52 protein-coding genes (2 of these 52 cut by a window edge) are annotated in these 57671 nt (G+C 57.1%); 23 read left to right on the forward strand and 29 right to left on the reverse strand.

The window, feature by feature from the left end; genetic code table 11:
- The 8 genes from tkt to P0120_12800 form a co-directional block, all read right to left on the reverse strand.
- Window positions 1–838 carry the start of a transketolase gene (gene tkt, locus P0120_12765; protein MDF0675191.1) on the reverse strand. Its footprint begins 1256 nt before the window's first position, so the window shows 838 of its 2094 coding nt (coding positions 1–838); the start codon lies at window positions 836–838; its stop codon lies beyond the left edge, outside the window.
- A 131-nt stretch (window positions 839–969) separates the two neighbouring features.
- Entirely contained in the window at window positions 970–3819 is a 2850-nt protein-coding gene (locus P0120_12770; protein ID MDF0675192.1) for a bifunctional transaldolase/phosoglucose isomerase, read from the reverse strand.
- A 346-nt stretch (window positions 3820–4165) separates the two neighbouring features.
- A complete protein-coding gene (narI, locus tag P0120_12775; GenBank protein ID MDF0675193.1) occupies window positions 4166–4858 on the reverse strand; it encodes a respiratory nitrate reductase subunit gamma in 693 nt (230 codons plus the stop codon).
- 27 nt (window positions 4859–4885) lie between these two features.
- On the reverse strand, window positions 4886–5524 hold the full coding sequence (narJ, locus tag P0120_12780) for a nitrate reductase molybdenum cofactor assembly chaperone (GenBank protein MDF0675194.1): 639 nt from the start codon (window positions 5522–5524) through the stop codon (window positions 4886–4888).
- Window positions 5521–7065 (reverse strand): nitrate reductase subunit beta, encoded by a 1545-nt coding sequence (narH, locus tag P0120_12785; GenBank protein MDF0675195.1) that lies wholly within the window; start codon window positions 7063–7065, stop codon window positions 5521–5523. The genes narJ and narH overlap by 4 nt, the downstream gene beginning before the upstream one ends.
- 38 nt (window positions 7066–7103) lie before the next feature.
- Entirely contained in the window at window positions 7104–10805 is a 3702-nt protein-coding gene (locus P0120_12790) for a nitrate reductase subunit alpha (GenBank protein MDF0675196.1), read from the reverse strand.
- A 430-nt stretch (window positions 10806–11235) separates the two neighbouring features.
- On the reverse strand, window positions 11236–12288 hold the full coding sequence (locus P0120_12795) for a DUF2235 domain-containing protein (protein ID MDF0675197.1): 1053 nt from the start codon (window positions 12286–12288) through the stop codon (window positions 11236–11238).
- Between the two features lie 134 nt (window positions 12289–12422).
- Window positions 12423–12632, reverse strand: coding sequence for a hypothetical protein (locus tag P0120_12800; protein MDF0675198.1), 210 nt, complete (start codon window positions 12630–12632; stop codon window positions 12423–12425).
- Window positions 12633–13137: 505 nt separating this feature from the next.
- Between P0120_12800 and P0120_12805 the strand changes: the two genes are divergently transcribed.
- Window positions 13138–13431, forward strand: a complete 294-nt coding sequence (locus P0120_12805) for a hypothetical protein (protein ID MDF0675199.1) — start codon at window positions 13138–13140, stop codon at window positions 13429–13431.
- 121 nt (window positions 13432–13552) lie between these two features.
- Here the strand turns inward: P0120_12805 and P0120_12810 are convergent, their stop codons facing one another.
- The 6 genes from P0120_12810 to P0120_12835 form a co-directional block, all read right to left on the reverse strand.
- Window positions 13553–14101: a hypothetical protein gene (locus P0120_12810; GenBank protein MDF0675200.1), complete on the reverse strand. Its 549-nt coding sequence runs from the start codon at window positions 14099–14101 to the stop codon at window positions 13553–13555.
- A 68-nt stretch (window positions 14102–14169) separates the two neighbouring features.
- Window positions 14170–14364, reverse strand: a complete 195-nt coding sequence (locus P0120_12815; GenBank protein MDF0675201.1) for a hypothetical protein — start codon at window positions 14362–14364, stop codon at window positions 14170–14172.
- On the reverse strand, window positions 14364–14669 hold the full coding sequence (locus P0120_12820) for a glyceraldehyde 3-phosphate dehydrogenase NAD-binding domain-containing protein (GenBank protein ID MDF0675202.1): 306 nt from the start codon (window positions 14667–14669) through the stop codon (window positions 14364–14366). Before P0120_12820 ends, P0120_12815 begins: the two co-directional genes overlap by 1 nt.
- A gap of 119 nt (window positions 14670–14788) precedes the next feature.
- Window positions 14789–15142, reverse strand: coding sequence for a DUF488 domain-containing protein (locus P0120_12825; protein MDF0675203.1), 354 nt, complete (start codon window positions 15140–15142; stop codon window positions 14789–14791).
- Window positions 15143–15286: 144 nt separating this feature from the next.
- Window positions 15287–15601, reverse strand: a complete 315-nt coding sequence (locus P0120_12830) for a hypothetical protein (GenBank protein MDF0675204.1) — start codon at window positions 15599–15601, stop codon at window positions 15287–15289.
- Window positions 15602–15657: 56 nt separating this feature from the next.
- Entirely contained in the window at window positions 15658–16188 is a 531-nt protein-coding gene (locus P0120_12835) for a hypothetical protein (GenBank protein ID MDF0675205.1), read from the reverse strand.
- A 409-nt stretch (window positions 16189–16597) separates the two neighbouring features.
- Between P0120_12835 and P0120_12840 the strand changes: the two genes are divergently transcribed.
- Together P0120_12840 and P0120_12845 are read left to right on the forward strand one after the other, a co-directional pair.
- On the forward strand, window positions 16598–17272 hold the full coding sequence (locus P0120_12840; GenBank protein ID MDF0675206.1) for a hypothetical protein: 675 nt from the start codon (window positions 16598–16600) through the stop codon (window positions 17270–17272).
- Window positions 17269–17871, forward strand: coding sequence for a hypothetical protein (locus P0120_12845; GenBank protein ID MDF0675207.1), 603 nt, complete (start codon window positions 17269–17271; stop codon window positions 17869–17871). The genes P0120_12840 and P0120_12845 overlap by 4 nt, the downstream gene beginning before the upstream one ends.
- Before the next feature lie 484 nt (window positions 17872–18355).
- Here the strand turns inward: P0120_12845 and P0120_12850 are convergent, their stop codons facing one another.
- Window positions 18356–18562 carry a hypothetical protein gene (locus P0120_12850; protein MDF0675208.1) on the reverse strand — a complete coding sequence of 69 codons (207 nt, stop codon included), beginning with the start codon at window positions 18560–18562 and terminating at the stop codon, window positions 18356–18358.
- A gap of 701 nt (window positions 18563–19263) precedes the next feature.
- On the opposite strand from P0120_12850, the gene P0120_12855 reads away from it, so the two are divergent.
- The 4 genes from P0120_12855 (at window position 19264) to P0120_12870 (ending at window position 23096) form a co-directional block, all read left to right on the forward strand.
- Window positions 19264–20793, forward strand: a complete 1530-nt coding sequence (locus P0120_12855) for a hypothetical protein (GenBank protein ID MDF0675209.1) — start codon at window positions 19264–19266, stop codon at window positions 20791–20793.
- Between the two features lie 103 nt (window positions 20794–20896).
- On the forward strand, window positions 20897–21211 hold the full coding sequence (locus P0120_12860) for a transposase (protein MDF0675210.1): 315 nt from the start codon (window positions 20897–20899) through the stop codon (window positions 21209–21211).
- Window positions 21212–21285: 74 nt separating this feature from the next.
- Window positions 21286–22455 (forward strand): IS4 family transposase, encoded by a 1170-nt coding sequence (locus tag P0120_12865; protein MDF0675211.1) that lies wholly within the window; start codon window positions 21286–21288, stop codon window positions 22453–22455.
- A 164-nt stretch (window positions 22456–22619) separates the two neighbouring features.
- The gene (locus P0120_12870; protein ID MDF0675212.1) at window positions 22620–23096 is read left to right on the forward strand and encodes a transposase; all 477 of its coding nucleotides are present in this window, start codon (window positions 22620–22622) and stop codon (window positions 23094–23096) included.
- A gap of 60 nt (window positions 23097–23156) precedes the next feature.
- Here the strand turns inward: P0120_12870 and P0120_12875 are convergent, their stop codons facing one another.
- The 3 genes from P0120_12875 to P0120_12885 form a co-directional block, all read right to left on the reverse strand.
- A complete protein-coding gene (locus tag P0120_12875; protein MDF0675213.1) occupies window positions 23157–23618 on the reverse strand; it encodes a DUF3368 domain-containing protein in 462 nt (153 codons plus the stop codon).
- A gap of 23 nt (window positions 23619–23641) precedes the next feature.
- Window positions 23642–23920: a UPF0175 family protein gene (locus P0120_12880; protein MDF0675214.1), complete on the reverse strand. Its 279-nt coding sequence runs from the start codon at window positions 23918–23920 to the stop codon at window positions 23642–23644.
- A gap of 211 nt (window positions 23921–24131) precedes the next feature.
- Window positions 24132–24431, reverse strand: a complete 300-nt coding sequence (locus P0120_12885) for a DUF2442 domain-containing protein (GenBank protein ID MDF0675215.1) — start codon at window positions 24429–24431, stop codon at window positions 24132–24134.
- Window positions 24432–24617: 186 nt separating this feature from the next.
- Here P0120_12885 and recA point away from each other — a divergent pair, with 186 nt between their 5' ends.
- The 13 genes from recA to P0120_12950 all read left to right on the forward strand — a co-directional run bounded on the left by recA (window position 24618) and on the right by P0120_12950 (window position 39814).
- A complete protein-coding gene (gene recA, locus P0120_12890; protein ID MDF0675216.1) occupies window positions 24618–25688 on the forward strand; it encodes a recombinase RecA in 1071 nt (356 codons plus the stop codon).
- 54 nt (window positions 25689–25742) lie between these two features.
- Window positions 25743–26195 carry a regulatory protein RecX gene (locus P0120_12895; protein ID MDF0675217.1) on the forward strand — a complete coding sequence of 151 codons (453 nt, stop codon included), beginning with the start codon at window positions 25743–25745 and terminating at the stop codon, window positions 26193–26195.
- A complete protein-coding gene (alaS, locus tag P0120_12900; protein MDF0675218.1) occupies window positions 26185–28818 on the forward strand; it encodes an alanine--tRNA ligase in 2634 nt (877 codons plus the stop codon). Before P0120_12895 ends, alaS begins: the two co-directional genes overlap by 11 nt.
- A 4-nt stretch (window positions 28819–28822) precedes the next feature.
- Window positions 28823–29407 (forward strand): Holliday junction resolvase RuvX, encoded by a 585-nt coding sequence (gene ruvX, locus P0120_12905; protein MDF0675219.1) that lies wholly within the window; start codon window positions 28823–28825, stop codon window positions 29405–29407.
- Window positions 29322–30404, forward strand: a complete 1083-nt coding sequence (mltG, locus tag P0120_12910; GenBank protein ID MDF0675220.1) for an endolytic transglycosylase MltG — start codon at window positions 29322–29324, stop codon at window positions 30402–30404. The genes ruvX and mltG overlap by 86 nt, the downstream gene beginning before the upstream one ends.
- 3 nt (window positions 30405–30407) lie before the next feature.
- Window positions 30408–31085 (forward strand): deoxyribose-phosphate aldolase, encoded by a 678-nt coding sequence (gene deoC, locus P0120_12915; GenBank protein ID MDF0675221.1) that lies wholly within the window; start codon window positions 30408–30410, stop codon window positions 31083–31085.
- 177 nt (window positions 31086–31262) lie between these two features.
- Window positions 31263–32420 (forward strand): phosphopentomutase, encoded by a 1158-nt coding sequence (locus tag P0120_12920; protein ID MDF0675222.1) that lies wholly within the window; start codon window positions 31263–31265, stop codon window positions 32418–32420.
- An 80-nt stretch (window positions 32421–32500) separates the two neighbouring features.
- Window positions 32501–32965 carry a RidA family protein gene (locus P0120_12925; GenBank protein MDF0675223.1) on the forward strand — a complete coding sequence of 155 codons (465 nt, stop codon included), beginning with the start codon at window positions 32501–32503 and terminating at the stop codon, window positions 32963–32965.
- A 254-nt stretch (window positions 32966–33219) separates the two neighbouring features.
- Window positions 33220–33768, forward strand: coding sequence for an ATP-binding protein (locus P0120_12930; GenBank protein MDF0675224.1), 549 nt, complete (start codon window positions 33220–33222; stop codon window positions 33766–33768).
- A 1-nt stretch (window position 33769) separates the two neighbouring features.
- The gene (locus P0120_12935; GenBank protein MDF0675225.1) at window positions 33770–36625 is read left to right on the forward strand and encodes a PAS domain S-box protein; all 2856 of its coding nucleotides are present in this window, start codon (window positions 33770–33772) and stop codon (window positions 36623–36625) included.
- Window positions 36626–36818: 193 nt separating this feature from the next.
- Window positions 36819–38540, forward strand: a complete 1722-nt coding sequence (locus tag P0120_12940; protein MDF0675226.1) for an IPT/TIG domain-containing protein — start codon at window positions 36819–36821, stop codon at window positions 38538–38540.
- Window positions 38540–39538 carry a YCF48-related protein gene (locus P0120_12945; protein MDF0675227.1) on the forward strand — a complete coding sequence of 333 codons (999 nt, stop codon included), beginning with the start codon at window positions 38540–38542 and terminating at the stop codon, window positions 39536–39538. The genes P0120_12940 and P0120_12945 overlap by 1 nt, the downstream gene beginning before the upstream one ends.
- Before the next feature lie 96 nt (window positions 39539–39634).
- Window positions 39635–39814: a hypothetical protein gene (locus tag P0120_12950; protein ID MDF0675228.1), complete on the forward strand. Its 180-nt coding sequence runs from the start codon at window positions 39635–39637 to the stop codon at window positions 39812–39814.
- Window positions 39815–40273: 459 nt separating this feature from the next.
- On the opposite strand, the gene P0120_12955 is transcribed toward P0120_12950, so the two are convergent.
- Both P0120_12955 and P0120_12960 read right to left on the reverse strand, forming a co-directional pair.
- Complete coding sequence (locus tag P0120_12955) at window positions 40274–41278, reverse strand: NAD-dependent epimerase/dehydratase family protein (GenBank protein ID MDF0675229.1); 1005 nt, start codon at window positions 41276–41278, stop codon at window positions 40274–40276.
- Complete coding sequence (locus P0120_12960; protein MDF0675230.1) at window positions 41275–42267, reverse strand: ketopantoate reductase C-terminal domain-containing protein; 993 nt, start codon at window positions 42265–42267, stop codon at window positions 41275–41277. Before P0120_12960 ends, P0120_12955 begins: the two co-directional genes overlap by 4 nt.
- 284 nt (window positions 42268–42551) lie before the next feature.
- Here P0120_12960 and P0120_12965 point away from each other — a divergent pair, with 284 nt between their 5' ends.
- From P0120_12965 to P0120_12975, 3 genes are all read left to right on the forward strand, one after another.
- A complete protein-coding gene (locus P0120_12965) occupies window positions 42552–43247 on the forward strand; it encodes an ABC transporter substrate-binding protein (GenBank protein MDF0675231.1) in 696 nt (231 codons plus the stop codon).
- 65 nt (window positions 43248–43312) lie between these two features.
- Window positions 43313–44875 carry an MMPL family transporter gene (locus P0120_12970; GenBank protein MDF0675232.1) on the forward strand — a complete coding sequence of 521 codons (1563 nt, stop codon included), beginning with the start codon at window positions 43313–43315 and terminating at the stop codon, window positions 44873–44875.
- 203 nt (window positions 44876–45078) lie between these two features.
- Window positions 45079–46395 (forward strand): sulfotransferase, encoded by a 1317-nt coding sequence (locus P0120_12975; protein ID MDF0675233.1) that lies wholly within the window; start codon window positions 45079–45081, stop codon window positions 46393–46395.
- 319 nt (window positions 46396–46714) lie between these two features.
- Here the strand turns inward: P0120_12975 and P0120_12980 are convergent, their stop codons facing one another.
- From P0120_12980 to P0120_13020, 9 genes are all read right to left on the reverse strand, one after another.
- The gene (locus P0120_12980) at window positions 46715–48037 is read right to left on the reverse strand and encodes a B12-binding domain-containing radical SAM protein (GenBank protein MDF0675234.1); all 1323 of its coding nucleotides are present in this window, start codon (window positions 48035–48037) and stop codon (window positions 46715–46717) included.
- Between the two features lie 204 nt (window positions 48038–48241).
- Complete coding sequence (locus tag P0120_12985; GenBank protein ID MDF0675235.1) at window positions 48242–48982, reverse strand: 16S rRNA (uracil(1498)-N(3))-methyltransferase; 741 nt, start codon at window positions 48980–48982, stop codon at window positions 48242–48244.
- A gap of 42 nt (window positions 48983–49024) precedes the next feature.
- Window positions 49025–50158, reverse strand: coding sequence for a molecular chaperone DnaJ (gene dnaJ / locus P0120_12990; GenBank protein ID MDF0675236.1), 1134 nt, complete (start codon window positions 50156–50158; stop codon window positions 49025–49027).
- A 74-nt stretch (window positions 50159–50232) separates the two neighbouring features.
- Window positions 50233–52155, reverse strand: a complete 1923-nt coding sequence (gene dnaK / locus P0120_12995; protein MDF0675237.1) for a molecular chaperone DnaK — start codon at window positions 52153–52155, stop codon at window positions 50233–50235.
- 41 nt (window positions 52156–52196) lie between these two features.
- Window positions 52197–52778, reverse strand: a complete 582-nt coding sequence (gene grpE, locus P0120_13000; protein ID MDF0675238.1) for a nucleotide exchange factor GrpE — start codon at window positions 52776–52778, stop codon at window positions 52197–52199.
- 88 nt (window positions 52779–52866) lie between these two features.
- On the reverse strand, window positions 52867–53664 hold the full coding sequence (locus P0120_13005; protein ID MDF0675239.1) for a type III pantothenate kinase: 798 nt from the start codon (window positions 53662–53664) through the stop codon (window positions 52867–52869).
- A gap of 24 nt (window positions 53665–53688) precedes the next feature.
- Window positions 53689–54528 carry a biotin--[acetyl-CoA-carboxylase] ligase gene (locus tag P0120_13010; protein ID MDF0675240.1) on the reverse strand — a complete coding sequence of 280 codons (840 nt, stop codon included), beginning with the start codon at window positions 54526–54528 and terminating at the stop codon, window positions 53689–53691.
- Between the two features lie 3 nt (window positions 54529–54531).
- Complete coding sequence (gene nadC / locus P0120_13015) at window positions 54532–55413, reverse strand: carboxylating nicotinate-nucleotide diphosphorylase (GenBank protein MDF0675241.1); 882 nt, start codon at window positions 55411–55413, stop codon at window positions 54532–54534.
- A 3-nt stretch (window positions 55414–55416) separates the two neighbouring features.
- On the reverse strand, window positions 55417–57671 hold the 3' portion of the coding sequence (locus tag P0120_13020) for a valine--tRNA ligase (protein ID MDF0675242.1). The gene runs 517 nt beyond the window's last position; 2255 of the gene's 2772 nt are visible here — the last part of the coding sequence; the start codon falls outside the window, past its right edge; its stop codon occupies window positions 55417–55419.

A 57671-nucleotide genomic window follows, 5' to 3' on the forward strand; every position in this document is an offset into this window, starting at 1 on the left:
CGTGCGCCGCGTGGGTGTCCTGCTTGTTGGGCGAGCCGTAGGCGATGTGACTATCCACGATGAGCAGGGTGGGCCGGTCGGTGGTGCGCCTGAACGTATTGAACGCACGGTCAAGCATCGTCAGATCATTCGCGTCGCCGACGCGCGTGACGTTCCAACCGTAGCCGATGAAACGCGTGGCCACGTCTTCGCTGAAGACTAAGTCGGTGTGCCCTTCGATCGTGATCTTGTTGTTATCGTAGATCCAGCAGAGATTGGAGAGTTTGAGATGGCCGGCCAGCGACGCGGCTTCTCCCGACACCCCTTCCATCAGACACCCGTCGCCGCACAAGCCGTACACGTCGTACTCAAACATCCTGAAATCCGGGCGATTGAAATACTCCGCCATCCACTTGCCCGCGATGGCCATGCTGACGCTGGTCGCGACTCCCTGGCCCAGCGGGCCCGTCGTGGTCTCAATGCCGGAGGTCCACCGGTACTCCGGATGGCCCGGACACTTGCTGTCGAGCTGGCGAAAGCGCTTGATGTCGTCGAGTGTGACCGAGAGTTCCCCCAGCGCCTCGTACTGAGGGTTGACCGCCTTGACGCCGCAGAGATGCAGCAGCGAATAGAGCAGCATAGAGGCATGGCCGTTCGATAGCACGAAGCGATCGCGATTCGGCCAGATCGGGTCTTTAGGATCGAACCGCAGAAACCGTTGCCACAAACAATAGGCCACCGGTGCCAGCGCCATTGGCGTCCCGGGATGGCCCGAAGCGGCGGCCTGCACCGCGTCCATTGAGAGCGTGCGAATCGTGTTGATACAGAGCATGTCAAGTCGCTTGTGGTCCTGAGTCATGTTGCCCTCTCTCGTTTAATTGGCGGCGTAGCGTCGACGTCTCGATGGTTCCAGAAAGCCGAACGTTTCCGGCTAAGCAGCGCCTCAGGCTGTCGATAGCGGTACAATCAGCCGGACGGCCTGTTCTTCACTCAATGGACGACAGATTCCTGGACAGGTGAGGCAAGGGTGGACTCCAGTGCTTCGCCTAGCGTCGTCAAGCCGGCTGTGACCTCTTCGCGTAGATGGACCCGCAGCACCCGTCTGCCGTGTTTGCGCAACGATTCGAGATCGCCGAGCGCCTGGGCATGTTTGAAGACGCCGAATGTGTAGGGCTTATCAGGAATCGCCGCGTCGATCGCCTCGTCGGCAGTGATCAGCAGGAAGAGACCCGTATTGGGACCGCCTTTATGGAATTGCCCGGTGGAATGGAGGTAGCGAGGCCCGTAGCCGACCGTCGTGGCGACATGCAATCGATCCCGCAACAGTTCACGGATCGCCTGAAGCCGTTCCTCGATGTCCGTCTGTTCAGGGAGGTATGCCAGCAACGCCACATAATCTCCGACGAGAGCTTGCTGAAAGAATCGTCGCAGCACCTCCGACGCGGAATGCCCGACCTCCCGGGCGTAGAGCGCCAACGACCCTTCCACGACCGTCGAAGATTCTTCAGGCAACCCTCCTCCCTGTTCGACGTTCGCAAGCAAGCGGTTGGTGTTATCCTTGCTCTCCTGCACATTCGGCTGATCGAATGGGTTTATGCCGAGGATCGCCCCGGCTGTCGCCGCGGCCATTTCCCAACGGAAGAACTCCTGTCCAAGATCGAGCGGATCTTCCAGTTGAATGCTCACGACCGGTTTCCCTGCCGCCTGTAGAGCCGCGAGGTTCCGATCCAACGACTCGTCACGTTCGTCCTGTGCGTGGATAGAAATAAACAGCCGATCATCCCCATAGACGGATGACTCCCCGAAAGCTTCACCCGCGACCGGCAGCAACCCGACGCCTTCCTTGCCGGTACTTTCAGCCAGCAGTTGCTCGATCCAGAGTCCCAACGCCCGAAGCGAAGGCGAGGTCAGGAGCGTGACCTTGTCGCGGTGGTGCAGAGCCAGTTCTCCCATCACCGTGCCTAAGACGATTCCAGGAGCTTCTTTGACCGGCACGCAGGCCGCGTTGGCATGCACCATCCGAAGGGCACGCACCAGCAATTCAGACACATTGACGCCCATCAGCGTCGCGGGCACGAGGCCGAAATATGACAGAGCGGAATACCGACCGCCGATATCGGAAAAATTCAGAAAGACTCTCCTGAACCTCCGTTCTTCAGCCTGCTTGACCAGTGGGCTGTCCGGATCCGTGATCACGACAAAATTGTCTCCTGCTTGAAGGCCCTTGATCTTCTTCAGCTTGGCAAAGAAATAGTCCCTGAACGCCAAAGGCTCGGCGGTTGTCCCGGATTTGGTCGCGACAATAAACAGGGTATCGGCCAAAGGTCCTTCTTGTTCGATCTTTAGGACTGTCGCGGGATCGGTCGTATCCAGCACCATCAACGGGAGCCCGCCTGTCCTCCGTGGACAGATTCGCTGGAAGACCAGCGGAGCCAAACTGCTGCCTCCCATCCCCATATGAACGACGCGCCGAAACCCGTCGCGGCGGACTTCCTCGGCGAACCCGAAGAGCTCGTCAAGATGGTCTTCCATTTTCTCCGCGACATGCAGCCATCCCAAGGAGTGCCGGATCGCCTCTTGATGGTGCGCATCCGGCTTCCACAAGGCCGCCTCTTTCCGCCAACAGCGAGAGGTGAACCGATTTTGCTCTAGGGCGTTGAGCCGATCCTGAAGGAACGAGTCGTATCCCGGAAGCGTCAACGTTTGCCGATCCAACGGCTCTTTCAAGGTCGCCGTGCGCTTTCGTTCGATGCTTTCCGTGAGACCATCGAACGCCGTAATGAATTTCCGGATACCGTCTTCCTCGAGTTGGTCGCTCACCTTCTCCAGATCGATCCCGATCTTACGGAGCCGATCGAGCACATTCCGCGCCTCCGTTATTCCTTCTTCCAATCGAGCCGACGGCCGGCCGTGATCCCGATAGGCCTGCAACGTCTCCAGCGTCAGTGTGTTCACTGTATCCGGACCGATCAGCGCCTCCACATACTTCACGTCGCTTTCCTTCGGATTCTTGGTGCTCGTGCTGGCCCAGAGCAATCGTTGCGGTCTCGCCCCTTGAACAGCCAGTGGACGGAACCGCTCACCATGGAAGAGCTCTTTGTAGATCTCGTATGCGGCCTTGGCGCAGGCAATGGCCGTCTGTCCGAGGAGGTCATGATAAGACTTGTCGGTATTCCTCTCCTGCCGGCGCTGGTCCAACAAAGAATCCACGAGGATGTCAATTCTACTGAGGAAAAAGCTCGCTACCGACGCCACGCGGCCGAGCGGCATCCCTCTCGCCAGGCGGGCCGTCAGTCCCTCAACGTAGGCTTCGCAGACATCGCGATAGCGGGAAAGGCCGAACAGCAAGGTGACGTTGACATTAATACCCTCCGCTGTGAGCTGACGGATGGCAATGATCCCCTCGCGCGTTCCGGGCACCTTAATCATCACATTCGGTCGGTTGAGCAGTTGCCAAAGACGGCGCGCTTCCTCCACGGTTCCTGTCGCATCATCGGCCAGGTCCGGGGAGACCTCAAGGCTTACGAAACCGTCTCTTCCCTCCGTCTGGTCATAGACTCGTCTGAACAGGTCGGCGGTGCATTGCACATCGTTGAGGGTCAGATCCTCATAAATCTCCCGGGAGGCTTTGCCTTCCAGCGTGAGGGCACGAATTCTGTCGTCGTAGTCACGACTCCCCACGATGGCTTTTTCAAAAATGGAAGGATTGGACGTGACTCCTCGAGCGCCGCAGTCCTCCCTCAACTGCTGCATCTCGCCCGAGGTCAGCATGCCCCGCCGAATGAAGTCCAGCCAGATGCTCTGTTCAAACGTCTGAAGGTGTAGTAAGGGATTGGTCATGGTATCCTTCCCAAGCTAGAAATCTTCCCTATAACGACTGAGTTAATCGACCACTCTGCGTATTCGACGGAGGCTTCCGCTGATCGCTTGCTGCTGAATGCCCGAGAATCTCACACCCAAGCCGAAGGTCTTCGTCTCGAAAGTGTCTCTATCCTGACCAAGATTGATACATCCATTCGACCAGTCAGAACATCAGGAAAACTCTCATCGTTCTGCCGAAAAATCACAGCGTTTTCTGTGTCCTTCCACTGAGGACAAAAGACCCGTTCTTATACAGCTTCGTGGTTTCCGCCTCGATGATGTCCTGCACGCCTTCTCCTTTGATCTCGCCTCTCGGTAAACCGCTTTACCGCTGACGCAATCCCGGACGCACCACCTGATACGGCCGCAGGAGGTAGGCCACCAATGCAAATCCGCTCCAGATGTGGACGAGTCTGCTGAATGGGATCAGCGCAAACAGAGTCATCCCTAATACCATATGAACTTGATAGACCAGCGACAGCTCCACCACGAAGGAAGCGGCGTCCCCGTGAAACGTGATGATATGACGGGCCCATTGGGACAAGGGTATCAAGTTGCCTCCTGACAATTCCTGGGCGGAAAAATACAGTGTGACCAAGCCGAAGGACAAGGTCATGAGAATCCATAGGAGCACGACCATGTCCATCACGCGCGTGGTCGCGCGGATTCTCGGCTCCGTCACGCGCCGATGGATGAGCATGAGGAGCCCGACCAAGCAGGCTGATCCGAAGAGTCCACCGCTGATCATGGCCACCAACTGATGTCCAGGTAGACCGATACCCATCATCCCGAACACCTCCGGCATGAGAATGCCGATAAAATGTCCCAGGAAGAGGAACAACACGCCGACGTGGAAGAGGTTACTGCCGAATCGGAGCGTTCCGCGCCTGAGCAACTCGCTTGAATCGCTGGTCCAGGTATATTGGCCTCGCTCGAACCGCAGCAAACTGCCCAGGAGAAACAGGGAGCCGACGATGTACGGATAGATTTGAAAGAAGAACTCGTGAAGATTGGACATATCACATCCTCATCCTGTCGAATCGTGTCAGGTCTCACGATGTCTGTCGCCGCCGAGCGGTTCTTTCGTGAACGTTCCCTGCACTCCCATTCGAATCCCGGACTGCTTCCGACGAAGAAATCGCTTCATGCTACGAATCGGGGACGAGGTTCCCGATAACACGGAGCCGGGAATCATCGCCGTGAGGGCATCGAAGGCTCCAGCGTAGGGGGAACAGACAGCCGCGAGCCGGTTATGCAGAGATTCCACCACATCTTCGATGGCGGCGAGTCGCCCTTGCGCCTCCTCAGGTGGAATCAGGGACAGGAACTCGAGGAACAGCGGAAGAAAATCCGGCAATTCCCGGCTCGTCGGTTCCAGACCGAACCGTCGGTATTCTTCCACCTGTCGAGCCATCGCCTCACCCCGCTCGCGGGAATCCCCCATCGTGTGCTCGAAGACATGCAGTGAATGGGCGGCATTTCGATCAAAGGTCTCCACGTATGTCGCTTGCAGGTCGATCAAGGTTCCGCGCTGCAGATGGGTGAACAAGCCGTCGAGCCGACGCCCCGCGCGCCGGCTTCGTCCGGTCTCGGTGGACAGGATCGCCCGCAACTCGCCGACCGATTGCAGCCAATGCTGTTCGGGATAGGTCAAGAGCAGGGTGATGACCTTATAGAGCCTCACGGCCTGCGGCTCCCTCTCTTGATCTCATTCACGCTGATCAATTGCACCTTCGTCCGTTCCTTGCCGGCGAACACACTCGCCCCCGTCACTCCCTCGGAAAATCGGCTGTCGGCGGAGAAGCCGCAGGAACCCTGGTCATCGAAACTATGTGACATGGCCTCCTGATGGTTGGTTGGAATGACGTAACGGTCTTCATAATCGGCAATCGCGAGGTACCGGTACATCTCCTCGATCTGGGCTTCGCTCAGTCCCACCCGTGGCAGCGACAGGGCTGCGTCGTCCCCCATGTCTTTCTTTCGCATGTAGCGGCGCATCGCGAGCAGCCGATCCAACGCGCGCACGACGGGCTCCTCTTTGCCTGCCGTCAGAAGATGTGCGAGGTAGCGTACAGGAATCCGGAGGGAGGATGTATCGGGAAGCCCGTCCACCTCAGAATGCGCAGTCTCGGCTGAATTCGAAACCGGTGAGAGCGGGGGTATGTACCACACCATGGGCAACGTTCGGTATTCGGGATGGAGAGGAAACGCCAGACGCCACTCGATCGCCATCTTATAGACGGGGGACCGCTTGGCAGCCTCCAGCCAATTGTCTGGAATCCCGTTCTGTTTCGCCTGCGCCTGCACAGCCGGATCTTTGGGATCGAGAAACAGTCCAAGCTGGGCCTCATGCAGATCCTGTTCCTGTTCGACGGTCGCCGCTTGTTCGATGCGATCCGCATCATAGAGGATGACTCCCAGGTATCGCAGGCGACCGACGCAGGTCTCCGAACAGATGGTCGGCTGGCCGGATTCGATGCGCGGATAACAAAAGGTGCATTTCTCAGCCTTGCCTGTGTGCCAGTTATAATAAATCTTCTTATAGGGACAGCCGCTGACGCACATCCGCCAGCCACGACACTTATCCTGGTCCACCAGCACAATGCCGTCTTCCTCTCGTTTATAGATCGAACCGGACGGACAGGACGCGACGCAGGTGGGATTCAAACAATGCTCGCAGAGCCGGGGGAGGTAGAACAGAAAGGTGTTTTCGAATGAAGCCAGGAGATCCTGATCGATTCCATCGACATTGACGTCCTTGAAGCGCTCCGCTGACTCGCCGCCAAGATCGTCTTCCCAATTCGGACCCCCGTCGATCTTGTCCTTGATTTCCCCGGTGATGATGGACATTGCCCGGGCTGTGGGCGTCGTCGGTCCTTCCGGCGCGCGCTGGAGTGTGTTGTAGTCGAAGGTAAATGGTTCGTAGTAATCGTCCAGCTGCGGCAAGTTGGGGTTCGAGAAAATGTTGGTCAGGATTCGCCAGCGCGCGCCCTGTTTCGGCTTGATCGTGCCGTTCTCCTTACGTTCCCAACCGCCGTTCCAGCGTTCCTGGTTTTCCCATTCATGGGGATAGCCGACGCCCGGCTTGGTTTCGACGTTGTTGAACCAGACGTATTCCATGCCTTCACGTGACGTCCACACGTTCTTGCAGGTAATGGAGCAGGTGTGACAGCCGATGCATTTATCAAGGTTCATGACCATAGCCACCTGCGCGCGGACTTTCATAAGACCTCCATTGATGAACGTCTCCCATCGCTTGAGCGTTAGCGTCTGGTCGCAAGGGGATCGGCATCCCACGTGACCCGTTCGAGCCTCCGCACCACGACCATCTCGTCTCGGTTGGTCCCGACCGTTCCATAATAGTTATAACCATAGGCCAGGTGCGCGTACCCACCGATCATGTGAGTCGGTTTCATGATGATCCTTGTCAGGCTGTTGTGAATGCCTCCGCGCCGGCCCGTGGCTGGAGCCACCGGCATGTTGATGATCTTGTCTTGCGCGTGGTACATCATCGCCACTCCTCGCGGTATCCGCTGGCTGAGAATCGCCCGCGCCACGAGCGCGCCATTGGCATTGACGACCTCGATCCAATCGTTGTCCCTGATACCTGCTTCTCTGGCCTCCGCTTCCGCCAGCCAGACGATCGGACCGCCTCGAGACAGGGTGAGCATCGGACTCGTCTCGCTGTAGGTCGTGTGGATTCCCCACTTCTGGTGAGGGGTGATCCAACTGACGACGAGGAAGTTCCTGTCACCGTTTTTCATGTGACGACGAAGCGCTTCAACGGATCGAGTATCCACGGGCGGCTTGTAGACGCAGACCTGTTCACCGAAGAGGCGCATCCACGGATGATCCTGGTAAAGTTGTTGGCGTCCCGTCAGCGTTCGCCAGGGGATCAGCTCCTGGATGTTGGTATAGCTTCCGGTGTAGGAGACCTTTTCCGATTCGATGCCGCTCCAAGTGGGCGAGGAGATAACCTTTCTGGGCTGCGCAACCAGATCGTCGAATGTGAACCGATCCTCAGCCCGCCCTTCGGCCAGATGCTTGTGGAATCGGCCGGTCCGCTGTGAGAGGGCTTCCCATGCCTTGACCGCGACGTGACCGTTCGTCTCCGGCGCCAGGGTCAAGATGGTTTGGGACGCCTGCCGGGCCGTTTCCAGCTTCGGATAGGGCTCTCGATTGTCCGTCTCGCCGTTGAGCCTGCGCAGCGCTTCAACTTCATCTCTACTGTCCCAGACGATTCCCTTCGCTCCTGTTCCCAGGTCTCGCGTCAGCGGCCCGAGTGCGACGAATCGATCATATGTTTCGCCGTAAGGTCGCGTGACCAGGGTCATGGTCGGCATCGTCTTACCTGGGATGGCTTCACAGTCGCCGCGCTTCCAGTCATCGGACGTCGTCGCCTGACCGAGCTCACTCGGTGTATCGTGCAACAGAGGCGTCAAGACGAGGTCTTTCCGTGTGCCCAGGACCGGTCCGGCAAGTTCGGAGAACTTCGAAGCGATCTCTTTAAAGATGTCCCAATCAGCCTTGCTCTCCCAGAGTGGGTTCACCGCCTCGCACAACGGGTGGATGAAGGGGTGCATGTCCGATGTGTTCAGATCGTCCTTTTCATACCAGGTCGCGCTGGGCAACACGACATCGGAGTAGAGACAGGTCGAGGACATGCGAAAATCGAGTGTCACCAACAGGTCGAGTTTCCCCGAGGGAGCCTCATCCCGCCAGATCACCTCACGCGGGAGCGGTGCCTCCTGTTCCTTGAGGTCGGGAGCCAGGACACCGTGGGCGGCGCCGAGCAGATGCTTCAAAAAGTATTCATGGCCCTTTGCGCTGGAGCCGATCAAGTTGGAACGCCAGATGAACAGGTTCCGGATGAAGTTCTTGGGGTGATCGGGATCTTCCGACGCCATTGAGAGAGCCCCGGTTCGCAGTTGCTCGACGGTATGCTCAACTGGATGTATACCCGCAGCTTCCGCTTCGCTCACCACATCGAGCGGATTTCTGTTGAGCTGAGGTGCGGAAGGAAGCCAACCTCTGCGTTCGGCCCGCACGTTCCAATCAATGAGATGGGCAGCATCCGCATCCGGATCGTCTTTGGCTGTCGGCGAGAGAGTCTCGGCCGGCCGTAGGCTTTCATACCGCCACTGATCGGTGTGGGCGTAAAAGAAAGAGGTGCCGTTCATGTGTCTCGGTGGGCGGACCCAATCGAGCGCAAAGGCCACGGTCGTCCAGCCGGCAAGAGGCCGCACTTTTTCTTGCCCCACATAATGAGCCCACTCTCCGCCTGATCGCCCGACGCATCCGCACATGACCATGATATTGATGATTGCGCGGTAGATCATGTCGGTGTGGTACCACTGGTTGATCCCGTTTCCGACGATCACCAGCGAACGGCCCCGTGTCTTCTCGGCATTCTCTGCGAACTCACGGGCGAGCCGAATGATCTGATGACGATGGACACCCGTATGTTTTTCTGCCCATGCCGGCGTATAGGGAATGTCCTGATCGTAGTCCCGTGCCGCTTGATCGTCTCCAAGCCCTCGATCGAGGCCGTAACTGGCCAGCAGGAGGTCATAGGCGGTGACCACAAGGCTGTCGCCGTGAACGGTGCTGAGCCGTCTGGCCGGAACCAGGCGGCGAAGAATCGGCAGATGATCATCTGAAAAATAGGGGAAGACGACCGACACGAACTCCTCTGCTTGCGGCAGTACGCTTAACGCGGGCGTGATCTTGCGGCCGGTCGCCGCGTCGGCCAGATCGAGATTCCAGCGTCCTTTCTCACGCCACCGAAAGCCGATGCTGCCGTGAGGGACGCACAGATGGCCGGTGACCTCGTCAATGACCACCGTCTTCCATTCTAGATTATTGGTTTCGCTCAGTTGGTCGTTGAAGTCGGATGCTCTGACAAACCGGCCCGGCTCATATCCGTCGTCTCTGGGACGCAGGAAGACCAACATGGGCATATCGCTGTACTGGCGGCAATAATCCAAGAAGTAGGGAATGCGGGCGGTCAGATGAAACTCCTTCAGGATGACATGGCCGAGCGCCATGGCCAGCGCTGCATCCGTGCCTCGCCGGGGCGCCAGCCAGAGATCGGCGAACTTCACGTATTCTGCGAAGTCCGGAGCAACGGCGACGGTCTTGGCGCCCTTGTACCGTGCTGCCGTATAGAAATGCGCATCGGGAGTCCGAGTCTGCGGAATGTTCGACCCCCAGACGACAATGTAAGAAGAGTTGTACCAATCGGCAGCCTCGCACACGTCAGTCTGCTCTCCCCAGACCTGCGGCGAGGACGGAGGCAAGTCGGCGTACCAATCGTAAAACGACGGGATGACGCCGCCGATCAGTGAAAGATAGCGGGTACCAGCGGCGAAACTCACCATCGACATCGCTGGGATGGGAGAAAACCCGGCGATGCGGTCGGGACCGTATCGCTGGATCGTATAGACATTAGCCGCCGCGATCAGCTCCGTGACCTCGTCCCACGTTGCGCGCACGAAGCCACCCTGTCCTCGTATCGACGTGTACTGCTCGCGCTTGCCCCTGTCCTCGACAATCGAGGCCCAGGCCTCTACCGGTTCCAACGTTTTCCGGGCTTCTCGCCACAGGGCCATCAAACGTGCCCGTACCAATGGGTATTTGATGCGTTGCGCGCTGTAGACATACCAGGAATAGCTCGCCCCTCTGGAACATCCGCGAGGTTCATGATTCGGCAGGTCGGGGCGTGTGCGAGGATAGTCTGTCTGTTGCGTCTCCCAGGTGATCAATCCGTTCTTGACATAGATTTTCCAGCTACATGAGCCGGTACAGTTGACCCCATGGGTGGAACGCACCACCTTGTCGTGGTTCCAGCGATCGCGATAGGCATTCTCCCAGGTGCGATCCTCTCGCCTGACGATCCCATGTTTCCCTGAAAATCTGTCGAGATTTTCACGGAAGAACAGGAGCCGATCGAGGAAATGACTCATAGGTACCCTTTCCGGAACAGACCCTAGCCTTGGTGTTCTTTGTTCACGAAGCGGACGGAGTGCAAACTTGACAGACTAAAACCGTCTTGAATTGAAGATCGTTGTCGAATAGGTGGATCACCACCTATCTATTGCCCCTCACGCTCTCCTCATTTATATGGCGGCAGGTCGGCAGATCGAGACCAGATGAATCTGATTTTGAAGACGTAGTTATGAGACATGAAGCTGTCGTAATAAAAAGGACGAACCGTCTCAACTTGAGGGCAGGCCAACGAAATGCCTATTCAAGTGAGTTCATGTGGGGAGAGATGCTCACAGGCCGCTCTTCCGATGAGCTGGGATGTGAACGAAGATGTGTGCTTACTTAACCGATGCCTTCGAGATGGAGGTTCCCTTTGTTTTTCCGCGAACGCCGGTCGGCGAGGCTGTATCACTCGACGTATTTGCGCGGTTCCGGCGGCAGGTTTGTCGGTCGGTACTCCGGTTTCGCCTTCTCCAGTCGTTCTTGCACGCTGACATGCAATGGGGCGGATGGAGGAATCACGCGCACGGAGGGGTGGAGCGTGATGAACGGCGGTTTGTAGGAATCATGCATCGGCACCATGAGGGGATCGCCGGTGATCGTGGCGGTTCCATCCTTGGTGAACGTGCCGTCCTTGAACAGCAGGCCATGGGGTTGCACTCGGTTCAGCATCCATCCGAACGTCACGTCAGACAGGCCTGTTTCCTTATACCCGCCGCCGATGTCGCAATGGACTCCGGCAAACCACACCTGCTCCACACCTTCGCGCGGGTCCCACAGGGTGGGCGGAAAGCTTTCCCGCTTCTCATCGATGGCGACGGCATGGTAGCCGAATCGGACGTTCGGGTTCAGCGAGGTGTCGTGAAAACTGAACAATAGATGATCGAGGCCGCTGAAGAGTGCGAGGGGAATACCGAGTGCCCCCACTGTGTCCCACACACCGATGACTTCGATCGACACGTCTCGGCACTGATAATCTTTGCGGAACTGAGCCGTCACGGCGCCGTCGTTGCGGCGGTAGACGTCGAAGGCATGGCTCGCGAAGGTATCGTCCAGTCGTTGGCGCGCCGGCACGCCGCATCTAGTCAACATTCCCCCGATGCTGCGGGCGGTGTAGGCACCTCGGCTGAACCCGAACAGGTAGATCCGATCACCATCCTCGTACTGTTCGCTTATGAATCGATACCCGGCTTGCAGCTTGAGCTCCAAACCGGCTCCCGTCGCTCCTTCGGCGATCCGCACCGCCCATATTCCATCGGCTCCGACGCCGTCGTCGTAAAAGGCGGTTTGTCCTTGGATCGATTTGACGCGCACCCCGGCCGGGCGGATCTGCGCCTCACCCGGCAGAAGGGCGAAGAACTTGAAGACATTCGTCTCATCCGGTGACGTGCCGACGTTCGGAGTCTTGGAATCCGGATGGTCCCACGTACCGTCGGTGCAGACGATGATGTTTTTGGACATATACCTCTCCTTCCCTTAACCAACCGTTGGAGCGACAGTCAGGACGTTGGAATCGTACACGGTCCCTCCGACAGGGTCAAAAGTAGCCTCTTCCCATTTCATGTCATTCACTTTTGAGTAGGTTTGAGCACGGCCTAGGGAACTATTTTGACGACTATGGCAAAAATTCGATGCGCGGTCTCGGCGCTGATCTTACCTTCCTTTGTTTCCAGCAGCTCGAGGACACGGTTCATGTCCTTGCGCTTCCCGTCATACTGTTCCTTGACGGCTGGTTTAGTGGCAACCTCCAACTGCTTGAAGTACGGATCGCCGTTGGCTGTCTTGTCTATGTTTTTTTGAGCCATGATCTCCAGAGCGGTTTTATCGATCCATGGAATCGTTCCTCAATCAAGACAGAACAGGAAACGCTGAGCGCACGTGATCTCCCGACCGAGATCGATTTGTGCACAACCCTTGCTAGACTGAGCATAAGTTGAAATCACAAGAGAATTTTGCCGTGAGGAGACGAAGCAGGTGAGATGGCGGCCTCTTCGAACTGTGCGGCCTGTGCGAAACGATTCATTTTGATCTCTAAACCGTCACGTGAAAATGCTCCAGCTCGTTGGACTTGTACCGGTAGCCTCAGGCAGCGCTTCTGCTGTGCCATCTTGGTTACTACAACTTTGACTGCACAGAGGCAATAACATCGGTAGGTGCAGACCTTGTATGTAGGTGAGCATAAACTTTGCGGTAAAGATTATGAGCCGGTTCGAGCGAGGGTGAAGACATTCCGGCGACTCGACTGGAAGCAACTCTCGCACGCTCGAACCTGTCCGAACTGTTTGGGGATTTACGAAGGGAGGTGCTGCGATGGCAGATGTGGCTAATGACGCGTCATGGATCGATAGAAATGTCGAGGCGATCACAAACTATCTGACGAAAGAATTCGAGAATTTTGCTGTTGCGTATCACGCCGACAGACCGCTCACCCATACCTTTACCGTCAATAACGAAAAGAAGCTCTTTAAGTTGATTGTCGGATGGCCTACCTTAGCAGATAGAACGTTTACTCCAGCAAAAATTGATCGCATACTAACAGAGGATGTTGCACAGGAAATGAGACTCCACGGAGAGAACGGCTATCACTGGAGGCCCTCGACTTAGGTCACCTCATCGAGACTGCGCCGTGACATTTCCTGCGGAGGGTAGATGTTCTCGGCGCCTTGTCTTGTTTCTTTGACGAGGATTCGCTACCGACATCTGGGTCCTTCCAGAAGGTTGAGCTTTAACGGACTGCGGCCCCCTTTGGCGCACCGGCGATTCTGACGGCTTCCCTAATCATCTGGGACGTATATCCCCACTCGTTATCGTACCAGCTCATCACTTTGACGAGGTTCCCATCCACCACGTGGGTTAGTCCCAGGTCTACGATCGACGCGCGTGGGTTCTGAATGATGTCCGAGGAAACGAGCGGTTCGTCGGTCACGCCGAGCACGCCTCGGTACCGGTCGCTGTCCGCTTCCTCTGTAAAGATCCTGTTGACTTCATCTACCGTCGCGCGCCGGCTTGTGAGGAACACGAGATCCGCGAGAGAGCCAATCGCCAGCGGAACGCGAACGGCAAGGCCATCGAACTTGCCCTCATACTGCGGCAGTGCTTTGGTCGTCGCAACTGCGGCGCCGGTGGAAGAAGGAATCAGATTTGCGGCGGCAGCCCGGCCTCGACGTCGCTTCTTATTCGGGTGATCGACAATCGCTTGAGTGGCGGTGTAGGCATGCACCGTGGTCATGATGGCCTTCTCGATCCCGATTCTTCTTCCCATGATCTCAACCACGGGAGTAATACAGTTCGTGGTGCAACTGGCGCAGGAGATAATGCCTGTTGTTGGTCCGTTCGCCGTGTTCACTCGACCATAGTGGCAATTTCAGGGCTTTTGCCCGGCGCCGAAAGAATGACGGTCTTGGCGCCGGCCGCCAGGTGACGTTCCAAATCTGTTGACCGGTTAAACACCCCCTGCATTCCGATCTCGAGGTTCTTCCAAGGCAACCTGGCCGGGTCTTTTTCTCTGAACACAGGGTGAGTCTTTTCCTTGACCATCAGGCCATCAGGGACCGGAACGACCTTCTCGTGGTAGGTCCGTAGACCGTGTTGTAGTTCAGTAAATACGCAAGATCGTCGGCAGCGTTGAGAGCATTAACTGCTCGAAGCTCCAACTCCGAAGTCTCAAGGATAATTTTGAAGGCGGCGCACCCGATTCGGCCTAATCCGTTAATCGCAATCGTCGCCATATCCCGCTTCACTCCTTTTCCTTCGGACATGTCTAACAGGATGCTGAAAAAGTCCGCCAGCGGCGTTCTCGCATCGCTCAGAGGCTCAACGTACCGAAGCGTACGCCTCGCCACTTCGCTTGCTGCGGCCTTGCTGGACAGCCTTTTTGAGCATCCTGAAGGTATCCTGGCGCTGACACTGTACGGACAATTCCAGCTCTATTGTCGGCATCAGCCGAGTTTTCCGCAGCTTGCTAGGCAAGCTGATCTATGAATTCCTTGAGAGCCACCGCTTGATTGTGTTGCTCATCGGTTGCGCCGTACACCAAGGTGATCGCTTCATAGCAGGAGCGCTGTGCCAATTCCTTCAACGCCTCGATCCCGCCGGACTCGGCCAGTTCCTTTCGGTAACGCTCACGAAACCCAGTCCACTTTGCAGGTTCGTGGCCGAACCATTTGCGTAGTGCGGTGCTCGGCGCCAGCTCTTTTCTCCATTCGTCAACTTTCGCCCGTTCCTTGCTGAAACCGCGCGGCCAGACACGATCGACCAGAATTCTGAGACCATCGTGCTTCTCGGGCTCGCTGTAGACGCGCTTAATCTTTATCATCTCCGCACCTCTGTGAAATCGCTTAATGCCTGCCGATTGTGTATGTTTCTGCTCGCTGCATTTCCTGGAATGTTTTCCGAGGCGTTTCTCCGCCGAAGTGTTCGATGATCAGGACAATGGACGGAATATGCGTGCGGGGCGGGGTTATGTCACCCACCCCCTTCGGTCGAGCCCGTCCAGCAACAGATGAAAATAAATCAACCCGGCGTATGGTCGCCAGTTGCGCAGCACCCGGCGGACATGGTCATAGTCCGGCGGTCGTTTCAGCCGCAACCATCGATGGAGACTTTTCTGTGCCCCGACATCATCGCCCGGAAACTGGTGAATCCGTCCGAGGCCTCGCAGCAGGGTGTATTCAGCGGTCCAACGTCCCACTCCTCGCAACTCCATCAACCGGTTCACTGTCTCAGCGTCATCCATGGTCCCGAAACCTTCGAGGTCGAGTTTGCCTTCCCTCATCGCTCGGGCCGCATCAATGACGGTCTGTCCCTTGCTTCGGCTATATCCCAATGTTCTCAGCCTTGGACCTCGACCTCCCCCAGATCGTCGGGACGTGGAAACGCACGGCCTTCGCTGCTGCTCCCTAACCCGTAGCGCTCCGTCAAGCGATTCAATAAGGCGATCCCGACGGTCAAGCTGAGTTGCTGACAGGCGATCGCGTTGACCAATGCTTCGAATACGTTGGGGAAACGCGGCGGCTTCATTCCGAGAAAGCGCCGAGCCAACTGATGCAGCTTCGTTTCCTGCGACGCCAGCCGATAAAGCTTGCGAAGATCTACTCGGAGGCCTAACAACCGATCCAATGCAGCCGTCACGTCGGCTTGCGTCCTCGACGGCAGGCTGACACCAGTGACGGTGACGGCCAGCCCGGTCTTCTGCTGTGTGACGGCCACCTGAACCGGCATGGCACCGACGACCAATGTCCGTCTATAGGTCCCTTCCTCCCAACGATCGATGGTATTGTTCCTCCGCCGCCGCAGTGCCCAGACGGTGAGATCAAACCGAAAGGGCTGCACTGGACGTAACACAAAGCCGATCTGCTTCATGATTCATGGGAGCGCTTCGTCCCGGCTTCCAACGTCTCTTTAGTGAAACAAATCTCATCTCTCGAACACACCTCGTAAAACACCTAGCAGGACAAACCGAACACATCTGTCGTGCCGGGTGCAACGACGAGATGGAAACGGAGCATCAGGTGGAGGCCAACGATCTGGACGGGTTGCCGGGAGGTCGGATCTATTCAGCTGCATCATGCACAGTGCAAGGTCCAACCCCACTTCTATTTCCGACTTCACTGCTGTTTCGAATAAGGCCTGTCATCCGAGTCACTAGATGTATCCCGTCGGTGGTCCCGCTTGAAAAGAAGGGCGGCCTTCAGTAGATTCCTTTCATGAGCTGCGATCGACCTGTTCAAGCGAGCACATCATCGCGGAGCAGGGTGTGGGTTGCTTGATCGTGCCAAGATTCAGGGAATCCATCCTCTGTGCGGTCGTCGCTTCCTCGCTTCTGTTCGGTTGCGCGCTGCCCCGCGAGCCGACCCGCACATCCAGGACCGCTATAGAGCAGTTGCTTCTGAGTCAGGCCATCACACGGAGTCTGAAGCATCTCTCGATTCCGGTACCTTCGGGGCAGCCGGTTGTGGTAGAGATAGCCGGCTTCCCCCAGGATCGGTCGCTCCTACAGGCGTCGTTTGTCACACCTCAAATCATCAGCCCCATCACTCCACCGGCGCCGCCGGTCATTCGCCATGAGGCCTCCGATCTGCCTGTCGTACAGGGCAAGATTGAGGCTCGCCTGGGGGAATTGGGCTTCCCCTTGCGCATACGTGGTGAGGAGGCCCGGTACCGCTTTCGCGTCGTCGTAGAAGCGCTGGGGACGGAACAGGGAAGTTTTTTTTTCGGCATGCCGCCGGTTCAGAGTGTCCTCATCCCCTTTGCTCTACCGCAGATCACCGTATATGATGAACAGCGGCAACAGGCTTACGCCCGTTTCACGATAGATGTATATGATACCCGGACTGGGGAACTGGTTCGATCGACCGCATGGTATGAGGGGTCGGCATACTATAATCAATACACGGTCTTATTCTTCTTCTCATTCAAGTGGTCGGATTTGGTTGCAACGCCATGAACCATCTCTTCCTGTGCCTGACGGCTTTCCGAACCGTCGCACCAAATATGCTCGTGCGGGTGCGATGGACTCTCTTGCTGATCGTCGGGCTTCTCTCGTCGGGCTGCGTCGGGGACCTCAATCACATCTATACCGCCGGCTCCTTCCGAGCTATTCCTGGAGAAGCCACGAGCGTGTTCGTGTGGGCGGAAGATCCTACCGTGCGTAAGGCGGTGCAAACATGGTTGCGGGGCCATAAGTTGATCATCCTGGATGCGACATCCCCTCGACAAGAGGCGGAATCATGTGCAGGTTGTGAACGAACGGCCGCGTTGTCCCAAGCCAGGTCATTGAAAGCGGAACAGGTCGTGCTCGCATACTCATCGCGGAAGAAAGATATGGAACAATTGACGGTCTCCGTACAGAGTCTGTTCGTCCAGGATGAAGAAGATGCATGGAGCGGCATGGCGCGAGGGGATGTTCCCGCGGATGCCTCCGGCGAGCTCTTGCAGGCGAATCTCAGGCTTCTGGCTTGCCACGCGCTCGCGACAGTATGGAGATATCGCCCTGCCGGGTATTTGAGCGACGCTTCGAAAGACTACTGCTATTTTCATCTTTGAATCCTTGGCCACGGTCTCTAACAGGCTGCGGTGATTCGATGTGTGTGCTTCGAGAGGCCTGTCCTGGGTCAGTCGAAGGGCTCAGCACGAACGGAAAACCTGAACATATTCAATGACCGATTCGTTCGTCCTGAGGCTCTCGAAGGATGAACGGAGGGTGTTTCCGCAACCTGCTAGAGACCCAGCCAAAGTCGCAAGGCTCTGTCGAGAGCGGCCTGGTCAGCAGCAGCGAGTCGGCCAAAACGGCGATTGATGCGTCCCTTATCCAGCGTAAACAATCCGCGTTTGACTACGCTTGGAAAGAGGAGGCCAGCGTTTTTCCAAATCAGCCAAGGTGAATTCGCCCAATTGTAGATGCTCAAGCTGCGAGGTCAGCCGAGGAGCAAGAGATCTACGGACGGGTGCGCTGACAACAACTGCCGGCCGTTGTTTCACCCCTGTGAGATCCGAAAACGGCAAGATGGCCAAGACGACATCGCCTCGGTCATAGCTTGTCATACTCGGCATCGAGCGGGTTGTTCCAAATCTTCGTTAAGCTGGGTAAGGAAGCAAGGAACGTGTCGGTCCTGAGAACGGTTAGTTCTTCTTGGGAATCCGGAATCACGACTTCAACTGGCGTGTTAGCCGAAAGCGACACCGGCTCATCCAGGACAACCTTCTCTCCATCATAGTGCGCCTGGATATGTCTCATGGTTGTTCCTATTCCTTGACACGAGCAGCTTTCGTTGAATGAATTCTATTGGTGCTCAAGAAGCCTGTCAACTCAGCTCGTTTTGTCGGAGTGGATCGGTTTGCAGAATGAGAGGGGAGGCCGTGATGTGTGTAGTCGAGCCGATGGCCGTCATTGGATGGCGAATAGTGAGGGTAGTGGCTGATGAGGACTCAGCTCGCGGCAGCTGCGAGGGTGTTGGACGGATACCCGAACACCGTAGCTGTGCTATGCACGGTACAAGATCTGACCCTTATGTCTTCCTTTTCTGGGCGCTCACCGGGACAGGGCCGCCTCACGTCTCGGCGGCGTTCACAAACGTGACGCGCTTATTCAGTGCGTCGTGAACCTCGTGCCCGTGCGCAAACCTGACGCTCCTTACTCGACGGGTCGCGCACCTCATTATTCTTCGCGCCGTGGACCTCGCTTGGCGACTGCGCGATTTGCGACGAACCGTCGTGAATGATGCGCGTTAAGTTTGAACTGTCATGCACGATACAAGATCTATTTCGCTACTCGGTTGTGGCATGGCGTCAACGCTCCACTCTTGACAGGATTCTATTTGTAGAAGAGACTCCGAGTACATTTTCCCTGTCACTTTTGCAGGCCATATGGTTTTCATGTGGGGTGCCGTAGGGATGCAACATCTCGGTGATACAAATCCTGAAGATGGAGACGTAACTATGGCGGTCTTTATTTGTTGGTCTCGTGATCCGAGCGAGCAGTTGGCTAAGGCCGTCAAGAAGCTTATCGAAGCGGCGTTAAAGTTGGAGAAAGACAAAGACAAGGGTGTCTTCATATCGGGCGGCATCGAAAAAGGTGTCACCTGGTTTGAGTCCGTTGTCAAGCACTTGAAAAGTTCGAAGGCCGGAATCGTGTGTCTGACACCGGTCAACCTGCAGAGTGCATGGCTGCACTTCGAATCCGGGGCCCTGGCCATGGCAGGATTCCGAAAGCGCAAGCTGTTCACGCTGCTTCACGGTGTGACGGGCGCCGAGCTCGAAGGTCCACTCAGCGCCTATCAAGCGACTGGCACAAATCGGCCGGAAATGACGGCCCTCGTTAGGTCGGTTGCGAAGGTCATCCGTAAATCGTTCAAAAACATCAATGACACCGATTGGAAAAAATTCGAAGCGGACCTGGCCAAGTGTACCGTGAAGGCGCGCGACCTCATTCCCGGCCTCGAAACATTATTTCAACGAAGAACTTTCAATGAGCCGGTACAGCGTTGCACCGATCAGGCATGGCTCGCTCGATACGAAGGTGCACGACTCACGCGCGAGCGGCTTCTGGTCGAACTGCCCCGCGTCCGGGCTGTATGTCCATCAGACGAGCGTGGTCTGTTCAATATGCTGCTCGCGGAGCTCGATGCATATGCAATGGCGATCAGCACGCTCCTGTTGAGGCACGATCGTTTCAAGCTCGGTGATAACGGCGAGTTGATCATGAAAAAAAAGGGCATCCAGGCGTGCTGTGAGGACCGGCGTATGGCCATTAGCAGTCTCTCCAGCCGGCTGCTGTACCCCATTGACGAACCCCAAAGAAAGGAAGAAGCCGTCCGCTTCATGGCGGCCGAGACGAATGAAGAACGAAAAATGATCATTCATGCACTGGAAGGCTGGATCCGACTCAAACGCGAACCGGTGTACGAGCGTCCTTCGGGACTGGATGAGGCGTTGAAGGAGTTGACAGGTAATCGCAAGCCGATCGTTTTCCGGCAGAGTTCCTGGGATCTGGACCGGATCTTCTACTATCTCCTGATCCAGTACTTTGATTTCTGGGCGCTTCGCTGGAACCCCAAGATGGATGATAAAGAATCGGCCAAGGTGGATGATAAAGAACCGGACAAGAAGGAGAAGTACGACTGGTTCTGTGCGGCTCGCGACGTCGAATTGGAAGTCGAGCGCTATCGATCCAAGTCGAAAGGAGGCTCGCTGACGCCGCTGACCTATGCGTTTGTCGCCCTTCAGGCGCTCAAGCCCGAAGAAGCCCCCGAGGGTAAACCGACTGACGCTATCAAGTCGGCGTTAGAGCTCGTTGAAAAAGAATTTCATGACGACCTAGAAAAGGATCCAGATGGTCCGATCAATCGGCTGGTGAAAGATATTCGCCAAGCGATGTCCAAGTCGAAGACTTCGATGAGCGCCGCCCCGAACAGGCAAAGACAAAGAAATAACCGCCTTTCTCGACTCCGGAATCGCAAGAACGACTAGCCTGAATAATTCGTGACTCTGGCAATAAAAAGCCACCGAGGCTCCCAACTGTGCTATAGGAGCGGTGTCCAGACGCTTCTACGTACAGTGGAGAGGAGACCCGATGGCGACAGAGTGTATCCCGCAACTGACGTTCGAATTCCATCCCAAGATGAAGACCGTGGCCCGATTCGATCAGGCTCATGCCAGCACCGATGGGGGCGTGGTGCTGCTCAGGGCCGTGGATGAGCAGCTGCAGCTGACCGAACGGTTGGCCGCCTGCCTGCCTGACGGCCGAGACCCGGACAAGATCCGACACGCGATGCGCGAGCTGCTGCAACAACGGGTCTTCGGGCTGGCCTGCGGGTATGTGGGAAGAGAAAAGGGGACTTTCTCACTCTTGTCCAAAATAAGTTCTCAACAGGCCTCCGGCTTGTGAGTAGGATAGGTTGTTCAACGCACATCCATCCACGGCGTTCCCGCGCCGTGGCACCCACAAGCCGGAGGTGCAGTATGGTAACCGTCGCCAGTTGCTTTGCGCAAATGCTCGCCCTGATCGATCGCGCGGACTTCGCTCGGGCCGTTCGACAGCACGCCGCTGAGCGAGCAGCCAAGGGGTTCAGCTGCTGGGATCACTTGATAGCGATGCTGTTTTGTCAGATGGGTAGTGCGCACTCACTTCGAGAAATCTGTGGCGGCTTGGCCACCGCCCTTGGCAAACTCGTCCACCTTGGCATCCGTCGGACACCGACTCGGTCCACGCTGGCCTATGCCAATGCGCATCGGCCCTGGCAGCTGTACGAGACGCTCTTCTATCAAGTCCTCACCCGTTGCCAAGCCGTCGCGGCCTTGAAGCGCCGCCGGTTCCGGTTCAAGCACCCCTTGCGCACCCTCGACGCAACGATCATTGAACTCTGTGCCACGGTGTTCGATTGGGCCAGATTCCAGCGGACGAAGGGGGCGATCAAGCTCCATCTGCAGCTGGATCACCAGGGGTGTTTGCCCTGCTGGGCCCTCGTGACCGACGGCGACACCAACGACGTGCGGATCGCCCAACAGCTCACCTTTGCGCCAGGCACCATCGTGGTGATCGATCGCGGGTATCTCGACTATGCCCGCTATCATCGTTGGACGGTCGACGAGGTGGGATTTGTCACCCGTCCCCGCACCAACATGCTCTACGAAGTGCTGGAGCAACGCTCCGTGCCGACACGCGGACCGGTGCTGGTCGATGAGGTGATCCGTCTCACCAGTTCCCATGCGGCTGACCGGTGCTCGGTCCCCCTGCGACAGGTGACGATCTGGGATGAGAGACAGCAGCGGCCGCTACGGTTCCTGACCACTCTCATGCAGCTTGCGGCCAGCACGATTGCCGCCATCTATCGGGAGCGCTGGCAGATCGAACTCCTCTTCAAGGCCTTGAAACAGCATCTCCGGATCAAGACGTTTGTGGGCACGAGTGAGAACGCCGTACAGGTCCAAATCTGGATCGCCCTGCTCGCGATGCTGCTGTTGAAATTTCTGCAGCTGAAGTCCACGTGGCCCTGGAGTCTCTCGAATCTGGCCGCGTTGCTCCGCTTCAATCTGTTGACCTATCGGGATCTGTGGGACTGGCTCAATGCGCCCTTTGAACGGCCGCTGCTCATACCAGCGCCGCCCCAACAGAGGCTATTCGCTACCTGATCTTGGACAGCAGACCGGACAACCTGAACTGGATGGGTGACCAGAGACCGTCTCATATGCCGCATTCACGGGGGAAGAACTCGAAACAGCCGACTATTTTGGACAGCAGTGGGACATTCTACTTTTCTGTAGATCAGCCCTGCTTCCTCTGCGAGTCTGCTGGCATGCCTCGCACCACCCACCCCTCGGCAGGTGGTCTCTGCTACCGTGTGATCAATCGTGGGAACGCCCGTGCGGAGGTGTTTCGGAAAGCCGAGGACTATGCGGCGTTTCGCGACCTGCTTACGGAGGCGGTAGACCGCGTGCGGATGCGGGTGCTGGCCTATTGCCTGATGCCGAATCATTTTCACCTGGCGCTCTGGCCCCGAGGCGATGGCGATCTCAGCCGCTTCATGCAATGGCTGCTGACGGCGCAGGTACGGCGCTATCATCGGCACTATCAATCGAGCGGCCATGTCTGGCAGGGCCGCTTCAAGGCCTTGCCCATCCAACAGGATGCGCATCTCCTGACAGTGCTGCGGTACATCGAGCGCAATCCGTTGCGAGCTGGGCTGGTCGCACGGGCAGAGGAGTGGCGGTGGTCCAGTCTGCGGGGACGGGTCGAAACAATGAGGTCGGGAATGATTTATTGGATCATCTGAGCCTGGCCACCGTCGGCAGCGCGTCACCTACTTGGTCTCAAGTGAAGAGCGAGCGCGAGGTTATTCCTCGGCGACTTGTCGGAGGATGATCGTATAGAGCTTCTCACTTACAAAGAAGCCGTTGCTCCGCATCGCGTCAAGGAGCGGTCTGACTGCCGAGAGCAGACCACGTTGTTTTGCAAGGACGAGTAAGCCTAGCAACCCCACAACTCGGCATCCTTCTTGTTCGGCGAGTCGTCGAGCCGTGGCATCATCCAATACTACGATGGCGTCTGCTCCGATTTCCCGCGCGAGGATGATGGCTTCGGCTTCTCCCAGGCCGACGTGGGTGCGGAGCTGCTGGACGAGTGCCTGATTCTCAACCGTTCGGTGTACGATCCAGTCGGCCTGACCAATCTCGATACTTCCGGGACGACCTGCCGCGCGGCTCGCGCTCTCTGCATAGACGGCCTCAGGAATGACGATTTGATCAGTCAGTTGACGTAACAAGCCGAGCGAGCCGATCCGAGCTAGTGCAATCAAGGGACTCGCGTCAAGGACGAGAATCACGCGGAAGGAGTGGATGGAGGAGCGGCTAATGTCCGCAGATCTTCACGAAGGGTCTCTGCGGAATAGTCAAACCAGGGAATCTGATACTGGGCCAAGATGGCCGGGAAATCAGCTAATGAGATCTGGAGAAACTCTGCCGCACGAGCCCGAGAAACTTTTCCTCGGCGGACCAGATCCAAGATAAGGGCGGTCTTTGCTTCCCGGCGTGCCTCATCTTCTGTCCCGAGCACTTCCAACAATTCCGAGGGGATATCGATGGTGAGTGGCTGTCCCATGAAGCGAGTCTAGCAGACACTCTGCCGAAAACCAAGTTTGGTGCCTCGAACGCAGGCCAGAACTTCTGTGGTACACGCCCTCATCAGTGTGCCGTTGCCGGTGAATCTGAACCGTCCCTCGGCATCGGCGGGCAAGCCGATGAACGCGTCAGACTCCGGCGACGTGCAGGAGTGGCCGCTATCTCTGACGAGCACTGGAGCGGGAACCCATTCACCTGGATCGGGTGCTTTGTCGTGTGGCGAGCCACTTCTGAAAGGACGCTTGGCTTTCTCCCGACGGTTTGCCGGCCAAGAGCCCATCGACACCGATGTCTTCGTCGAGCAGGTCCCAATGAATGCCACGTCCTCGCCCGATCAACCTCCAGCGTTTTCGTTCCGCTTGTGTCGCATGGACTAAGCGAGGGAACCAATCGAGGGGAACGGACAAGCTTCGTCCATCGCTCAGTTCGACGGTCAACGTGTCGTTCGTGATGGTGACAGATTCTGCTGTGGATCGTAGTACAGTGGGCATGCTCTCGATCCGAGCCCTACACCCGCACGTCCTTAGTTTAGTTAAGATGCCCAATCATTTTCATTGCAGGAATGCCAAATCAATGGATTCACAAGGTCCCTATCCTGCCTGAGATCAGACTAGGTTTCCCCTGGCTGCTTGGGTATAATCCATCGGATTTAGCTCGTTCATCTTATAGGAGATTGTATGTCCGAAAAAGACGATAAGAAGCGCGCGCTCGACCTAGCCCTGTCCCAGATTGAGAAACAGTACGGGAAGGGCGCGATCATGAAGCTGGGGACGGAGGAGAAGGTCGACGTGCCCGCGATTTCTACCGGTTCACTGGGACTCGACATTGCCCTCGGTGTCGGCGGACTTCCACGCGGGCGGGTGATTGAAATTTTTGGACCGGAGGCTTCTGGAAAAACGACGATGACGTTGCACTGTATTGCCGAAGTGCAGAAGGTCGGCGGAGTGGCCGCCTTTATCGATGCCGAACATGCCCTTGATCTGACGTATGCCAAAAAGCTCGGCGTACAGGCCGACGACCTACTTGTGTCTCAGCCGGATACGGGTGAACAGGCGCTGGAGATTGCCGAAACATTGGTGCGAAGTGGTGCCATTGATTTGATCGTGGTCGATTCGGTTGCGGCGTTGACGCCTCGTGCGGAAATCGAGGGTGAAATGGGCGATGCCCACATGGGCCTTCAAGCCAGACTCATGTCGCAGGCGCTGAGAAAGCTGACAGCCGCTATTGCAAAGTCCCTGACGACGGTGATCTTCATCAATCAAATCCGCATGAAACTCGGCGTGATGTTCGGAAATCCAGAGACCACAACCGGAGGAAATGCGCTCAAATTCTACTCCTCCGTTCGGCTGGACATCCGTCGCATCGAATCGATCAAAGAAGGTCAAGAGGTGATGGGGAGCCGTGTCCGTGTGAAGGTCGTGAAGAACAAGATGGCGCCGCCGTTTCGTCAGGCGGAGTTCGATATCATGTTCGCCGAGGGGATTTCCAAGACCGGTGAATTGGTGGATATGGGTGTCGACAAGAAGATCATCGAAAAATCTGGTGCGTGGTATTCATACAAGTCAGAACGAATCGGCCAGGGGCGCGACGCCGCTCGAGAGTTCCTCAAGAACAACTTCGCCACCGCTCGCGAGATTGAAATGAAACTTCGAGAGTTGGCCGGGGTGCCTGCTCGCAACGAGAAGAAAGCCGAGGCCAAAGAAGAAAAACCTGCTTCACGAAGCGAGGACAAACGGGCGCATCGATAGCGCAAGCCTGTGGGATCGCGACAGCGGAATAGTCAACCCTCACCCAGTGATTGGATGCAGCTCGGGATACGGTTTCTTGCTCGTCGAGATCGTACCGTCGCCCAAGTTGAACGATTTCTCGTTTCCAAAGGAGCTTCGCCCGTTCAAGTACGGCAAACAGTTCGTCGTTTGTCCAATCTCAACTATCTCAACGATCACGCCTATGCTCAGCGGTGGGTGGTCAATCGGCTGACCAACCGGCCGAGGGGACGCGAACGGCTCAAGGCCGAATTGCAGGCCAAGGGAATTTCCGAGACGCTGGCGGATCGGGTGATCGCCGATGCATTTCGTGGGTTAGACGAAGAGGCTGTGGCTCATCGAGTCTTGCAGACCGCGCAACGGTATGGTCGTCGGTTGACTCGTTCTCAGACTAGTAACTTTCTCCGCCGGCGGGGTTTCAGTGAGGAGACCATTGATCGTATGATAGAGAAGAAGGGCATAAACGAGGAAGCTGTCTATGAAGAATAGTGCGACTGATCTGCGGCGGGCCTTTATCCGTTATTTCGAGGAGCAAGGGCATCAGGCAGTGCCGAGCGCGTCTCTCCTTCCACAAGCGGATCCGACCCTGCTCTTCACCAACGCCGGCATGAATCAATTCAAGCGGACCTTCCTCGGAGAAGAATCGCGCCCCTACAAGCGAGCCGTATCGGTTCAAAAGTGTCTTCGCGCAGGCGGGAAACACAACGATCTTGAAAACGTGGGGTACACCAGGCGGCACCACACATTCTTCGAGATGCTGGGCAATTTTTCGTTCGGGAATTACTTTAAGGACGAGGCCATCAGATTCGGATGGGAGTTTCTGACACGGACGGTCGGGTTGCAGAAAGACCGGATGTGGGTCACGATCTTCCGCGAGGACGACGATGCTGAGAAGTTGTGGAAGAAGATCGGTGTCCTGCCCTCGCGCATCGTCCGGTGCGACGAAAAGGATAACTTCTGGCAAATGGCTGATACCGGCCCCTGCGGTCCTTGTTCGGAGATCCATGTTGATCAGGGGCCAGTGGTTCCCGGCGATGATCGACCGAACGGGGAGGGAGATCGCGTCATTGAAATTTGGAATCTGGTCTTCATGCAATACAACCGTGATGCCTCGGGAACGCTCCACCCGCTGCCGAAGCCGAGCATCGACACGGGGATGGGGCTTGAGCGGCTGGCCGCCGTGGCCCAGGGGGTCTACAGCAATTACGACAGCGATCTGTTCACACCGCTGCTTGCGACTATTGCCGGACGGGCCGGCACCGAGTACGGCAAGAAGGAATCCTCGGATCGTTCGATGCGGGTTATTGGCGACCATCTGCGCGCCATCACGTTTTTGATGGCGGATGGTGTATTGCCGTCGAACGAAGGACGTGGGTACGTATTACGGCGCATTCTGCGCCGCGCCGCGCGGCACGGCCGGCTGCTCGGCATTGTCGAGCCCTTTCTGCATCAACTCAGCGCAGTCGTCGTCGAACAGATGGCCGACGCCTATCCGGAAGTGCGCATGGCATCCGGTACGATCGTCGAAGCGACGAAAGGCGAGGAGGAGCGGTTTATCGCAACGCTCGAACAGGGCTTGCCGATTCTGAACGAGATGATCGAGCGGGCGAAGGCGACAAACCGAACAGTTTTGGCTGGGAGCGACATCTTCAGGCTCTATGACACCTATGGCTTTCCCATGGACTTGATCGCTGAGGCCTGTCGCGAACAGGGCATGACGGTCGATGAACCTGGTTTCGATGCTGCGATCGAAGAGCAACGGACTCGCGCGCGCAAGACCGGTGGATTCGAACAGGAAACGGCCAGACCGGCCGTCGCGGAACTGACCAAGCGGATCGGGACTACGACATTCGTCGGCTATGAGCATCTGGAAAACGACGGCGTCTTGCGGGCGATCCTGAAAGGCGAGCAACTGGTCAAGGAAGCGGTAGAAGGGGAGACGGTCGAGCTGGCGATGGATGTCACGCCCTTCTACGCTGAAGGTGGGGGTCAGGTCGGCGATCAGGGATCATTGGTTGGTCCTGAAGGGTTGGTTGATATCAAAGAAACAATGAGACCGGCGCCGTCGATTATCTTGCACAAGGGAACCGTCCGCAAGGGACGCATCCGAGAAGGCGAGCGTCTGCACATGACGGTGAATGCCTCCACGCGCCGAGACGCCGCGCGCAATCATACGGCGACGCATCTCGTCCATGCGGCCTTGCGTGATTTACTTGGGCCCCATGTAAAACAGTATGGATCGCTCGTTGGACCCAGCCGCCTTCGGTTTGACTTCGCCCATTTTCGCCCACTGTCGTCCCGCGACATCGATGATATCGAATCGACGGTGAATGAAGAAATCCGCAAAAATGAGGCCGTGCACACCGAGGTGATGAACATTCAGGACGCCGTCGCGAACGGTGCCCTGGCGTTCTTCGGTGACAAGTATGGCGAACAGGTGCGTGTCGTGAGCATCGAATCGTTCAGCAAAGAACTGTGCGGGGGCACCCATTGCCGGCAGACGGGTGACATCGGGCTCTTTCGGATTGTCTCGGAAGGGGGCGTAGCGGCTGGTGTGCGTCGTATCGAAGGTCAGACCGGCAGCGGCGCGTACGGACTCATGAAGCAGCTCGAAGCCGATGTCCGGGAACTGTCCGAGCTCTTAAAGGTTGGGAAAGCGGAACTGGTCGGCAAGACGCGCAAGGTGCTGACGCAGTTGAAGGACAAGGAGCGGGAGCTGGAAGAGCTGAAGCTGAAGATGGCGAGCGGATCGGAGACGACTTCCAAGGTCAAAACGATCGCGGGCGTGACGGTGCACCAGCAGCGGACGGATGGCCTGGACGTGAATGGCATGCGAACATTGGCGGATCAGCTCCGGGATAAGCTGAAGAGCGGCGTCATTGCGCTGGGAGCAGCGACCGGAGACGGGAAGGTTTCACTGTTGGTCGTGGTGACGAAAGACTTGATCAGCAAGCTCAAAGCCGGCGATCTCATCAAAGCCATGGCGGCGGAGGTAGGTGGAACCGGAGGCGGGCGGCCGGAAATGGCCCAGGCCGGGGGGAAGGATCCGGCCAAGCTCGACGCCGCGTTGGAAAAGGTTTTTGGCCTGGTTGAAACCACCCTCCGGCGGTAGAATCATGCCTGGCCGCATTCTCGCGCTCGATTACGGCACCAAGCGGATCGGCGTCGCACTCAGCGACGAATTGGGCTGGACGGCGCAGCCGCTCGAAACCTTCGAACGGAAGACTCTCGATTGGGATGTCGCCCATATCGTTGGGCTGGTCGGATCGCACGCGGTGGAGCGGGTGGTGCTGGGCTTGCCGCTTCAGTTGGACGGACGGGAAGGGCCGGCCGTCCATGCGATGCGCGAGTTTGCAGCGAAGCTGGAAGCGGGCTTGTCCGTTCCGGTCGTCCGGTGGGACGAGCGGATGACGACAAAAGCGGCGGAAGCGTTGCTGATCGCCGCAGATGTCAGTCGGAAGAAACGCAAAGGAATCGTCGACCGTATTGCAGCCGCGATTCTTCTGCGAAGTTACCTTGAAGCGCAGGATCAGGTCTCCGCTCAATCCGTCGGAGACCGATCTGCCGAGGAGACGCTGGAAGAGTGGGGGCAATTGTCTCCTGACAACCGATCCTATGACGCTGCGTCTGATCCTCATCGTATTGATCGCCATCGTCGCTCTCGCCGGCGTGGCCGGATATCAGATGATTCGGTGGGCTGAAGCGCCCGCCCTCTCTGAGTCCGATCACCCTCCTCAGAAAATCGTTGTGATCCCGGAAGGGGCGACGTTTCAACAAGCTGCGGCCTTGCTCGAACGGGAGCAGCTGATCAGGAGCCGTTCGGCGTTTCTGCTTCTGGGGAAAGCCCAGGAGGCTGATCGCAAAATTCATCCCGGAGAGTATGAGTTCAACGCCGCCACGGCTCCGGCGGAAATTCTTGCCAAGTTGCTTGCCGGACGTGTGGTGCTTCATTCGATCACGATTCCTGAAGGACATACGATCACTCAAATCGCCGATGTGCTGGACGAACATCGCATCACGAATCGCGGGGAATTTGTTCGATTAGCCTCGGACAAGTCCTTCGTCACGACGTTGGGCATTTCTGCGGACACGGCGGAAGGATATCTCTACCCCGACACGTATCGTTTTGTTAGGCCGACGGCTGCCAAGGACGTCATCAAGGCCATGGTTGAGCAACTCGGGCGTGTGATGACTCCGGAATGGCAGGCAAGGGCCAAAGATATTCACTTGACGGTCCATGAGGTTTTGACCCTGGCTTCAGTGATTGAAAAAGAAACCGGTGTCGGAGACGAACGTCCCCACATCTCGGCCGTATTTCATAATCGGCTGAAGAAACATATTCCCCTGCAGAGCGATCCGACGGTGATCTATGGTCTGACGAATTTCGATGGAAACCTTCGCAAAAAAGATCTCTCCCACCCCAGTCCGTACAATACCTACCGGTGGGCCGGGCTGCCGCCGGGGCCGATCGCGAACCCCGGGGCACAGTCGATCCGTGCCGCCTTGTATCCCATGCCTTCTGCGAATCTCTACTTCGTCTCGAAGAACGACGGAACGCATCAATTCTCCACGACGCTCGTGGAGCACAACAAGGCGGTGGAAAAGTACCAGAAGCGTCCATTCCGAAGAGGAAATCACTCGCAGACCTTTATGACTCCCGACGGCAGACAGACACACCACAAGGAAGGAGTCTCGTAGAGCATGTCAGGATCGAATCTCCCTGCTCTGATCGACCATACGATATTGAGACCGGATGCGACGAAAGTCGAGGTGCTTCGGTTGTGTGAAGAGGCGAAGGCCAACGGTTTCACTGTCATTTTCGTCCCGCCATGTTACATCGATGAGGCGGTGGCGGCGGTTGCCGGCACCGGTATTCGCGTCGGCATTCCCATTGGATTTCCGTTAGGGGGGCACAGCACAAAGACCAAGGTGGCAGAGGCCGTCGAGGCCGTGCAGCGGGGTGCGACGGTGTTGGACATGGTGTTGAATATCAGCAGACTGAAATCGGCCGATCATGATTATGTTCGCGCGGACATCGCTGAAGTCGTGAAGTCGACCGTGGGTGTCGAGCATAAAGTGATCCTAGAAACCTGCTATCTCACTCAGGAGGAGAAACGAACGGCCTGTCATGTGGTCGTGGAAGCCGGGGCTGACTATGTGAAAACGTCGACCGGTTTCGGAGCTGCGGGGGCGACAGTGGAAGATGTGCGGTTATTAAAGGAAGTCGTAGCGGGGCGGGTCAAGGTAAAGGCTTCGGGCGGCATTCGCGATTGGAAGACGACGCTCGCGATGCTGGAAGCAGGAGCCGATAGGATCGGCACCAGTGCCGGTCTTAAGATCATCGACGAATGGCGGGCGGCAATACATGAACAAGAATAAAGCCGTTCTGAGGTCATGTGGATTTTCGGTCCCTCATCGCAACGGCACGGAAACGTTTGCGCCGGTATCTATTGCGTGATGGTGCGGCTAGCAGCTGTTGTGCTAGGTCCTCCTGGATCCTCATCTCGGTCCCATACGCATCTATGTTGAACTGCGGCGGCTTGCTATAGTGCGCCGATGATCAATCGAGTCATTCTGTTGGTTGTCGATGGGTTTGGGGTGGGTAGGTTGCCGGACGGCACCGACTACGGGGATGCCGACGCGAACACCCTCGTGCATCTGGCCGAGACGGTCGATGGGCTGAGTTTGCCGAATTTCGAGATGCTCGGGCTAGGGCATCTCGCCTCGATCAAAGGCGTACGAGCCATGGTCCAGCCGAACGGTTCCTTCGGGCGACTGGGATTTGCATCGCCGGGCAAAGATTCTGTCGTCGGATACTGGGAAATCAGCGGGGTGATCCAGAAAGAAGCCCCAACGGTCTGCAGATCCGGCATTCCCGACAAGATCATCGACGTCGTTGAACAGCTCTTCGGCAGAAAGTCGATCGGCCGAGGCGTCTCGTCCATGGCATGGATGCTCCGCCGACACAGTATGGAACATATGGCCACCGGAGCGCCTATGCTGTGGACGGATGGAGGCAATACGTGCTTTGTGGCCATGCATGAAACCCTCATGCCACCGGTGGAATTCCAACAGCGGTGTCGCGAGATCCGGAAAGCCGTGAAGGATGCGGGGACTCTCATTCGTGTCGTCGCGCAGCCGGTCATCGGCGGACATGACATGCTTCGGCCACAGGTCGGACGAAAGGACTTTGTGATCGAGCCACCGGGTGTGACGATGCTGGATGTCTTGAGTCGATCCGGCCAGATCGCGATGGGGGTTGGAAAGGTCTATGATCTTTTTAGTGGGCGCGGGTTGACGAAATCTTTCCCGGTTGCATCGGGGATGGCGGCTTTTGAGGAAGTCATCGGTATGTTGAACAAGGTGCCTCGTGGACTTATCTGTGCCGGCCTGGATTTGCTGTCCGAAGATGCTGTACAGTCGGCGACATCCGTACAGGAATTTGATCGCCGCCTGCCGGATTTGTTCGAGCGGTTGCGTCTTGGCGACATGGTCATTGTGACGGGTGACCATGGGAGAGATTTCTCATTACCTGGACAGACGTCTACTCGAGAGTATGTTCCCGTCTTCGCGAGCGGCCCAAAACTAGCCCATGGCGTCGATTTGGGGACGAGGCCGACCGCGGCGGATGTGGGGCAGACGATTGTGGAGGCACTTCGAGCCGAGCGATTACCGGTTGGTGAGAGTTTCTTGGATGCGCTCAGGCCGGGGTAGTCTTGAGCGAGGAGTGACAGGTAAGCGTGAGCGGTGAAGCGTGAGGCGAAGGGCGAGAAAGGATAGGATGGTGTAGGAACGTGTCCTATGATGACAGGCTAAAAGAACTGGGACTCATCCTACCGGCTCCACCAAAGCCAGTGGCGAATTACGTGCCTGTTATCAGGGTTGGTGATCTCCTGTTCCTGTCGGGAGTGCTCCCTTCGCGCGATGGCCAGCTTGTGATGACCGGCAAGCTCGGAGAGAATCTCACAGTCCAACAGGGGGTTGAGGCAGCGAGGGTGGCGGTGCTGAATGGCTTGAGTATCATCCGGAGCGAAGCCGGATTGCTGGATCGGGTCAAGCGGATCGTCAAAATGGTCGGCTATATCGCCTCGGCTCCCGGCTTTACCGATCAACCGCAAGTTCTCAACGGCGCATCTGATCTGCTCGTTTCCCTGTTCGGAGAAGCAGGCCGGCATGCACGGGTAGCCGTCGGTGCTGCGGAGTTGCCACGCATGGCTCCCGTCGAAATCGAATTGATCGTGGAGCTGTATTCGTCATAAGTTACCCACCACCTAGGGAAAGCCCTAGTTTCCACCCTCAGGGGTTTACCTAGACTACGGCACGCGGTAAACTGCCTTTTTCTGCGCTGCTTCTCTTGAGTCCAAGGACTTCTCCATGCATGAGGTCAAGATCACTCTCCTCCTTCCGAAGCTTTTGTTCCTGATTCAGAACAATTTGATCGTCCGGAGACGATATCAGCAATGAAGCGAGAAACGCCGAAGCCAATCCCTCCCAGTGGTGTGATCTACGACGTATGAATCAGGAGACTTGGAACTCCGTAGATGAATTGCACCAGACCGGCTTGTCCTACGATTGGTATTATCGGACTTCCAAGTGGCTTGCCGCGACGGTCGCACTCATCGTTGTGCTGGTTCTCGTGGGCTGGACGTTTCATATCAACCGACTCACCCGCTTGTCTCCCGACTTCACCGCGATGAAAGTCACCACGGCCATTGGTTTGCTGTTCTTGGCCGGCGCCCTTCTGTTGCTCAACCAGCAGATCATCCGTCCGGACTCAAGCGGTACGCGCGTTCGGAACGGTGTCGTGTTTGTATTGGCAACGATGGCAGGCCTGCTTGGGCTTGGCACCTTGCTCGGATATGCCATACCTGAGGCTGTTCGTTTTGCCGTGCGCGACAGCGTGCTCGGCATCGCGCTCGAAGATCAGACTTGCATCTTTGATGAATTTGTCCAACTCCGTCATCCCCTGCAACAGCGGATTGGTGGACAGGGTCTGGGCTTAGCGCTGTGCAAACGGCTTGCCGATGTCCTCGGCGCCATCATTTGGGTCTTGAGAGGCTGATATGACCCAGTCCACCGCCGAATCCCATTACCCGACCATTCTCGTTGTCGACGATAATCCGGCCGCCCTGTACGTGAAGAGTCGACTGCTCGGCCGGCAGGGTTACCGAATCATTGAAGCGAACAACGGCGCCGATGCGCTCGCTGTCGCCACCGCAGAACGGCCGGCTCTCATCCTGCTCGACGTCAACCTATCGGACATCAGCGGCTTCGATGTCTGTCAGCGGCTTAAGAATCAGCCTGAGACGAAGTTCATCAAAATACTGCAGACCTCCGCCGCCCGCGTCAACGCACCGGATCGAGTGAGAAGCCTGGAAGTCGGCGCGGATGCCTATCTGGTCGAACCGGCGGAAGAAGAGGAATTGATCGGCACTGTGCGGGCCTTGCTCGATCTGGCCCAGCACGAGCGGGACAATCAGCGGCTTATCGCACGTCTCACCGAGAGCGAAGTGCGCTATCGGTCTCTCATCGAGCGAATGCCGGCGGCTATGTACACGATCGATCGAGACGGGCGCATTACGTTTTACAACGATCAAGCGGCCGAATTGTGGGGTCGCAGGCCGAACTTGGACGACAGCAAAAGTCGGTTTTGTGGGTCGCACAAACTGCTTTGGCCGGACGGGACCGCGCTGCCGCATGACAAGACGCCCATGGTCGACGCGGTGCAGGATGGCACAGCACTGCATGGTCAGGAAGTCATTGTCGAACGCGCCGATGGCACAAGGCGCCACGTGATCGTCCATATCGATCCGCTGCGAAATGCCGAAGGACACATCGTCGGCGCGGTCAACTTGTTCACGGATATTACCGCCCGCAAGCAGGTGGAAGACGCGCTGCGTTCGAGCGACGAACGGTTCCGCATGCTGGCCGAAGCGATGCCGCACTTCGTGTGGCAGATCAATAAGCAAGGCGAGACGGAGTTCGCAAATCAACGGTGGTACGACTATACGGGGCTGACGTATGAGACAACGAGACACGGCGGCTGGCTTACAGTCCAACACCCCGATGATGCGCCAAGATTGGCCGAAGCATGGAAGAAAGCCGTTGAGACGGGCGACGAGTACGATGTCGAAACACGATTTCGCCATGCTGTCGACGGGACCTATCGATGGTTTCGTGTAAGAGGGGCTCCGGTGCGGGATGCTGAACGTCGTATTCAGTCATGGGTGGGGACCTGCACTGATATCCATGATCGCAGAGAAGCAGAGCTGGCCCTACGCGAGAGCGAGGAGCGCTACCGTGCTACTTTTGCCAATGCGCCTGTCGGCATCTCCCACATCGGACTGGACGGTCGATGGTTACGGTTCAACGATTCCTTATGCACGATCACCGGCTATTTCCCCGAGGAATTGCTCACCATGACCTTCGCGGATATCACCTATCCCGGCGATCTCAAGGCAGAGTGGGCGCAAATACGTCGCGCGCTGGCGGGTGGGATTGATACCTATTCAATGGAAAAGCGCTACGTACGAAAAGATGGTTCGCTCATCTGGGTTCATAAGACGGTATCGCTCCTCCGAGATGCGCATCAAAGGCCGCTCCATTTCATTTCCGTCATTGAGGATATCGATGATCGGAAGCAGGCGGAGGAAGCGCTGCGCAAGGCGCAATCGCGCTTGCAACGCTGGAACGTGGAGCTCGAACAGGCGGTGAACATGAAAACGGCTGAATTGCGGCAGTCGCAGGACCGCCTGCGCGCGCTGACGAGCGAGTTGAACCTGGCGGAGCAGCGCGAACGGCAACGCTTGGCCACCGAACTGCACGACCATCTGCAGCAGATGTTGGTCGTCGGTAAGTTGACGATCGGGCAGGGCAAGCGGAGCGCAAGCGGCGTGCCCGCTTGTGAAAGCGTCTTGAAGAAGGTCGATGATATCTTGTCCGATGCGTTGACCTATAGCCGGACGTTGGTGGCGGAGCTCAGCCCGCCGGTCCTGCGTGATCATGGCTTGGCCGCCAGTCTCAAGTGGCTCGGCGAGTACATGACAAAAAAACATGAGCAAACCGTGACCGTCGTCGTGCCGGAGGATCAAGATCTTGACCTGCCGGAGGATCAACGTTTGTTGCTCTTTCAATCGGTGCGTGAGCTTCTGATCAATTCGGCCAAGCATGCTGGAACAGGACGAGCCGCTCTCACGATGGAACAGCGAGCGGACCATCTCTGCATCACCGTGAAGGACGAGGGGACAGGATTCGATCTTGCGGCTGCAGCGGCGGTGGGAGCGCCTAGTGACGAGATGTCGTCCAAGTTTGGTTTATATAGCATACAGGAACGGATGCGGGCATTGGGCGGCTCCTTCACCATTGACTCCGTTCCGGGGCACGGGACCATGGCGACGCTGATCTTGCCGCTGGTCAAAAGCGTGGGGGACAACCAGTCGCCTCCTCCAGTCACTGAACCCGAGGAGGTCTGTGCAAGGGTTCATGCCGATGGGGCCGCTGGCCTCGCGAAAGGACGGATGACGGTACCGGTGCTGCTCGTGGACGATCACGCGATGGTGCGGCAAGGACTGCGATCGGTGTTGGATGCCTATGCAGATATTCAGGTCGTCGGAGAGGCCCGCGATGGCGTGGAGGCGGTGAAATTGGTCGAGAAGCTCCGACCTCGAGCGGTGATCATGGACATCAACCTGCCGAAGATGAATGGGATCGAAGCCACGACGCAGATCAAAACCAAATGGCCGGAGACCACCGTCATCGGCATTTCCGTGAACATCGGGGACGACAACAGCGACGCGATGTACCAAGCCGGAGCGGCCACGCTGCTCACCAAAGATGCAGCGGTGGAGCAACTCCACGATACGATCGTTCAGGCTGTCGGTTCACAAGACACGCAAAGAGGTCCGGTGATTCGGCGATAGATTTCATGCGGCTCTGTGTGTGGGTGATATCTTGAAGTCCTGCTTCGTCCAGAGGATCGATTGAACGAACAAAGCTGATGCCCCATCCGATTGTCCGTTCCCTCCTTGACTCCCGAAAAAATGGCTTGTTAAAGTCGGGCATATTGTGTTGTGAATCTCCGGTATGTCTTTTCCCTTCTCCGATAGGCTGTCGATGAAACAAATCTCTATCTTGATCGCAGTCCTTCTTTGGGTGGTGTGTTTTGCAAATATCTTTCTTGCACAAGCCGGCCAGGGATCAATCGAATTGTCTTCTCGGGCATCTACTCCCGGCGCAACCTTAGTCCTGAACGGGAAAGGGTTTGGAACCTTTAAGTCGACCCGGTTCAACCGAGTGACTGTCAACGGGGTGTCGGCGTTAGTGCAGCGGTGGGAAGCAGAGGTCATCGAGGTCAAGGTTCCCTTCAAGGCGACCAGCGGCCCAGTCGAAGTATTCATGGGAAAGAAGAAGAGGTCCGCTGGACCATTGATCATCATGGCTCCACAGATATCGGCTCTCACGCCTACGGAAGCCGAGCGCGGTGCCACGCTCCAGATCACTGGTCGGAATTTCGGCCTCTCGGCGGGTGCTCGCGATCCGAACACGATGTTCGGTGTCAATGACGTAGTGGTCGGCGGGGTCGTAGTGCGCCCCACGCGATGGAAAGACGACAAAATTGAGCTCGAAATTCCGCCGAACGCGGTGAGCGGCGATGTGGTGGTTCGACTGGCCTCCTCTGATCCACTACCGGACGGATCATGCTGTGCGCCGGTCGAGTACGTGGTGAGCAATGCTGTTCCGTTGAAACTGATCCCATCGATTCGAGTAGATCCGCTCAGTGGGCCTGTCGGTACCAAAGTGGTCTTGTTCGGCCAGGGGTTTGGGAATGCCAAAGAACTGATGGATGATGCCGTACTGATCGGAGGGCGGCCGGTGACCATCGCCCAATGGAAAGACGATGTCATCGTTTTCCATGTCCCGCTCGATGCGGAATCTGGTCCGCTTGTGCTGAAACGTCAAGGGCGGGAACGGGTGCTTGGACAGTTTACGGTCCATGTTCCCCGCGTCATTTCCATGAGTCCCGCCAGCGCCCCCATCGGGACGTTGCTGCGTATTAACGGCGAGCACTTTGGGTTTTACTCAGAGAGCGGATCGACTCCCTACAACTTCATGGATTTTAATACCGGTGAGAATCGCGTCGAAATCGGCGGGGTGCCGGCAGTGATCTACCGCTGGAACGACGATCGCATCGACGTCTGGGTGCCGTTCAGCGCAAAAACCGGCAAGGTCGTTATTTACCGGGGTGCCAACCGTCCGAACATAGGAGGACTCTGTTGTGCCGAGCGAGGAACTCAAGCCATTGAGGCCGGGGACTTCGCGCTCGTCACGCCGGCCATCGAGTCGTATGAACCGCATACCGCCGGGCTGGACGCTACGGTGACGATCAAAGGTCGAGGGTTCGGAACATTTCTCAAGACTGCCGAACATGCAGACCTTGGATTGAACCAGAAATCCTACAAGCGCCGAACGGACCTCGAAATCAACGAACCAGGCGAACACGCGACTGTCGTCTCGAATGTGTCACGAACCGAAGTCCTGTTCAACGGCACAGCCGCACTGGTTCAGTCATGGTCCGATGAAGAAATTGTGGTCACCGTACCGCATCGCAATCTCTACGGGATCGGAAAGAAGGGGGAGTTTTTTGATAACCTGGCGACCGGACCGTTAGTCGTTCGCCGAGGATCATGGGACCTGCTTCCCGATGGAACGTGTTGTTCGCCGAAGAAGTGGGTCACGATTGAAGCCGGACCATTCACCATCGAAGCAAAAGGACTTCCTGTTCCCGACCCAGATTTCTGGAATTACTACATGCCCGACGCGAGTCCCGCTCAATAATGGTGGATTGGCTTCATCTGGTCGGCCTTAGGCGAAGGAACGTGTTCGCGTCACTCTTCGTTCTCCTCGGTATTCTTCTAGCGATCCCTCAATCGGGTGGGAGTACAGATTCCAACCTTTTCATCACCACTCAGGCAAGCAGCACAAAATCAACGTTGATGAGCATTCAGTTTCGTACGTTCCAGAATGGGTGGGTGGTAGGAGCAGGAGGAACAATACTGAAGACCACCGATGGCGGCAAGAAGTGGAGGCGGGTCACGAGCGGAACCTCTGCCCTATTGACGTCTGTGTTCTTTGCTGACTCATCGAAAGGCTGGGTGACGGGAGCCGGAGGATTTTTGAGCCGTACGGCGAACGGGGGAGAATCTTGGTTTCCACAATCGCTGGATACTCAGCAACCGCTCTACGGAGTCCATTTCACAGATCCAACTGTCGGATGGGTGGTCGGGGGAGGCGGCACGATCTTTCATACTACCGATGGCGGCCAGCATTGGATGGAACAGGTGAGCGGCACAACGGCCACGCTTTATGCGGTGCACTTCCTCAATGACCAGAAGGGCACGATCGTCGGCGCGCTGGGCACTGTCCTTTCGACAAAGGATGGAGGAGCGACCTGGACGCCGCAAGAAACGCAGAACGCGGTGACCCTGTTCGACGTGTTTTTCACCGATTCCACGACCGGCTGGGCGGTCGGCAATGCGGGCGCCTTGTTTCAGACGACGGACGGTGGAGTCAAATGGATTGACCAGACTCTGCCGTGCGGCAAGACCTGTACAAAGATCATCGATCTCTTAAAGGTTCGATTTGCAAATCAGCAAGAAGGCTGGATTGTCGGCGAACGCGGGATGTTGTATCGGACGACCGATGGAGGCCTCACCTGGAGCGAAGGGAAATCGGTCGCTCCATCCTCGCTATTCGGTCTCACTTTTCCCGATACCACCCATGGCTGGGCCAGCGGCGAAAACGGGGCTATCGTTCATCTACAACCAGGCCGCTGATATCACGATAATATGACAGAATGAGGACGCCATGACCATCACACCCATTCAATCAAAGCGCGATTACGAGCGCGCAGAAACGAATCGAAGCTCTTTATGGATGCGGAGTTTGGAACAGAGGTCGGCGATGATCGAGACGTGTTCACAACACTCCTCGAAGCGTATGAAGAGCAGCACTATGCCATCTGTCCGCCCGATCCGATCGAGGCCATCGGGTTTCGGATGGATCAACTTGGTATGACACGCAAGAATCTCGAAACCCTGCTTGGTGGATGAGGGCGCGTTTCGGAGATCCTGATCAAGAAGCGGAACCTCTCGCTTGAAATGATTCGCCGTCTGCATCGCACCCTGCACATCCCGCTAGAGAGTCTCATCGGTACGGCTGCGTGAAATACTGCAACGGTAGCATTCCGGACATTTCAGTCAGCCCGTTTCCGTAAAAGACTGCTGGTGCTTATTCACTCCGACAGAGCAGAACTGAGAATATTCGATGTCCTGCACTCGCCTCGGCCATCACATTCCAAGCCGCCTCCGGTCTGGCTATTCCCTTCAACACCGCCGACCTCAGGTAGCGTAAGGTAGCAAAATCGAGCTTGATTAACATGATTGGGGGTGAATAAGTCTGACTTGAAAAGACTCCCGACCCCGTCCTATTCTCCTAAACGTGTGAGAATTGTTTCTCCGCCACGAATCGAATTATCTCCGCTGCGCCGGACTCGATTGCCAGCCGCGGGCCTACGTCGTGATCAAACCGGCAGCCCGAAACCAGTCCAAGGCTTCTGCCACAGCGGCGCCGCAGTCACGCATGGGTTCCAGTCTCAATTCCCGCGCCGACTGACGTCCATCGAAGCGAAAGTGCCTCTGCGTCAGTCGAACCCCCGTGACCGTTGCCATGGGCACAGCTGCGGTGAAGTGGCGGCAAACCCATTCTTCGAGATGAGCAAAGGCGAGGGCAAGCGCGTAAGGAACTCGCCATCGGGGCGCCGGCCGACTACTCAGCTTGCCCAATAAACGCAAAAGGTCACGGATGCTCCAGTCTTCAGCGGCCAGCAGATAGCGACGGCCAATCTCGCCGCGCTCGGCGGCAGCCCAGATTCCGGCGGCGGCATCGCGAACGTCGATGAGATTGAGACCGCCGTCCAGATGGCCTTTGACCCGACCGTTGCAAAAATCACAGATCAAGCGGGATGGTGGCCCCAGGTTAACGTCGCCGGGACCAACAGCGATGGTGGGCCGAACAATCACCACCGGCTGTCCGGCTTCCACGGCTTCCTGGGCAGCCTGTTCGGCGAGCCACTTGCTGCGACAGTAAGGCCCGATCATGTCGCTCAGTGAGGTCTGGGTTTCTTCTGTGATCATTTCCTGACCATACGCCGCCGCGAGAATCGATTCCGTGGAGACGTGGACGATGCGGCGTGCGCCGGCGCTCCGGGCGGCTTCGAGCACATGGCGCGTCCCTTGGTGGTTGACTTGCTCGAAGTCATCAGGGTTGCGCGCCCACAGGTTGGGATTGGCCGCCAAGTGCAGCACAACGTCACAGTCGCCCGTCGCCCGCGCCACGGCCGCTCCATCACGGATGTCGGCGAAGACTATCTCGATCTGGTCTTGCGGCAAGTGCGAGACCGCCGATCCCGGCTTCTCGAGCACACGCACCGCATGATTCGCAGCGACGAGCTGCCGCACCAGGTGCGAGCCGATGAATCCAGCGCCGCCCGTGACTAGGACCTTGCGTGGCTTCATAGGATCAGCTCGTCCAACCTCTGCAGAGCTGGTTGGAGCGGTCCTTCTTCCATCCGTTTGAGCAGCGCGTAGGCGCGACGATTTAAGGGACAGGGACGATCACCCGCCAGGTGCAGAAGATGGCCGTTGTAGTTGTCGATCTCGGTGCGACCTTTGGGGACGTCCCCCGACATAGAACAATACGTGTTGCGCAAGCTCACAGAAAACGGCCATGCGAGCGCCCAGGCGAGCCCTTGCCAGCGCAGGATACGGTCGACTACGTCGGGGTGAAATGGTCCGATCTTTCCCAAAGGCACCTGGGCATCTTTTAGGATCCGGTAATTCTCGCGCAACATGGCGAAGAACAGCTGCCGCGCCCTGCGATTGATCAGCAGCTGGCCGTTATCAAGTCCCGCAGCCGCCGCGAGCGGGCTGATGGCGGAGTTATACATCAATTTTGCATACTTGTAGGGCAGGATCTCTACGACCTTTCGGACCCGAAAACGGCCGTGTCGCCGCAGTACTTCGATCAGGGATTCCACAGAGGGAGATTCGCGGCGGTGTTCGCTCAAGGCAGTGTGCCCAATATGCAGACTCCCCCCTCGGGTGATTCGCGTGTGCGTTTTTTGAGGAAAACACTCGGAGACGAACGAGGCGATGCCTTCGATATGACTGCGCTCGATCAGGTCGGGATCAAAGCCGTTCTGAACTGGAATGACGGTAACTGTCGGGGACAGTCGATTCAGCACCACCTTGTTGTCATAGCATTTCGTACAAAGAAGGATAACGCCCTCTTCCGGAGGCTGCCACTCTGCAAAATGGACGAACTTTGCCGGAAGCAAGGGATGCCCATCAAGACCCACGCCACGAGAACGCCCCCAGCGCACCTTGGCTGGGTCGGCCTCGACAAAGATCACATCGATCCCGCCCGCGCGCAAAGCGTAGCCCAAGGCACATCCGATGCCGCCCGCTCCCACCACGAAGACTGCGTTCGAAAGATGATCGGCCATTTCAATTTTTAAGTATAAGGCCTCTTTATCACTTGCCCGCAGCAAGCAGTGGGGAATATAAAGTCAAATCAATCAAAGATCAATCGCTTGGCTCATTTGGCGGGCACGACCAAGACCGGACAGTGGCTAGAAACGGGGCCGCCCATCTCAAAGGCTCGGGTCAAAAGGACACGGCCCATCGTTCCCCCCCATTCTGCGAACGAGGCGAGGTAGTAGAAGTCATTTCAAACCACTTCTTTGGTGTAGAATCCTCGCCATGCTCACCCTCCATGAAAGGAGGCTTCATGGCGTGGCACCATCTGACCGATGTCCAGTGGGGTGTATCGAGACATGTCTCGCAAGGAGGTCTGTTCATGTGGCTCAAGACGCCTGCCAGCGCCGGCTTCTCTCTTCTGGTGTTCTGCACGGTGATGGTTCTGCCTCTGGACATCAGGGGTGAGACGCCAGGGCCCGCCCCAGTCATAGCACGCTTCAACGGGGCACTGATCGAAGCCATGAGGGGTGGGAAGGCGTTGGGGTTCAGCGGCCGCTATCGACTGCTTGAGCCGGTCGTGACCGAGACCTTCTTGCCTCCGTACATGGCGAGCGTCTCTGTCGGCCGACACTGGAAGACGCTCACGGAGGAGCAGCAGCGGCAGTTTGAAACAATCTATGCCGAATGGTTGATTGCGAACTATGCGAAGAATTTTCACGCCTACGCAGGAGAGCGCTTTGAGATCACGACACAGTCCCAGACGGCAGGCGGCGCTGCGGTCCTGAGCACACTTCTGAACGCGCAAGGCAAAGCAACCGAGTTCGACTACCGTCTGCGACTGACGGAGGATGCCTGGCACATTGTGGACATACGCATTTCGGGCGTGAGTCAGCTGGCCAATACGCGCGCGCAATTTGTGAGCGTCCTGGATAAAAATGGCTTTGACGAGCTCGTGGCGTCGCTCAAACGAAAGATTCGGGAGTTCTCCCGGAGCGATGGCCAATGAGCCAAGGCCCACGGACTGACTGAGAGAAGCTGAAGGGCCAACACTTACACCGACCCGCATCACCCATGTTCACCGAGCCTCCCCTGACCCGCACACAGCGCCTGCTGAGAGCCTGGGTGCTCCTCATTCAGCATCATGCCGGCGCCGTGCTCGTGGGCACTGTCCTGCTGACGCTTGGGACCCTCTATTACTCCGCCGTCAATTTCAAGCTCAACGCCGACATCCATGCCATGATGTCCGACAAGCTGTCCTACCGCGGATGGTACAAGGAGTTCGCCAAGGCCTTTCCACAACAGAGCGACACCGTCGTCGTGGTCATCGACGGCATCACCACGGAACAGGCAGCGGCAGCACGGAAAGCTCTAGCCGAGCGACTGAGGAACGAACAGGCGCTCTTCGCCGACGTCTATGAACCAGGGGCCGGCGCGTTCTTTCAACAGAACGGCCTCCTGTACCTGAACACCGAAGAACTGGAGAGACTCGGAGACCGACTCTCGGCAGCCCAACCCCTTCTGGCGCTGCTCTCCAAGGACCTCAGCCTCCGCGGGCTGTTCGAGGTCGTTGAAAAGGCCTTGGCGCAAGCAGATCTCAGTGAGGCCCAAGACCGCACCCTTGCCCTCCTCCTCGACGGGATGAGCCACGCCTTCGCCGGCGCGGTTCACGGAACGGTCTACCCGATGTCATGGGAGGGCCTGGCGTTCGGCACAGAGCAGACCGCGAGGCAATGCCGCCAGTTCATCATCCTGAAGCCACGAGTCGCGGAGGCATCTCTGTCTGCGGGAAGCGTCCCCCTCGAGACCATTCGCCGGGTTGCCGGGCAGTTCGGCTACAATCAGACCGGAACCGCGCGCGTGCGGATCACCGGAGATTTCGCCCTTGCGTACGAGAACCTCCTCGAAGTCCGCAACAGCACCGGCATTGCGACCGTCGCGTCGCTCCTGCTTGTGGCGCTGGTCCTGTCTGTGGGGCTCTACTTCTCAGGGCGCCTCATCGTTTGCAGCCTGGTCACATTGCTCACGGGGCTCATCTGGTCCACCGCATTCGCGCTTGCCACCGTGGGCAGTCTCAACATGATCTCCGTCACCTTCGCCGTGCTGTTCATCGGACTGGGCATCGACTACAGCATACAGTTCTGCCTCAGATATCGGGAGCTGCTGCTGCAAAGCGGCCATCAGCAGACTAGCCTCACGTCGACCGCCACCAGTGTCGGCAGAAGTCTCTTCTTCAGCGCTGCAACCACGGCCCTCGGCTTCTACGCCTTCGTTCCCACGGCCTATGCAGGCGTGGCTGAACTGGGCTTCATCTCAGGGTCGAGTATGTTCATCAGCTTCTTCGGAAACATCACCGTGTTGCCCGCTGTGCTGACCGTCCTCCCCGTGCAGGAGTGCCGGCGGGGGGACCCCTCCTGGCCCTGGCTCGTCGATCTGCCGTACCGGTATCCGCGCGGCATCGTCGCCGTCGGGGCACTGGGGGCGTTGGTCTCGCTCTTGGCCGTTCCACGAGTCTTCTTCGACTACAACCCCCTCAACCTCCACGACCAGTCATCAGAGTCTGTGAGAACTATGCAGGAACTCTTCTCTGTCTCGCGTTCCTCATTCTTTCGACGCTGCTCTTCCTCCCATCATTGATGGTGCTGCTCAACGTGCGGCTTGAGTAACGGGCATGAGCCGCCCGGATCAGCCGAGGACCGGCTGGTGAGGAACGGGTACGAGAGCTGTGTGATCTGAGTCACCGACCTGTCCGCTAGGGAACACTGGCCCTAGCGAACTCCCTAGGGAACGTGTTACACAATGGCCGTGATCAATGTCTGGTGCGTCAACAGTTCTCATTAATGGCTGAAGCTGAAGGAAAAGAAGTCGCCGTTCATCCTCTGGGACCCACCGTCCTCCCCCCGGCATGGGGCGGTCTGCCGGCATCCACCCGACAGCGCTGGACGGTGAGACGCTCCTTCCTCGTCCACACGATCAACGCGCTGAGCGGCATTGTCGGTCAGGCAGCATTGGCAAGCCTTGAGGAGGAGGAACTTATAACGGCGGCACGCCGCCGGGCCGGCCATGACGACTTTGGTGACGCCTCCTTTCGAGAACCCCTCCGCCGCCTCATTTCGGCTCTTCAGACGGAAGCCCATCTTCACCCTTTAGGGAGACTGGCCGCTCGTCGCGAACTGACCAGGCTCCTGGTCAACCGCTTGCGGCTGCAGGAAGATCGCAGGCGTCATCCCGGTATCGGTGAGCAGCACATTCGACGACCGATCATCATCACGGGCCTGCCCCGCACCGGGACGACGTTTCTCCATGGCCTGCTGGCGCTTGACCCAGCCAACCGGGTTCCACGCACCTGGGAAACCCTGTACCCCAGCCCGCCGCCGGAGGCAGAGACGTACCTCGTTGACCGGCGCATTACCCTGGTTGATCGTGAGATCCGCTGGTTCCATCGAATGGTTCAGGACTTCAACCGTATTCACCCCGTCGGTGCAGAGCTTCCCGAGGAATGTCTCGTGATCTTCAGCCATTCTTTCATGAGTTACCAGTTTGCATCGACCCACCGGCTGCCGTCCTATCTTGACTGGCTTGAATCTCAGGACCTCCGCCTCTCATACGAGATGCACCGTAGGATTCTGCAGCACTTGCAGTGGCGGTGTCCGGGGGAGCGTTGGGTGTTGAAGGCGCCGGCTCATATGTTCGATTTCGAGGCGATGTTCGAGGCCTACCCTGACGCCTGTGTCGTGATGACACACCGCGACCCCATAGAGGTGACCGCTTCCCACGCCAGTCTGACGGCAACCCTCAAATCTGCCTTCAGCGACAATGTTGATCCTGTTGAAGTGGGACGAGAGTGCAGTCGAAGATGGTCCGAAGCTCTCCGCAGGGCGCTGCGTTCGCGCGACCGTGGCTGCGTTCCCTCGGAGCGCTTCCTCGATCTCTACTACACTGACTTGGTCGCTGACCCGGTGGCAGCTGTGGAACGAGTCTATGGACAGTTTGACCTGCCCTTGCCCGACGGACTTCGGGACAAGGTTCGGGAATTCGTGAACAGGAACCCAAGGAACCGTTTTGGGACACACCGGTATACCCTCCATGACTTTGGTTTGGATCTTCAGGAGGAAGAGAAGAAGTATGCCGCCTACCGGGAACGGTTTCGCTTGTGATGTCGGCCCGCCGGTCCGGGAGGCCCTTTGTTTTTGCGGACCGTAACTCGCCAGGATGGGCTGGAGATTCAATTCCTCCGCTAGATCAGCCAGAAAGTACGCCAGGTGATCCTCCGACAACAACCACAGCGTCTCAGGATCATAGGGGCGAAAGGTCCGAATCGTCATCACGCAGCCTCCTTGCTTCTCCCGACGTCGCAAGCTTTTACAGAAGTCGAAGGCCGCACACAAGTGTGCTAGGGCTAATGTCGGACAGGTTCCTAGCTCAGCCCGACTATTTTTCTGTTCATTTTTTGCTGGAGGAATTGTGCATGGTGAGCTAGGTCCAGTCGTGGTTCATGATGGATCGATCCCACCGAGACATTCTTCGTTGGGCAAAGTTGAGAAACCACGATGTGATATGGGCCTTGGTCACGGGAAGAGGAAGTCTTCTCAGCATAGACATTGGAGAGAAAAAACGACCGTACATCGTCCTGACGCGTTCATCGAGTTCCGATGCCGAACAGTTCTTCGGCCTGATTTCACAGGAGTTGCCGGGCCATCGATTCAGTTGCGTTTCGTCAATGAGGCGATGCTCTGTTCTGAACCGGTCATATAGAGGTGTTCCTTTGTGGGGACGGAGCGTATAAAAGTAGGCCACCGGGACTTTGTGATGTTCAAGGAACGCGAGCGTTGCGTCGAAGGCTTCCGGGCTCTCCTCGTCGTAGCCAAACACAAAATTCATGGAGTAGCTGATGCCCCGCTTACGCAGGTTGGAGATGATCTCCTCATATTGGTCCACCTTATTGAATTTCTTGTTCATGGCGGCCAGTACCTCACGGCTGATACTTTCCATGCCCATATTCACATGAAGCAACCCGCTCCTCTTGGCGAGATCCATGAACTCCTGATCTCGGCATAGGTACGCAGTCCACAGGGTTGACCAGCGGATCTTCAAGGGAACCAACGCTTCCATGAGCTCCATCGAATGGTCTTTTTTCCCAGCGAACATACTATCGGCGAAAAAGACGTTCTTGGCCTTGATGTGTCTGATCTCCTCGACGATCTCCTGAACCGGGCGAAACCGATAGCGCGTGCCCACATAAAAACGTTCTGAGCAGAACTCGCACTTGAAAGGACATCCTCTGGAAGTTTGGACCGAATAGGTGTGCAGCCATTGAGGTCCCCTGCCGTTCATCAACTCATATCGCGGCAGGGGTAACCCTTTGAGGTCATGTGGGGCACTCGCACGATAGACCTTTTTGAGTCTTCCTACCGCTGCATCGTGCAACATCATCGGCCAAATATCTTCACCCTCTCCGATTCCGACGGCATCACAGTGTTCGGCAGCTTCGTCGCTATGGAAAAAGGTGTGGGGACCTCCCATCATCACAGGAATACCCCTGTCTCTGAACTTACGCGCGATATCGTAGGCACGGAAGGAATTGATCGTCCACGCGGTAATGGCAACCACGTCTACCGAGGCATCAAAGTCGATGTCCATTACCTGTTCGTCGACCAATTCAACGCGCCAATCGCGGGGTGTCAGCGCCGCAAGATAAGGGAGGGTGAGGCCTGCGAGGGTTCGCCTCTTGGTCTTATAGAGGGAGAAATCCGACTTGTTTCGATAGTGGCTTGGCTGAACAATCAGGAGCTTATGCATACCCGGCCTCCTTACACCTTGGTGGTGCCTTCCTAAGACTGAATGGCGTGTAATCATCCGTAAATCGGCTACCCAATGTCAAGGCTAAGGAAAGCAAAGGGGGGACCTGTGAGGTGGAAGAAATAGCGGACGAGCGAATCCAAATTACTGCATGGTCGAGGCTGTTCGCAGCGCTAGCGGCCGTTCCCATACTGCCGGCCTCGCTCATTCCAACTTGCCGAGGCGCGATTGGAGTATGCTGATTGCGGCGATGGCGGCCGTTTCAGCTCTCAAGATCTGCCGACCAAGGGTAATGGGTACGACATTCGCCTGCTCGGCTAGTTGGACTTCTTCTTTGCTCCAGCCTCCCTCCGGTCCGATCAAGACCAGCACGGAGCCGGTCACGTTTTGCGGTAGCTCGACTGTTTGTAAAGTCTTGCCTTCCCGTCGCTCGACAAGCATGAGCGTGATCGTGCCGGTCGCACGGCTGGTCAACAGTGCCGCGAGGGATCGTGTCGGGGCGATCGTGGGCACGCGCCACTGTTCGGACTGCTGAGCGGCTTCTAAGGCGATACGCTGCCATCGGGCAAGCTGATGGCCCACGCGGTCTGCTTTGAGTTGTACTACACTCTGTCGGCTTTCCATCGGCACGAGTTCATCCATGCCCAGCTCGGTAGCTTTCTGAATCACCCAGTCCATTTTCTCGCCCTTGAGTAACGCTTGTCCAAGCATCAGAAAAGGAGCCATCGGCGCCGGCTGGGTGATGGTCTCGATGATTCGTCCGGTCAAACGTTGCTTTGTGACCGCCGTGATCTCCGTACGATAGTGGTGGCTCACTCCATCGCCGAAGAGAACGATTTCGCCGACTCGGATGCGCAAGCTGTCTCGGAGATGCACGAGCATATCGCCGGTGACCGATATCGTCTGTTGACTCATGCACTCAGGGGGGACGAAAAACACGGGCATGCGGGAACTCTGTGGGTTGCAACCCGGATGAGGAGGGGCAGATTACTCGAAGAAGGTCTTCATCTTATCGAAGAAGCCCTCGTCGTTGGCTTCCATGGTCATGCCGCTTTCTTTCGCGTACTCCACCAGCAGTTCTTTTTGTCTGGCCGTCAATTTGGTGGGAATCTTGACCTTGATCGTATAGACCTGATCGCCTGTCGAACCTCCCTTCAGGCTGGGAATCCCCAACCCTTTAATCCGAAGGACCTTGTCATGTTGTGTGCCGGGCGGCACTTTAATGACAGTTTCTCCCTTGAGGGTCGGGACTTCCACTTTTCCACCGAGAACGGCTGTGACAAGGTTGATGGGCACATCACAGGCGATATCGAGGCCCTTGCGATGAAAAATTTGATGAGGCCTGACAGTAACGGCCACATAGAGGTCGCCGGGAGGCCCACCGTTCGGACCATGCTCTCCTTCGTTGGAGAGACGAAGTCGCATGCCGGTCTCTATGCCGGCTGGGATATGGACGGCGATGGTGCGTTCTTTGTAAATCCGTTGGCGCCCTTGGCAGGCCAAGCAGGGTTCCGTGACAAAGTGGCCGGTGCCTTCACATTGACCACAAGGTCGGCTGACACTGAAGAACCCCTGCTGAAAGCGTAGTTGCCCCGCGCCTTTGCAGCTGGCACATGGCTTGATGGCTGCTGCCGACTTTGCGCCGGTCCCTTTGCAGTCGACGCAAATTTCCCAGCGCGGGATCTTGAGTTTGGCCTCTTTCCCGTAGACGGCTTCCTCAAACGTGATTTCGAGGTTGTATTGGAGATCGTTGCCACGTTCAGCACGAGTTGCCCCGCCTCCTCGCGCTTGGCCGAAAAAATCCTCGAAGATGTCATTGAACACATCCCCGAATCCGCCGCGTCCGAAATCAAACCCTTCAAAACCAGGCCCACCTTGCTGTGCGCCGGCATGGCCGAACATGTCGTAGCGCTTTCGCTTTTCCTGATCGCTCAGTATTTCGTAGGCTTCGTTGATTTCTTTGAATTTTTCTTCGGCGGACTTCTTCTGATGGTCGCCGGCGTGGAGATCCGGATGGTGCTGGCGGGCTAGTTTCCGGTACGCCTTCTTCAGCTCGTCGTCGGAGACGTTCCGATCAACACCGAGTGTTTCGTAGTAATCGCGTTTTGACACGGATGCCATTGTGCTCAAAATGCATTGATGAACCGAGTTCCCGATCAAGCCGAAAACTCGGTTCTCTGATGCGCTATTCTATGCTATTTCCTGTCTTTGTCTACTTCTTCAAATTCTGCGTCCACGACTTTCTCGTCGGTCTTGGTCTCGCCGGCACTGCTGTCCGGAGACGAAGCGCCAGGCTGCGGGCCTGGAGATGCGGCGGCTTTCTTATACATCTCCTCGGCTAACTTATGTGATGCCGTCATGAGCGATTGAGTCGCTGATTCGATGGCCTCGGCATCGGTACCCTCGAGCGCCTTCTTGACGGCTGCGACGGCATCCTGGATTTTTGTCTTTTCCTCAGCGGAGACTTTGTCACCGTATTCCGTGATGTTTTTCTCGGTTTGATAGACCAGACTATCCGCCTGGTTCTTGGCTTCCGCCAATTTACGGCGTTTTTTGTCGTCTTCGGTGTGCGACTGCGCGTCTCGGACGAGCTTTTCGACTTCGTCTTTGCTGAGACCGCTGGAAGCCGTGATCTTGATGGATTGTTCTTTCTGGGTGGCCAGATCCTTAGCCGATACGTGCACGATGCCGTTGGCATCGATATCGAACGTCACTTCAATCTGCGGCATGCCGCGAGGCGCCGGTGGAATGCCGACCAAGTCGAACTGCCCAAGTAGTTTGTTGTCATTCGCCATTTCCCGTTCGCCTTGGAAGACGCGGATGGTGACGGCCGTTTGATTATCGGCTGCCGTCGAGAACACCTGGCTCTTTTTGGTCGGAACGGTCGTGTTACGCTCGATGAGCTTGGTGAATACGCCCCCCAGCGTCTCAATGCCCAACGACAATGGAGTCACATCGAGGAGCAGAACGTCCTTGACCTCTCCTTTGAGGACTCCGCCTTGGATGCCGGCCCCAATGGCGACGACTTCGTCGGGATTCACTCCACGGTGTGGTTCCTTTCCGAAGAAGTCCTTCACCGCTTGGATCACTTTCGGCATGCGGGTCATGCCGCCGACCAGCACGATTTCTTGGATATCCTTGGCGGTGACGCCTGCGTCGGACAAGGCCTTACGGCAAGGCTCGATCGTGCGCAGAATCAAGTCGTCCACCAGCTGTTCGAGCTTGGCTCGCGTCAGTTTCGTGACCATGTGCTTGGGACCGCTGGCATCGGCTGTGATGAAGGGCAGGTTGAGTTCTGTTTCTTGGGACGATGACAGCTCGATCTTGGCCCGTTCCGCCGATTCTTTCAGGCGTTGAAGCGCCATTCGGTCTTTCCGCAGATCGATGCCCTGATCTTTTTTGAACTCATCGACCAGCCAATCCATCACGCGTTGATCGAAGTCATCACCCCCGAGATAGGTATCACCATTGGTGGATTTCACCTCGAAGACGCCTTCCCCGATTTCAAGCACGGAGATATCGAAGGTCCCGCCGCCCAGATCGTACACGGCAATCCGTTCGTCTTTCTTCTTGTCAAGGCCGTAGGCGAGGGAGGCAGCTGTCGGTTCATTGATGATACGCAGGACGTTCAGACCGGCAATCTGGCCGGCATCTTTGGTTGCCTGGCGCTGGCTGTCGTCAAAATAGGCAGGGACAGTCACAACGGCCTCAGTGACCTTTTCGCCGAGGTAGTCCTCAGCGGTCTGCCGCATTTTCTGCAGGATCATCGCTGAGATTTCCGGTGGGCTATAGCGCTTGCCGCGCAATTCCACGTGGGCATCGCCGTTGTCGGCCTCAACGACTTTATAGGGGAGCCGCTTCAGGGCTTCTTGAACCTCACGGCTCTTGAACTTGCGGCCCATCAGGCGCTTGACGGAGAAAATAGTGTTCTCGGGGTTGGTAATCGCTTGCCGTTTTGCGATTTGCCCGACCAGCCGTTCACTTTTATCGGTGATGGCAACGACGGAAGGAGTGGTCCGGCTCCCTTCGGCGTTGGCGATCACGACGGGGTCTCCGCCGCTCATAATCGCCACACAAGAGTTGGTGGTCCCGAGATCGATACCGATGACTTTACCCATTGGTGGACTCCTTCCTTCTCGACAACGACGACTGAATCAGGTCAGTTCGTCGTTGAGTCATGTTCGCTTGGACGGGCCGGGCCCGACGATACACTGACCATTGCCGCCCGCAGTATCCTATCGTGCAGCCGATACCCTTTTTGAAACTCGTCCAATACTTTATTCGCCGGTATGTCGTTCGATGGCCCATACGAGACGGCCTGATGTGCGCTTGGATCGAAGTCCTGACCGGATGTTTCGATCGCCTGCACACCGAACTTGGCTAGGATGCCGGATAGTTGCTTGAGTGTCAGTTCCACACCCTGGACGAGCGCCGAATCGCCTCGGTTGGTCTGAGCCGCCTTGATCGCCCGCTCCAGGTTATCGACAACCGACAGCAGCTCTTTGAGAAGCTGTTCATTCCCGAATCGAATCTGCTCACGCTGGTCACGTTGGGTCAGCCGTTTATAGTTTTCAAATTCCGCGGCCAGCCGGAGATACTTGTCATTGAGCGCTTTACACTCTTCCGTCTTGCCGGCCAATTCTTCCTGACCCGAGGGGCCTGCATCTGTGACGCGAGAATTTTCCTCTAAGTTATCGATTGTATTGGTGTTTATTTTTTCCTGCTCTTGGTCGTCACTCATGCTGATACCCGTACAAGCGGGGAGATATCCATAGAGGGAGTGAAGTCAACAGATAAAGGGAAAATAAAATGATGCGGGTACTAAGGGACTAGACCCAGTGCTTCAGGCTCGTGTCCCGCGCACGGCGATAGAGGAGCTCAAGCCCATGAAGGGTCAAAAACGGTTCAATATGTTGAATTGATCGTGCCTCCGGCGCAATCACCGATGCTAATCCACCGGTGGCGATCACATATGATGTGCGCCCCATTTCACCTTCCATGCGCTGAACAAGGGTATCCACGAGACCGGCGTAGCCGAAGATGAGCCCCGACTGGATACTACCGGCAGTATCCGTTCCAATGACGGTCTTGGGCCGGGCGAGCTCAACTTTGCTCAGCTTTGCAGCCCGTGTGAACAGGGCTTCCGCAGAAATAGTCAGGCCAGGCGCGATCACGCCTCCAAGATATTCTCCATCTCGGTTGACCGCGCAAAATGTCGTCGCCGTGCCGAAATCGACGATGATGAGGTCGCGGCGAAACTTCTCATAGGCCGCGGCCGCATTCACAATACGGTCGCTTCCGATCTCTTTCGGGTTCGAGTAGTTCAGTGTTAAGCCTGTATCCATGTCGGGCGAGACGGTGATCGGAATGCAGCCAAAGGACGTTTCAACCATCGACTCGAACGTGTCCGTGAGGGCGGGAACGACGCTGGAAATGATCGCACCGGTGATGTGTTCTGGGATGCGCCCATCTCGGGCCATGAGGCTGAGGCAAAGGACACCGTACTCATCGGCAGTGGTCTTGGGGTCGGTCGCCAACCGCCAATGGGTCAACAGGGTCGACCCGTCAAAGATTCCCGCGACAACGTTGGTATTCCCGATATCGATGGCTAAGAGCATCGGACTCATTCTACTCGGCCTGGTCCTCTTTCGCTACTCTCGCAGATGCATGACATCGGCTGCGCGGACCTCGACGAGAGACATCGGTTGTGATCGAGAGTGAGATGACAAGGTCTTAACTTGCAGCGCGCCGTCGGGAGAAAGAGCTTCTGCGATGCCGACGATTAATCGATCATTCGTGAACTGGACGCGAACCCGGCGTCCCAATGTGGCACAGCGAGTTGTATAGGCCTGGCGTAGCCGGACCGACCCATGGGATTGAAGCTCGTCGAGACAATGTTCAAGTTCCAGAAGCAGTTGAACAATGAGTCGATTCCGGTCGATCGGTCCTCGTGAAGCTTCAATCAATGAGGCCGCAATCGGTCGCAAGTCTTCCGGAAAAGACACCGGAGGAACATTCACATTGAGCCCGATGCCGATGACCACGACCGGGTCGTTAGTTGTCGCGAAGCTGCTCTCGCAGAGAATCCCGCCGACTTTGCGCTCATGGAGAAGCAGGTCGTTCGGCCACTTCAACGAAAGGGACACAGCCGCCATCTGTTGAACGGCCTCGGTCACGGCCAGAGCGCTGGCAAGCGGCACCCAGGATAACCATTGAGAAAGGGAAAGGTTTTCCCCCATCCCACGTACAATGACGGAGCAATAGATGTTCAACCTCGGCGGCGAGAACCAGGTGCGTCCATGTCGGCCATAGCCGCCTGACTGGCTTTCAGCAATGACGACGGTGCCGTGTGGTGCACCTGCTCGAACCAGTGAAGCCGCCTCTGTGTTGGTTGAGGGCAGATCCTGGTGGAGATACAAGACGTGACCAAGTGACGTAGTCGCAAGGGTACTGCGAATACTATCGATATTGAGTGGGGTGGCGGACACCATCGACTACGAACGTCGGCGTTGTGAAGGCCGAGCCAACGTCATGACAAGGCTGATCGTTGCTGCCGGAGCAGAATGGGTGAGGGCTCCGATGGAGATGCGATCGGCGCCGGCTGCAGCCATGGCACGAACGTTCTTCAGCGTGATGCCGCCTGATACTTCCACCAGGGCCTGCTTCTTGATCAATGCCACAGCACGTCTGACCAGGTCCGGAGCCATGTTGTCCAGCAGAATAACCTCAGGCTTCCCGGCGAGTGCCTGCCGGATATCAGAGAGGGATTCCACCTCGACAATGATCGGGAGCATGCTTGACCGATGGGCATGTGCCAATCGACATGCCCGTTCAACCGGTCGTCGGGTGCGTTGGAGGAGGGCCAGATGATTATCTTTAATCAAGATGCCGTCACTCAATGATCGGCGGTGGTTGATCCCACCGCCGAGCGAAACGGCCCACTTCTGAAGCGCGCGCCAGCCTGGAAGCGTTTTCCTGGTATCCAGGATCTTGGCAGGGTAGCCGCTCACGGCCCGGCAGAACCGTTGCGTCAAGGTGGCGATCCCGGACAGGTGTTGGAGAAAGTTCAAAGCAACTCGCTCGGCCTGCAGAATGGACCGCCCGTCACCCTCGATATGAAGGAGCGGCTCTCGATTCTTAGCTTGGTCGCCGTCGCGTTTGCAGACCGACAACCGCAGGGAAGGATCGACCATGAGAAAGGTCTGAACCGCTGCGGCCATTCCTGCCACAACCAACGGCTGTTGCGCGATGATCTCGGCCCGAGCCGGTACCGGAGAGGGGAAAAGCGATACGGTCGTGGCATCGCCCTGAGCCAGGTCTTCTTCAAGTCCCTGACGCACGACTCGCCGGATATCTGCGGCAGGGAGTGTGGCCATCTGTCAGGTTGCGAACATGGCGCGGAGCTGCCGATCGCTGTTGGTCAGCAACACGTGATCGCGGGACAGGGTCTGCACGCGCTTCTGATGCTCGGCAATCACGTCGGGCGGAGCTTTCGACACGAACTCGGCGTTCTTCAGTTTCCCGTCGATCCGTTGCAATTCCTTGTCGGTCTCCGTGATTTGTTTTGCCAGGCGCTCAATTGCTTTCTTGAGGTCGACGTCCTCGGCGACTGCGATGCCTACCGAGAGGCCTTCCATGACAAGTCTCAGCAATCGTGCCGCCGGCCAATCACGCGGCGAACTCACTTCAATGGTGCCACGGCTGAGGTGGGCCAGGTGTCGTTGTAACTCATGGAGCCGACTCTGCTTGTTTGGGTCGTCGTGTCCGACGTGAAACGAAATCTGCTGCCCATGCGGGTAATTCAAGAGGGCTCGACCGGTCCGTGCGAGTCCCACTGTTTGTTCAAACAACGCGAAGTGCTGTTCTGCATCAGGCGCGGTCCAGGCCTGGTCAGGGCCCGGATAGTTCTGCACGACGATGCTGTCTCCTTGATGGGGGATTGTCTGCCAAATTTCTTCTGTGATGAACGGCATGAAGGGGTGCAGCAGTCGCATGGTCGTTTCCAACGTCTCCACAAGCGTGTGTCTGGTGCTCGCGCCATCGGGGTGCTCCGGTGTTTGTAGAACCGGTTTGATCAATTCCAGGTACCAGTCGCAGTACTCATGCCATATGAACTGATAGAGGACTGCCGCCGCACGATCGAATCGGTATGACTCCAACTCCGCCGTGACGGCGCGGATGGTGTGGGCGAGGCGGCTCAAGATCCAGCGGTCCGGGAACGTCCGTTGCGTTGGCGGGAGAGCGGTGCGCGGCCCGTCGAGGTACATCAAGGCGAATCGCGCGGCATTCCAAATCTTATTGGCGAAATTGCGGTAGCCTTCGATCCGTTCTTCGGCCAGCTTGATATCGCGTCCCGGCGAGGCCATGGAGGCAAGGGTGAACCGAAGGGCGTCGGTGCCGAATTGACCCATGACGTGCAGCGGGTCGATCACGTTGCCCTTGGACTTGCTCATCTTCTGGCCTTCTGCGTCGCGGACCAAGGCATGGATATAGACGTCTTTGAATGGCACGTCCCCCATGAACTTGAGCCCCATCATGATCATGCGGGCGACCCAGAAGAACAGAATGTCGAGGCCGGTTACCAGAACCGATGTTGGATAGTAGGTCTTCAACTCAGAGGTTTGCTCCGGCCATCCCAAGGTCGAGAAGGGCCACAGGGCGGAGGAGAACCAGGTATCGAGGACGTCGGGATCCCGATAGAGATCCTTCCCGCCGCATGAAGGGCAATTCGTTGGAGCGGTTTTAGATACTATAGGAGATGCTCCTTGCAAGATGGTCGTTTGAGTTGCTGTACGGATGATCTGCTTGGCATTGCAGCTGAGACAGTACCAGGCAGGAATTTGATGCCCCCACCAAATTTGCCGTGAGATGCACCAGTCTTTGATATCTCGCATCCAGCCGAGATAGTTGTTGGCCCATCCTTCGGGAACGATACGGATGCGACCCTGTTCCACCGCCTTGATGGCCGGCTCAGCCAACGGCTTAATATCGACGAACCATTGTGGGGACAAGTAGGGCTCCACAACGGTCTTGCAGCGATAACATTTCCCCACGGCCATCTTGTGGGCTTCAACTTTTATAAGCAGCTTGCGCGCTTCCAGCAGCTCTTCCACCTTTGTTCGGGCCTTCGAGACGGGGAGGCCACGCAGCAAGTGAATGACGGTGTGGTCCACATCGGCTTTTTGCATGCCGTCTTCATCAAGCAGCGCGTGATGGTCGAGGATTGCAAGGCGCGCGAGTTTATGCCGCTCTCCCGCTTCATAGTCATTGAAGTCGTGTGCCGGAGTGATTTTGACTGCTCCGGTTCCAAATTCGAGATCCACCAAGATCGAATCGCCTACGATCGGAATCTCACGCGTAGTCAGCGGCAGGCGGGCCCTCTTGCCGATCAGATGGCGATACCGAGGATCGTCCGGATGGACGGCGACAGCTGTGTCGCCCAGCATCGTTTCCGGCCGCGTGGTGGCCACGATCAAACCGGTGCTTGGATCGTCCGCTAACGGATAGCGGAGGTGATAGAGTTTCCCTTTCACCTCCTCATGTTCCACTTCAATGTCGGAGAGGGCCGTCAGGCAGCGTGGACACCAATTGATGAGCCGCTCGCCACGATAGATCAACCCGTCTTCATACAGCC

Origin of the sequence: Nitrospira sp. (genome assembly GCA_029194675.1) — a bacterium.
Taxonomy (GTDB): domain Bacteria; phylum Nitrospirota; class Nitrospiria; order Nitrospirales; family Nitrospiraceae; genus Nitrospira_D.

Coding starts and splice junctions, on each gene's coding strand:
- P0120_12770 (MDF0675192.1), bottom strand. CDS start 3,819: ATGACCAATCCCTTACTACACCTTCAGACGTTTGAACAGAGCATCTGG.
- narI (MDF0675193.1), bottom strand. CDS start 4,858: ATGTCCAATCTTCACGAGTTCTTCTTTCAAATCTATCCGTACATCGTC.
- narH (MDF0675195.1), bottom strand. CDS start 7,065: ATGAAAGTCCGCGCGCAGGTGGCTATGGTCATGAACCTTGATAAATGC.
- P0120_12790 (MDF0675196.1), bottom strand. CDS start 10,805: ATGAGTCATTTCCTCGATCGGCTCCTGTTCTTCCGTGAAAATCTCGAC.
- P0120_12795 (MDF0675197.1), bottom strand. CDS start 12,288: ATGTCCAAAAACATCATCGTCTGCACCGACGGTACGTGGGACCATCCG.
- P0120_12800 (MDF0675198.1), bottom strand. CDS start 12,632: ATGGCTCAAAAAAACATAGACAAGACAGCCAACGGCGATCCGTACTTC.
- P0120_12805 (MDF0675199.1), top strand. CDS start 13,138: ATGGCAGATGTGGCTAATGACGCGTCATGGATCGATAGAAATGTCGAG.
- P0120_12815 (MDF0675201.1), bottom strand. CDS start 14,364: ATGGTCAAGGAAAAGACTCACCCTGTGTTCAGAGAAAAAGACCCGGCC.
- P0120_12825 (MDF0675203.1), bottom strand. CDS start 15,142: ATGATAAAGATTAAGCGCGTCTACAGCGAGCCCGAGAAGCACGATGGT.
- P0120_12830 (MDF0675204.1), bottom strand. CDS start 15,601: ATGAGGGAAGGCAAACTCGACCTCGAAGGTTTCGGGACCATGGATGAC.
- P0120_12835 (MDF0675205.1), bottom strand. CDS start 16,188: ATGAAGCAGATCGGCTTTGTGTTACGTCCAGTGCAGCCCTTTCGGTTT.
- P0120_12845 (MDF0675207.1), top strand. CDS start 17,269: ATGAACCATCTCTTCCTGTGCCTGACGGCTTTCCGAACCGTCGCACCA.
- P0120_12850 (MDF0675208.1), bottom strand. CDS start 18,562: ATGAGACATATCCAGGCGCACTATGATGGAGAGAAGGTTGTCCTGGAT.
- P0120_12855 (MDF0675209.1), top strand. CDS start 19,264: ATGGCGGTCTTTATTTGTTGGTCTCGTGATCCGAGCGAGCAGTTGGCT.
- P0120_12860 (MDF0675210.1), top strand. CDS start 20,897: ATGGCGACAGAGTGTATCCCGCAACTGACGTTCGAATTCCATCCCAAG.
- P0120_12865 (MDF0675211.1), top strand. CDS start 21,286: ATGGTAACCGTCGCCAGTTGCTTTGCGCAAATGCTCGCCCTGATCGAT.
- P0120_12870 (MDF0675212.1), top strand. CDS start 22,620: ATGCCTCGCACCACCCACCCCTCGGCAGGTGGTCTCTGCTACCGTGTG.
- P0120_12880 (MDF0675214.1), bottom strand. CDS start 23,920: ATGGGACAGCCACTCACCATCGATATCCCCTCGGAATTGTTGGAAGTG.
- P0120_12885 (MDF0675215.1), bottom strand. CDS start 24,431: ATGCCCACTGTACTACGATCCACAGCAGAATCTGTCACCATCACGAAC.
- recA (MDF0675216.1), top strand. CDS start 24,618: ATGTCCGAAAAAGACGATAAGAAGCGCGCGCTCGACCTAGCCCTGTCC.
- P0120_12895 (MDF0675217.1), top strand. CDS start 25,743: ATGCAGCTCGGGATACGGTTTCTTGCTCGTCGAGATCGTACCGTCGCC.
- alaS (MDF0675218.1), top strand. CDS start 26,185: ATGAAGAATAGTGCGACTGATCTGCGGCGGGCCTTTATCCGTTATTTC.
- ruvX (MDF0675219.1), top strand. CDS start 28,823: ATGCCTGGCCGCATTCTCGCGCTCGATTACGGCACCAAGCGGATCGGC.
- mltG (MDF0675220.1), top strand. CDS start 29,322: ATGACGCTGCGTCTGATCCTCATCGTATTGATCGCCATCGTCGCTCTC.
- deoC (MDF0675221.1), top strand. CDS start 30,408: ATGTCAGGATCGAATCTCCCTGCTCTGATCGACCATACGATATTGAGA.
- P0120_12920 (MDF0675222.1), top strand. CDS start 31,263: ATGATCAATCGAGTCATTCTGTTGGTTGTCGATGGGTTTGGGGTGGGT.
- P0120_12930 (MDF0675224.1), top strand. CDS start 33,220: ATGAATCAGGAGACTTGGAACTCCGTAGATGAATTGCACCAGACCGGC.
- P0120_12935 (MDF0675225.1), top strand. CDS start 33,770: ATGACCCAGTCCACCGCCGAATCCCATTACCCGACCATTCTCGTTGTC.
- P0120_12940 (MDF0675226.1), top strand. CDS start 36,819: ATGAAACAAATCTCTATCTTGATCGCAGTCCTTCTTTGGGTGGTGTGT.
- P0120_12945 (MDF0675227.1), top strand. CDS start 38,540: ATGGTGGATTGGCTTCATCTGGTCGGCCTTAGGCGAAGGAACGTGTTC.
- P0120_12950 (MDF0675228.1), top strand. CDS start 39,635: ATGGATGCGGAGTTTGGAACAGAGGTCGGCGATGATCGAGACGTGTTC.
- P0120_12955 (MDF0675229.1), bottom strand. CDS start 41,278: ATGAAGCCACGCAAGGTCCTAGTCACGGGCGGCGCTGGATTCATCGGC.
- P0120_12960 (MDF0675230.1), bottom strand. CDS start 42,267: ATGGCCGATCATCTTTCGAACGCAGTCTTCGTGGTGGGAGCGGGCGGC.
- P0120_12965 (MDF0675231.1), top strand. CDS start 42,552: ATGGCGTGGCACCATCTGACCGATGTCCAGTGGGGTGTATCGAGACAT.
- P0120_12970 (MDF0675232.1), top strand. CDS start 43,313: ATGTTCACCGAGCCTCCCCTGACCCGCACACAGCGCCTGCTGAGAGCC.
- P0120_12975 (MDF0675233.1), top strand. CDS start 45,079: ATGGCTGAAGCTGAAGGAAAAGAAGTCGCCGTTCATCCTCTGGGACCC.
- P0120_12980 (MDF0675234.1), bottom strand. CDS start 48,037: ATGCATAAGCTCCTGATTGTTCAGCCAAGCCACTATCGAAACAAGTCG.
- P0120_12985 (MDF0675235.1), bottom strand. CDS start 48,982: ATGCCCGTGTTTTTCGTCCCCCCTGAGTGCATGAGTCAACAGACGATA.
- dnaJ (MDF0675236.1), bottom strand. CDS start 50,158: ATGGCATCCGTGTCAAAACGCGATTACTACGAAACACTCGGTGTTGAT.
- dnaK (MDF0675237.1), bottom strand. CDS start 52,155: ATGGGTAAAGTCATCGGTATCGATCTCGGGACCACCAACTCTTGTGTG.
- grpE (MDF0675238.1), bottom strand. CDS start 52,778: ATGAGTGACGACCAAGAGCAGGAAAAAATAAACACCAATACAATCGAT.
- P0120_13005 (MDF0675239.1), bottom strand. CDS start 53,664: ATGAGTCCGATGCTCTTAGCCATCGATATCGGGAATACCAACGTTGTC.
- P0120_13010 (MDF0675240.1), bottom strand. CDS start 54,528: ATGGTGTCCGCCACCCCACTCAATATCGATAGTATTCGCAGTACCCTT.
- nadC (MDF0675241.1), bottom strand. CDS start 55,413: ATGGCCACACTCCCTGCCGCAGATATCCGGCGAGTCGTGCGTCAGGGA.